Origin of the sequence: Sandaracinomonas limnophila (assembly GCF_004005965.1) — a bacterium.
Lineage (GTDB): Bacteria > Bacteroidota > Bacteroidia > Cytophagales > Spirosomataceae > Sandaracinomonas > Sandaracinomonas limnophila.
Genome location: NZ_SACY01000004.1, coordinates 172,584 through 230,254 on the forward strand (window position 1 = coordinate 172,584; position 57,671 = coordinate 230,254).

The 57,671-nt window shown below is 37.9% G+C and carries 44 protein-coding genes and 4 tRNA genes (2 of these 48 cut by a window edge); 15 read left to right on the forward strand and 33 right to left on the reverse strand.

From position 1 onward, the window contains the following. From EOJ36_RS09525 to EOJ36_RS09570, 11 genes are all read right to left on the reverse strand, one after another. Positions 1 to 1,572: the 5' portion of a multicopper oxidase domain-containing protein gene (locus EOJ36_RS09525; protein ID WP_127804760.1), read on the reverse strand. The gene continues 684 nt to the left of window position 1, outside the view; the window shows 1,572 of its 2,256 coding nt (coding positions 1-1,572); the start codon lies at positions 1,570 to 1,572; its stop codon lies beyond the left edge, outside the window. An 18-nt stretch (positions 1,573 to 1,590) separates the two neighbouring features. Continuing rightward, entirely contained in the window at positions 1,591 to 2,304 is a 714-nt protein-coding gene (locus tag EOJ36_RS09530) for a heavy-metal-associated domain-containing protein (RefSeq protein WP_127804762.1), read from the reverse strand. 69 nt (positions 2,305 to 2,373) lie between these two features. Next, positions 2,374 to 2,811 (reverse strand): hypothetical protein, encoded by a 438-nt coding sequence (locus tag EOJ36_RS09535; RefSeq protein ID WP_127804764.1) that lies wholly within the window; start codon positions 2,809 to 2,811, stop codon positions 2,374 to 2,376. 109 nt (positions 2,812 to 2,920) lie between these two features. Then, entirely contained in the window at positions 2,921 to 3,460 is a 540-nt protein-coding gene (locus EOJ36_RS09540; RefSeq protein WP_238944459.1) for a helix-turn-helix domain-containing protein, read from the reverse strand. Positions 3,461 to 3,480: 20 nt separating this feature from the next. Beyond that, entirely contained in the window at positions 3,481 to 4,053 is a 573-nt protein-coding gene (locus EOJ36_RS09545; protein ID WP_238944460.1) for a DUF3347 domain-containing protein, read from the reverse strand. Between the two features lie 114 nt (positions 4,054 to 4,167). Then, the gene (locus tag EOJ36_RS11970; RefSeq protein ID WP_164847888.1) at positions 4,168 to 4,500 is read right to left on the reverse strand and encodes a hypothetical protein; all 333 of its coding nucleotides are present in this window, start codon (positions 4,498 to 4,500) and stop codon (positions 4,168 to 4,170) included. 341 nt (positions 4,501 to 4,841) lie between these two features. Then, positions 4,842 to 5,159 (reverse strand): nucleotidyltransferase, encoded by a 318-nt coding sequence (locus EOJ36_RS09550; RefSeq protein ID WP_127804770.1) that lies wholly within the window; start codon positions 5,157 to 5,159, stop codon positions 4,842 to 4,844. Between the two features lie 238 nt (positions 5,160 to 5,397). Continuing rightward, positions 5,398 to 5,471: transfer RNA gene (locus EOJ36_RS09555), tRNA-Asn, on the reverse strand. Between the two features lie 181 nt (positions 5,472 to 5,652). Further along, positions 5,653 to 7,029, reverse strand: a complete 1,377-nt coding sequence (locus EOJ36_RS09560) for an efflux RND transporter periplasmic adaptor subunit (RefSeq protein WP_127804772.1) — start codon at positions 7,027 to 7,029, stop codon at positions 5,653 to 5,655. 9 nt (positions 7,030 to 7,038) lie between these two features. Next, on the reverse strand, positions 7,039 to 8,382 hold the full coding sequence (locus EOJ36_RS09565) for a TolC family protein (protein WP_127804773.1): 1,344 nt from the start codon (positions 8,380 to 8,382) through the stop codon (positions 7,039 to 7,041). A gap of 113 nt (positions 8,383 to 8,495) precedes the next feature. Then, entirely contained in the window at positions 8,496 to 8,993 is a 498-nt protein-coding gene (locus EOJ36_RS09570) for a Rieske 2Fe-2S domain-containing protein (RefSeq protein WP_164847889.1), read from the reverse strand. Between the two features lie 76 nt (positions 8,994 to 9,069). Here EOJ36_RS09570 and EOJ36_RS09575 point away from each other — a divergent pair, with 76 nt between their 5' ends. Genes EOJ36_RS09575 through EOJ36_RS09590 form a run of 4 tightly spaced genes read left to right on the forward strand, consistent with a single transcriptional unit; the run spans position 9,070 to position 14,589 of the window. Beyond that, positions 9,070 to 10,845 carry a DUF1800 family protein gene (locus EOJ36_RS09575; protein ID WP_127804777.1) on the forward strand — a complete coding sequence of 592 codons (1,776 nt, stop codon included), beginning with the start codon at positions 9,070 to 9,072 and terminating at the stop codon, positions 10,843 to 10,845. Position 10,846: 1 nt separating this feature from the next. Beyond that, positions 10,847 to 12,946: a DUF1501 domain-containing protein gene (locus EOJ36_RS09580; protein ID WP_127804779.1), complete on the forward strand. Its 2,100-nt coding sequence runs from the start codon at positions 10,847 to 10,849 to the stop codon at positions 12,944 to 12,946. Beyond that, positions 12,943 to 13,656 carry a hypothetical protein gene (locus tag EOJ36_RS09585; RefSeq protein WP_127804781.1) on the forward strand — a complete coding sequence of 238 codons (714 nt, stop codon included), beginning with the start codon at positions 12,943 to 12,945 and terminating at the stop codon, positions 13,654 to 13,656. Before EOJ36_RS09580 ends, EOJ36_RS09585 begins: the two co-directional genes overlap by 4 nt. Before the next feature lie 9 nt (positions 13,657 to 13,665). Next, the gene (locus EOJ36_RS09590) at positions 13,666 to 14,589 is read left to right on the forward strand and encodes a sugar phosphate isomerase/epimerase family protein (RefSeq protein WP_127804782.1); all 924 of its coding nucleotides are present in this window, start codon (positions 13,666 to 13,668) and stop codon (positions 14,587 to 14,589) included. A 52-nt stretch (positions 14,590 to 14,641) separates the two neighbouring features. On the opposite strand, the gene EOJ36_RS09595 is transcribed toward EOJ36_RS09590, so the two are convergent. From EOJ36_RS09595 to EOJ36_RS09615, 5 genes are all read right to left on the reverse strand, one after another. Then, positions 14,642 to 14,714, reverse strand: a tRNA-Phe gene (locus EOJ36_RS09595). Positions 14,715 to 14,823: 109 nt separating this feature from the next. After that, entirely contained in the window at positions 14,824 to 16,521 is a 1,698-nt protein-coding gene (locus tag EOJ36_RS09600) for a GMC oxidoreductase (protein ID WP_127804783.1), read from the reverse strand. 13 nt (positions 16,522 to 16,534) lie between these two features. Further along, positions 16,535 to 17,146, reverse strand: a complete 612-nt coding sequence (locus EOJ36_RS09605; RefSeq protein WP_127804785.1) for a gluconate 2-dehydrogenase subunit 3 family protein — start codon at positions 17,144 to 17,146, stop codon at positions 16,535 to 16,537. Positions 17,147 to 17,222: 76 nt separating this feature from the next. Beyond that, positions 17,223 to 17,969, reverse strand: coding sequence for a lysophospholipid acyltransferase family protein (locus EOJ36_RS09610; protein ID WP_238944461.1), 747 nt, complete (start codon positions 17,967 to 17,969; stop codon positions 17,223 to 17,225). A gap of 34 nt (positions 17,970 to 18,003) precedes the next feature. Beyond that, positions 18,004 to 22,584 carry a hypothetical protein gene (locus EOJ36_RS09615; RefSeq protein WP_127804788.1) on the reverse strand — a complete coding sequence of 1,527 codons (4,581 nt, stop codon included), beginning with the start codon at positions 22,582 to 22,584 and terminating at the stop codon, positions 18,004 to 18,006. A 34-nt stretch (positions 22,585 to 22,618) separates the two neighbouring features. Between EOJ36_RS09615 and EOJ36_RS09620 the strand changes: the two genes are divergently transcribed. Then, positions 22,619 to 23,131 carry a KdsC family phosphatase gene (locus EOJ36_RS09620; protein ID WP_127804790.1) on the forward strand — a complete coding sequence of 171 codons (513 nt, stop codon included), beginning with the start codon at positions 22,619 to 22,621 and terminating at the stop codon, positions 23,129 to 23,131. Between the two features lies 1 nt (position 23,132). After that, a complete protein-coding gene (locus EOJ36_RS09625; protein WP_127804792.1) occupies positions 23,133 to 23,648 on the forward strand; it encodes a gamma carbonic anhydrase family protein in 516 nt (171 codons plus the stop codon). Here the strand turns inward: EOJ36_RS09625 and EOJ36_RS09630 are convergent. The 5 genes from EOJ36_RS09630 to EOJ36_RS09650 form a co-directional block, all read right to left on the reverse strand. Continuing rightward, positions 23,645 to 24,649: a glycosyl transferase gene (locus tag EOJ36_RS09630; protein ID WP_127804794.1), complete on the reverse strand. Its 1,005-nt coding sequence runs from the start codon at positions 24,647 to 24,649 to the stop codon at positions 23,645 to 23,647. The genes EOJ36_RS09625 and EOJ36_RS09630 overlap by 4 nt on opposite strands. A 114-nt stretch (positions 24,650 to 24,763) precedes the next feature. Continuing rightward, positions 24,764 to 26,026, reverse strand: coding sequence for a serine hydrolase domain-containing protein (locus EOJ36_RS09635; RefSeq protein ID WP_127804796.1), 1,263 nt, complete (start codon positions 26,024 to 26,026; stop codon positions 24,764 to 24,766). A 20-nt stretch (positions 26,027 to 26,046) separates the two neighbouring features. Beyond that, positions 26,047 to 26,703 (reverse strand): transposase, encoded by a 657-nt coding sequence (locus EOJ36_RS09640; protein ID WP_127804798.1) that lies wholly within the window; start codon positions 26,701 to 26,703, stop codon positions 26,047 to 26,049. 126 nt (positions 26,704 to 26,829) lie between these two features. Beyond that, a tRNA-Leu gene (locus tag EOJ36_RS09645) sits at positions 26,830 to 26,915 on the reverse strand. Between the two features lie 38 nt (positions 26,916 to 26,953). After that, a tRNA-Gly gene (locus tag EOJ36_RS09650) sits at positions 26,954 to 27,029 on the reverse strand. Positions 27,030 to 27,133: 104 nt separating this feature from the next. Here EOJ36_RS09650 and EOJ36_RS09655 point away from each other — a divergent pair. Then, on the forward strand, positions 27,134 to 27,595 hold the full coding sequence (locus EOJ36_RS09655) for an Lrp/AsnC family transcriptional regulator (protein WP_127804800.1): 462 nt from the start codon (positions 27,134 to 27,136) through the stop codon (positions 27,593 to 27,595). A gap of 36 nt (positions 27,596 to 27,631) precedes the next feature. On the opposite strand, the gene EOJ36_RS09660 is transcribed toward EOJ36_RS09655, so the two are convergent. Next, on the reverse strand, positions 27,632 to 31,267 hold the full coding sequence (locus EOJ36_RS09660) for a PVC-type heme-binding CxxCH protein (RefSeq protein ID WP_127804802.1): 3,636 nt from the start codon (positions 31,265 to 31,267) through the stop codon (positions 27,632 to 27,634). A 3-nt stretch (positions 31,268 to 31,270) separates the two neighbouring features. Further along, on the reverse strand, positions 31,271 to 32,383 hold the full coding sequence (locus tag EOJ36_RS09665; protein WP_127804804.1) for a Gfo/Idh/MocA family protein: 1,113 nt from the start codon (positions 32,381 to 32,383) through the stop codon (positions 31,271 to 31,273). A 219-nt stretch (positions 32,384 to 32,602) separates the two neighbouring features. On the opposite strand from EOJ36_RS09665, the gene EOJ36_RS09670 reads away from it, so the two are divergent. Genes EOJ36_RS09670 through EOJ36_RS09695 form a run of 6 tightly spaced genes read left to right on the forward strand, consistent with a single transcriptional unit; the run spans position 32,603 to position 43,596 of the window. Next, a complete protein-coding gene (locus EOJ36_RS09670) occupies positions 32,603 to 33,322 on the forward strand; it encodes a hypothetical protein (protein ID WP_127804806.1) in 720 nt (239 codons plus the stop codon). 31 nt (positions 33,323 to 33,353) lie between these two features. Further along, positions 33,354 to 36,338, forward strand: a complete 2,985-nt coding sequence (locus EOJ36_RS09675) for a beta strand repeat-containing protein (protein WP_127804808.1) — start codon at positions 33,354 to 33,356, stop codon at positions 36,336 to 36,338. A 5-nt stretch (positions 36,339 to 36,343) separates the two neighbouring features. Continuing rightward, a complete protein-coding gene (locus tag EOJ36_RS09680) occupies positions 36,344 to 36,814 on the forward strand; it encodes a hypothetical protein (protein ID WP_127804810.1) in 471 nt (156 codons plus the stop codon). A 14-nt stretch (positions 36,815 to 36,828) separates the two neighbouring features. Continuing rightward, on the forward strand, positions 36,829 to 40,164 hold the full coding sequence (locus tag EOJ36_RS09685; RefSeq protein WP_127804812.1) for a LamG-like jellyroll fold domain-containing protein: 3,336 nt from the start codon (positions 36,829 to 36,831) through the stop codon (positions 40,162 to 40,164). Positions 40,165 to 40,220: 56 nt separating this feature from the next. Further along, positions 40,221 to 41,150 carry a sugar phosphate isomerase/epimerase family protein gene (locus EOJ36_RS09690; protein WP_127804814.1) on the forward strand — a complete coding sequence of 310 codons (930 nt, stop codon included), beginning with the start codon at positions 40,221 to 40,223 and terminating at the stop codon, positions 41,148 to 41,150. 1 nt (position 41,151) lies between these two features. Then, the gene (locus EOJ36_RS09695) at positions 41,152 to 43,596 is read left to right on the forward strand and encodes a glycoside hydrolase family 95 protein (protein ID WP_127804816.1); all 2,445 of its coding nucleotides are present in this window, start codon (positions 41,152 to 41,154) and stop codon (positions 43,594 to 43,596) included. Here EOJ36_RS09695 and EOJ36_RS09700 read toward each other — a convergent pair. Next, on the reverse strand, positions 43,589 to 44,212 hold the full coding sequence (locus EOJ36_RS09700; protein ID WP_127804818.1) for a hypothetical protein: 624 nt from the start codon (positions 44,210 to 44,212) through the stop codon (positions 43,589 to 43,591). The genes EOJ36_RS09695 and EOJ36_RS09700 overlap by 8 nt on opposite strands. Positions 44,213 to 44,332: 120 nt before the next feature. On the opposite strand from EOJ36_RS09700, the gene EOJ36_RS09705 reads away from it, so the two are divergent. Then, positions 44,333 to 45,583, forward strand: a complete 1,251-nt coding sequence (locus EOJ36_RS09705; protein WP_127804820.1) for an aminotransferase class V-fold PLP-dependent enzyme — start codon at positions 44,333 to 44,335, stop codon at positions 45,581 to 45,583. Between the two features lie 55 nt (positions 45,584 to 45,638). Here EOJ36_RS09705 and EOJ36_RS09710 read toward each other — a convergent pair whose 3' ends face one another. The 9 genes from EOJ36_RS09710 to EOJ36_RS09750 all read right to left on the reverse strand — a co-directional run bounded on the left by EOJ36_RS09710 (position 45,639) and on the right by EOJ36_RS09750 (position 57,295). Beyond that, entirely contained in the window at positions 45,639 to 46,682 is a 1,044-nt protein-coding gene (locus tag EOJ36_RS09710) for a lactonase family protein (protein ID WP_127804822.1), read from the reverse strand. Continuing rightward, the gene (tgt, locus tag EOJ36_RS09715) at positions 46,679 to 47,812 is read right to left on the reverse strand and encodes a tRNA guanosine(34) transglycosylase Tgt (RefSeq protein WP_127804824.1); all 1,134 of its coding nucleotides are present in this window, start codon (positions 47,810 to 47,812) and stop codon (positions 46,679 to 46,681) included. The genes EOJ36_RS09710 and tgt overlap by 4 nt, the downstream gene beginning before the upstream one ends. 31 nt (positions 47,813 to 47,843) lie before the next feature. After that, on the reverse strand, positions 47,844 to 48,182 hold the full coding sequence (locus tag EOJ36_RS09720; RefSeq protein ID WP_127804826.1) for a helix-turn-helix domain-containing protein: 339 nt from the start codon (positions 48,180 to 48,182) through the stop codon (positions 47,844 to 47,846). Between the two features lie 277 nt (positions 48,183 to 48,459). Beyond that, entirely contained in the window at positions 48,460 to 49,794 is a 1,335-nt protein-coding gene (locus EOJ36_RS09725) for a M61 family metallopeptidase (RefSeq protein ID WP_127804828.1), read from the reverse strand. Next, a complete protein-coding gene (recO, locus tag EOJ36_RS09730; protein ID WP_127804830.1) occupies positions 49,791 to 50,453 on the reverse strand; it encodes a DNA repair protein RecO in 663 nt (220 codons plus the stop codon). The genes EOJ36_RS09725 and recO overlap by 4 nt, the downstream gene beginning before the upstream one ends. Positions 50,454 to 50,528: 75 nt before the next feature. Beyond that, a complete protein-coding gene (gene tpiA, locus EOJ36_RS09735; RefSeq protein ID WP_127804832.1) occupies positions 50,529 to 51,290 on the reverse strand; it encodes a triose-phosphate isomerase in 762 nt (253 codons plus the stop codon). A gap of 225 nt (positions 51,291 to 51,515) precedes the next feature. Further along, positions 51,516 to 53,945, reverse strand: a complete 2,430-nt coding sequence (locus EOJ36_RS09740; RefSeq protein ID WP_238944462.1) for a TonB-dependent receptor — start codon at positions 53,943 to 53,945, stop codon at positions 51,516 to 51,518. Between the two features lie 109 nt (positions 53,946 to 54,054). Continuing rightward, complete coding sequence (locus EOJ36_RS09745; RefSeq protein ID WP_127804834.1) at positions 54,055 to 55,686, reverse strand: carboxylesterase/lipase family protein; 1,632 nt, start codon at positions 55,684 to 55,686, stop codon at positions 54,055 to 54,057. A 4-nt stretch (positions 55,687 to 55,690) separates the two neighbouring features. Continuing rightward, positions 55,691 to 57,295 carry a carboxylesterase/lipase family protein gene (locus EOJ36_RS09750; RefSeq protein WP_127804836.1) on the reverse strand — a complete coding sequence of 535 codons (1,605 nt, stop codon included), beginning with the start codon at positions 57,293 to 57,295 and terminating at the stop codon, positions 55,691 to 55,693. Positions 57,296 to 57,442: 147 nt separating this feature from the next. Here EOJ36_RS09750 and EOJ36_RS09755 point away from each other — a divergent pair, with 147 nt between their 5' ends. Continuing rightward, on the forward strand, positions 57,443 to 57,671 hold the 5' portion of the coding sequence (locus EOJ36_RS09755; RefSeq protein ID WP_127804838.1) for a hypothetical protein. It continues 197 nt past the right edge of the window; 229 of the gene's 426 nt are visible here — the first part of the coding sequence; it begins with the start codon at positions 57,443 to 57,445; the stop codon falls past the right edge of the window.

The following is a 57,671-nucleotide window of genomic DNA, read 5'->3' on the forward strand; positions in this document are numbered from 1 at the left end:
ATTAAACTCTAGTGTATCCGTTTCCATAGGCATAACATCCACAATATTTTTCAAGGGAGCCTTTTGTCCTTGACCATTGAGCAATCTAAAATCATGCCCATGTAGGTGCATCGGATGACGCATCATTGAACCATTGTAAAGAATAATTCTAACATTCTCTCCTTTTTTGATTAGTATTTTGTCGGCTTCTGAAACGACCTTGTTATCTAAACTCCAAACATATCGATTCATATTACCGGATAGTTTAAAGTACAATTCTTTGACTGGAGCTTCCTTGGGTAATGCTGTTATGCTAGTGGACTTCAGCATGGCATAATTCAGGGTAACAATGTCTCCTAGTGCGTTGGCATTATAACGATTGGGGTCACTGTCATCTTGTTTTGGCTTAGCATCGCCAGTTATTTCAGGATACATCACCACATTCATATCCATTTGATTTAAACTCATGGCCATACCCATATCATCCAGTTCGCCATTCATCTTCATCATATCATTCATCATCTTCATACCTTCAAAATATTTTAATCGAGGTAATGGCGATTTTAATTGTTTTACACCGTTCCCAATAAAAATAGAAGCAGAATTTGTTCGGTCTTCAGTAGTTGCTAAAAACTCAAAAGCTTTGTTTTCTGAAGGAATATCGACCAAAATGTCATACGTTTCAGAAACTGCAATAATCAATCTGTCGACCTCTACGGGTTCAACATCGTTGCCATCGCTTGCGACAACTGTAATTTTGCCACCGGCATAAGTCAGCCAAAAATAGGATGATGCGCCCCCATTTGAAATCCTTAACCTAACCTTATCTCCTGCTTTTAATTCTTTTCCTGAGATACTTTTAAGTTCAGAACTTGGTTGACCATTCATGAATATTTTTTCATAATAGACGTCACTCACGTCCATCGCTAACATCCGCTTCCATTCATTTTGCAACTTGGTCTTAAAATGTCCAGCGGAGATGGCTTCGCCATAACTTTGAACGGAATTTTTTTTCAATGCAGGATAATCGTTTGCATTATGTAGCATCCTGTGAATGTTCTCGGGTTTGAGATTGGTCCATTCACTCAAAACAATTGGCAAGGTAGGTAAATCGTCTATCCCTTTTCTAAACGTTGGGTCATTTGGTCTTTTTAACATGACAAAATTGCCATACATTCCTATTTGTTCCTGTAATCCTGAATGCGAATGGTACCAATGTGTGCCATTTTGGATAATTGGAAAACGATAGATATGAGTTGTATTAGGCCGAATGGCCATTTGTGTAAGATTGGGAACTCCATCTTCCTTATTTGGTAAAAATAGCCCGTGCCAGTGCAATGAGGTTTCCTCCTTAAGTAGGTTATGAACGTGTATTTCAGCAGTATCACCTTCGGTAAATGTTAAGGTAGGCATTGGTATTTGACCATTAACTGCAATCGCTCTTTTTTCTTTACCTGCAAAATTCACTAACGTGTCTTTTACGTATAAGTCGTAGCGAACCGTTTTTTGAGAATAAAGATTAAATGAAAATAAAAGTAATATGATAACTATTGAATTCGATTTATAAAAAACGAATAATGGGTTCCATTTCATGTTTAAAGTATATTAATTTTAAAGTATATTAATAATCATGTAGCCACTCATGACTATCATCAATGCATCCTCGATTATTGTAATTGTACTCATTGGCAGATTAAAAACTGCTCCCAAACAAGCACATTGTATTTTCCTTTTATTAAAAACTGACTGCAAAACTCCAATGATACTTAAACTCATCACAGTAAAGGTGAATATGTTAGTCACTAGCGGATTAAAATTAATTAGATAAGCCATCCCTAAACTAACTTCTATAAAAGCATACAAATAAGCCCAAATTGGTATTCGCTTTGCTAATACATCGTACATCACATAACTTTCTGCGAATCCTTTAAGATTCAAAAATTTAAAGAACGAGAAAACCAAAAAGAAGCCTGCCATGAAATATTGCATAGCCATCATAATATTAAATCGTTCACTATTAATTTGTACCAATACAACAACCAAACTTATATAAAAGAAAATCAACAAAATAGGTTTATAGGTCTCAAACCATGATTTTGCTAGTTCCTCTGTTTCATTAAATTGAATGGCAGAAATCGTATACTTGGGGTCTAATGCTTGCTGTAAATCTGATAATGGAATGTGTTTATTCATCGTAATTGTGGCTGAATTATCAGCCTTAGTAACTACTACCTCAGTCACATTTTCAATCATTTGCAGCGCTGATTTCACTTTAGTTTCACAACTACTACAGGTCATACCTGTTATTTGATATGTGTGTTTCATTATTTAAAAAATTGAAATAAGCGTAACCGAAAATGGTTACGCTCATTTAATAGACATGCATCAAAAAAATTATTTATGCTTATGCTCGGCATCCGAAGGCATACAATGATTTTCATTTAAACAATGTATCGCACACGCGACTTGTTGTTTATAATTATTGTGTAGAAGCATAACTGTTTGCCCATCACTATTTTTTACTTCACACATGCCATTATGAGAAGGCTTGCCGATTGTATACTTTTCGGTTTTATCATTAAAATAATACACAAATGAACTACCTTTAGCCAGTTTGCCAAGCTGTTTTCCATTTGAATCGATAATCTCTCCATTACCATTAACTTTCGTAACAACCTTTCCATTATTATCAAGGCTGCCATCTTTTGTTAAATTACCAATTTGTTTATTTTGATAATAAATATGCCCCTTGTAATCAACATAAGGCACTTTAGTTTGTGCTAAGGAACAAAACGAAGTAAATAGCATCAAGGCAATTAATAAATTTTTCATCCTTATATTGTTTAAATAGTTTAACTGAATTATTTGTAATGGAAAGTTCTACTTTAAAAACCATTATCGTATTACTTTATTTTAAGGAAAAATTGTAAAATTTTGGATTTCAAATCCTATCTATCCCATTCCGTTTAATTGTTTTTAATCTTTTAAAGTTTGAGGGTGTAAAACCCGTTTCCTTTTTAAATTGATTGCTTAAATATGCGACACTACTGTAATTAAGTTGGTCGGCAATTTGACTTAATGTCATTTCTTCGTACATCAACAATTCTTTCACTTTTTCTATTTTCTGTTTTATAAAAAAATGCTCAATTGTTATTTGCTCAAAAGAAGAAAAAAGACTACTTAATGAATTGTAATCATGCTTTAGATTTTGAGATAGGTAACTTGAAAGATTGATATGTAGGTCATTGTTTTTCTGATGAATCAAATCAATTATTAGGGTCTTAACCCGTTCAATTAATCGACTATTTTTGTCATCAATTAACTCAAAGCCAAATGAATTTAAAACTGCATTTAATTCATTTTTTAGATATTTTATATTGTCTTCTTCCAACTCCACTTCTCCCAAATTTACCGAAAGAGGGTGTAGCCCAAGCTTCTCCAGCTCAGACTTCACCACTATTTCACAGCGTCGACAAACCATATTTTTAATATATAGCTTCATCATTTAATTGTTTCAACCGTTTTACCGCATCCTAACATTTTAGCTCCATAATATGGATTCTTAACTGAGCTTTCCTTACTTAACCAATTTGCACCCTTTCCTTTATTCGCCATTGGGCAAAATTGATAATATACCGGTTCTACCTGTTTAGTAACCTTTGCTATAGAGTACATGTTTTTAGAGAGACTAATAAAATGGTCCCTTTGATGTCCTGCATCCTTAGTTTCTGAAATATGCTCAGCATCAAATGCTAATTCTTTCATAACCTTTATCCATTCATCATATTCGTTTTTTGCTAATGATTCCTTGTTAATGGAGTTAATAGCTTTTAGCAATGCTTCAGCTTTTAGGGATGCCGTGTTTCCATCGGTTTTAACCAATGCATCTTTTAATTCAAAATAATTGTCAAGAAGGGCTTTGAGTTGTGACACTTCACTTGATTTATCAATTAGCGATGACATCTCCTGATAAACCAATTGCTGAGACCCAACATTGATAAACGAATTAAATTCAGGTAGTCTAACATTTCCTATTTTCGCATAACACGATGTGATAGACAGCAATAATGACATTGCCATCAATAATTTTATTGATTTCATTTTTCAAAAATTTAGATTTTAAAAATACTTTACAATTAAGCAAGGATTGCTTTCGATGGGACATACCTATCCCTACAAAGTATTGAATTATACTATATTGGGAGGAATCCAAATGTAGCCGAAACCCGAAGAACTATAGGTTTCATTGTAATAAGATTTTAATCTATTAATCTCAGAGAATCTGTTTTCTCTATTTAATTCAACCCTATTCTGTAAGGCAAAGGGGCCAATTGAAGTTGGACAACTACATTTTGGATTATTACAGTTTCCGCCACAACTTTTATCTTTACTTTCACTTGTCATTTTATGACTTTCACAACAATTATTTTTCTTACTATTGTTTGATTTATCCTGAATACAACAAGATTTATCCGTTTTTTTTGAATTAGTTCCACATGCATACCCATTTTTAGGTGCCATAAGACACACAAAAAATGAAATCATTAGCAATATGTACACTTTACTTGTCATAAAATTAAAAACACGTAAAAGTACGAATTTGTTTAATTATTCAAAATTATTTTGATTCAATCGTCAAATTATTACGGATTTGGATTTCCTATTAATTAGTAATATTTATGAAAGAAGAGAAGGATTGTGGTATCCGACTCAGATTTACTCAAACTTAATGATAATTTAATTACGGTTTTGACCACACATTGTCATAGAGTTCTTTGCGGGATAAATTGTTAATTTTCATCGTTGGAAGGGGTCATAAACTTCCTCCAATTTACATGAAGATTCAATGAATTAAGACCAAATTAAGAAACGAAAATATATTCCACCTCATCCAACACTCGCTTTTTACTAATTTCAGATAATGACTCGGGGGTAACAATAAAAACTTCCCTATTGGTTATCTCTTCAAAGAAACAAGTAAGTTCTAAGAAATTATCAAGTGTCTTTCTTTCAGGTTGAAAATGAACCAGTAGTTTGATTTCTGTTCCCACTGTAATTTCCCCAATATGCTTCATGTCCAATATACCCAATTGGAGAACCCCAAAGGATTCTATCTTACTATGGTTATCCAATAATTTGTTACGCAAGTCATCCTTGGTAAGTACACCAGCGTGTTTCATTTCTTGATTTGTTTGGGTCGAAATTTACATATTATTCACTAACAAAAACTATCCAATAAAACCAACTCTTGGCACATTCTTGGCACAAATGGAAAATCGTGGGTAAAATCCTTGATGAATTGTGTCCAAAAAACACAAAACCCTCTACTGGGCTCGAACCAAAAAAATCGATGAATAGAAGAAATAGAGATGGATTATAAACAAAAAAAGTCACCATTTCTGATGACTTTTCTGTTTGCTCCCCCTCCTGGGCTTGAACCAGGGACCCCATGATTAACAGTCATGTGCTCTAACCAACTGAGCTAAGGAGGAATTTCTTTCCTTTTGGGAATGCAAAAATAGCGCTTGATTTCTACTTTTGCAATAGTTGGGTGAAAAAAAATTAAAATTGCAGAATCTGTGAATATAAGAATCTGAGAATTTGGGAATTAAAGAATCGGGGAAAGTTTCACCAGTTCTCAGATTCTCCAATTCTTAGATTCTCCTTACATAATTATTTCCCTCCCTTTTTCTTCACCAACTCCCCATCTTTCAATTTCTTGGCAACTGTTGCATAAGGACCAGCAATGATCTCTTGTCCCGCTGATAAACCGGAAATAATTTCAATGTTCTCAAAATCTGAAATACCCGTTTTTACCACAATCTTTTTTGCCTTGCCTTTCTCGCTCACAAATACCACTTCTTTGATGCTCTCTTTGCGCTTCTTCGAATCTTTCTCGTTCTCCTCTTCCTTTTTCTCTTCTCCTGGTCCACCACCTGGTTTCTCGCCACTTGTCTCAGGCTTCTCGTTCATGTCTCGAGTAGTTACTGCCGCCAATGGAACAGAAATAACATTCTCTTTTTTGTCGGTCAAAATCTCCACTGATGCCGTCATTCCGGGCTTTAATGGGTACGATAGTTTGCCTTTGATTAAATCGGCATACGATTCTCTCAATACACGAATCTTCACCTCAAATTCTGTTACCGCATCAGTAGATGAACTAGTGGCCGTTCCTGAACTATTGGCAGAACTAGCAATCTCATAAACCACCCCTTTGAATTTTCGCTCACTTGCCGAAAAAGCATCCACATCTATTATAACCGTATCTCCTAAGCTCACTCGGGTGATATCGTTTTCATTTACGTTTACGCGAACCTCCATTTTGTTCAAATTGGCAATTCGCAACATTTCTGTACCTGCCATTTGGGAGGTTCCTACAACACGCTCACCTAATTCCACGTTTAACTTGGAAACAATTCCACTTTGTGGGGCATAAATAGTTGTTTTGGTCAAGTTAGTTCTTGCTTCTTTTAGAGCTGCTTCTGAACTTTTCACATTAAAATTTGCCGCTTTTACATTTGCCTTGGCCGACTCCAAATCTTGCTTGGCAACATTGTAAGCTGAAGCAAATTGATCAAAATCTGCATCCGAAATTACTTTATCATTGTGTAAACGAACATTCCTGTCATAGTCAACTTTGGCCTTTTGCAAACGGGCTTCAGAAGTGGCTAAACCTGCCTTGCTCTGTTCAAAATTAGCCTTCATAGAGTTTAATTGTGCCTCTGCGCGAGCCAAAAGTGATTCGTAGTTATCTGGACGAATCTTCAATAATTTTTGTCCAGCCACAACTGAATCTCCTTCCACCACATACAAACCTACAATCTCCCCAGAAACATCGGGCGAAAGTTTCACCTCCACTTCCGGTTGAATTTTACCTGAAGCTGATACTTTTTCAATAATGGTATGGGTACCCACTTTTGCAAACTCTACTTCGGTAGGCTCAACTTTGCCAATCCAGCCTGCTTGTTTGGCGACAAACAATCCACCAAATACCAACACCACTACTCCCCCAATAATTAGCCAGGTCTTTTTTGCGTTTCCCTTTGCCATAATTTTTAATTAAAATGTTAAACTTTTTCCTTGATAATAATCCAATATTTTACTTCTAAATACAAAGTCGTATTTGTTTTGCACCATGGTCAATTTGGCTTTGTCTAAATTTGTTTTTTGCAAACTATAATTTACAAAATCAATCGCCCCTGCATTGAATTTACTTTCTGATGCTCTAAATGATTCTTCTAATGCGGCAACTTGTACGGTGCTGGCCTCATATTTTTTGGCAGAATTTTGTTGGTTGACAAAAGCCTGCTCTATGTTTTGTCGCAAGGTTAACCTTGCTTTACTTGCCTCAATTTCTGCATTTACCTTTTGCAAATTTGCCTGAGAAATTCTGGTTTTATTGGCTAGTCGAGAAAAAATTGGAATGTTCAAGTTCAAAGATACGACTTTGTTTTGCGTATTATTTAATTGATCAAAATAACTTGTGGTCAAGGCATTTGATTGATTTGCCGACCAAGAGCCTCCAAAAGAAAGGCTTGGCAATAAACTTGATTTGGCTACTAAAATAGATTTAGCAGCGCCCAACACACGATAATCTGCCGATTTAATCAGCGGTTGAATTTCTAATGCTTTTTGATAAACTTCTGAAACAAAACCTGAATTGCTTGTGGCATTTGGAACAGGAACTTGAATTCGCTCCAACTGAACTTGAGTAATTTGAGTATCGTTTAACAATTGAATTAGAGACAATTTATTGATGTCGAGAGTGCTTTGAAAACTCACTACATTCGACTCTTCATTGGCCAATTGTGCTTTTAAATCCAATAAACTAGTTAAAGCCAAAGAACCGGCGCTAACCATTTTTTGAGTTTTATCAATTTGTAATTTGGTGATTTCAGTTTGGGTTTTGGCTATGCTCAATTGGTCTTCGGCATTCAAAATATTTAAATAGGCTAAGACCACTTGCAATGAAATATTTTCCTTGATGGCTTGCAAATCTTCTGCGCTTGCCTTTAGAGAAAATTCATTTTGAGCAATGGTGTTTTTCAATTGTCCGCCATTAAAAATGGTAACGTTAGCATTTAAACCAACGTTGTTATAATCAATATTTCTTGGATCATAGGTATTGGTAAAAGGGTTTAAGGAACGACCATAACTGGAAGCTTGTCCCAGAGTGGCATTCATACCAGGTAATTGATTATTTTTTGCTTGTTGCAAAGCTAATTGAGCATTCGAAAAATTAACTTCTGAAGATTTTACGTTCAAATTATTTTGTATGGCAATTTCTACTGCACGGGAAAGTCCCAATTTTACAAGTGCACCTTGACTTTGCACAGCGGTTTGTGCAAGGCATGCAAAAGAAAAAATAAATACGTTTACTAATATCAGAAAAAAGGTTCTCATAGCGGTGAATACATTTTGAGCAACAAGTTTACAAATTTCCTTTAAATCTACGCCTTATTTTTGGATTAATGGCGAGTAGTGGGGATGGGTGGCCGACATGCGGTGAGAAAGAATTACAATTGAATGGTAACAATGTCTTTGGTAATTGCGCTTGCGTAGGCTTTTAAATTACCGAAAGGGGTATTGGAGTTACAAGGTGCTATTTGACCAGTTTCCATTCCATAGGAATTGCCATGATTCGCACAGGTAAATTTATTGTTAGCATAAGACCATCGATTCCTAGTTCCTTGATGTGGACAACAATTATCTAAACAAATAATTTGTGTTTCTGACTTTCGAAGAAGCAAAATTCCATTCGTTTCATCATTGACAAAATTGCCAACATTTTTTAAGGTAGCATAAAAGGCGTTTTGGAGGTTGATGTAAACAATTTTACCCTCTACAAAAAACCCATTATCCTTCGTTTTTGTAATTAAATTATCGTAAACTGGGTCACTTGTAGGAACCACCTCCTCGGCAGGTTTGGAACAAGCCGAAAGGAATTCGGATGTCAAAATTAGTCCAATTGCAGAAGCTGGGCATATTTTTTTGATAAATTGTTTTCTATCCATCATCTCCGAAATTTACATATTGATACACATATTTACCTAATATATTCTTAAAAAAATTATATTTTAACTATCTTTATTGTTAACAAATTCTAAAACTATTCAGACCAATAAGTTCATCAAGGAGCCAGATTTAGTCGCAGACTTCAAAAAAGAAAATATAGATTTTTCTAAAATTGAAAAAGCTAGATTGTCTCGGGAAGTTATTCCTGAGGGATTAGAGCCCTATACCGGCACATTTGGATTGGCCCAAAAAAAGCATTTGTTAAATAGAAGTCTGATTGCACTTTCTTCTAAACACATGCAAGAGTTAGACAAGCTTACGCTAAAACAAGCCATAGATCTTATTTTTACTGAAGAGGCCTTCCCTCCATTACCCGTCAATGATTATGATTATGAAATAACCAAAGAGGAAACGGAAAAACAGGGGCATTTTTATGTGCCTGCCGGACAAGTTTATGTAGAGGCGCCAGAACCCAACGGGTCTCCTTGGCCAAGGCATCAATCATTTGAGGCTTGGATGTATAAATATATGGTGGAACAAAAAACCTCGATTCATTGGAGGCTTTTATTTTTTCTTCATAATTTGGTCCCTGCAGCAAATGGCAGCGTAAAAATGATGTTTCAATATTATGAAACATTGTACAAATACGCATTTAAATCTTACAAAGATTTCATTTATCAAATAACGCTTGACCCTTTGATGCTTGATTATTTAAATCTTCAATCAAGTAATCGATCCCATCCTGATGAAAATTATGCCCGTGAGTTGCAAGAATTATTCACCGTTGGTAAAGGACCCAATTCAAAATACACAGAAAGTGATGTAGTTGAAATGGCTAGGACCTTGGTAGGATGGAGATTTACCTATGAAAGCAAGAATAAACAAGGTAGAATTCAATCAGAATTTAACATGTTTAATCATGACGATCAATTCAAACAGTTTTCAAGTTTTTATGGAAACCGACGATTGGAGGGAATTCAGGGATATGAGGGATATAAAGAATTAGGTCAATTGTTGGACATGATTTTTGCTACGGATGAAAATGGACTTTATATCTGCAGGAGGTTGTATCAGTTTTTTTGTGGTCCATTGATAGATGAAACCACTGAAAAAAATGTGATTCAGCCCATGGCGGAACTTTATCGAAAAAATAATTATAGTTTGATTGTTCCATTGAAAACCCTTTTGGGCAGTGCCCATTTTTTCAATTCGCTCAATTATAATTCAATGATAAAATCGCCGATGGAATTTACTTTGGGATTTTTTAAAGAATTTGAATATACCATTATCAACTATGAATTGGCCACAGATTTACCAACAAAATATACAACTGAAATTTCAAAGGACTTTTACAAGTACCGTAATATAACGTGGAATATGTCGAACATTGGTATCAACTTTACGAATCCCCCCAATGTTGCTGGATGGCCAGCCTATTACCAATATCCGGTTTATGATTTATTTTGGATAAATTCTGATACCCTTGCCAAAAGGGCGAGCTTTGCTTATGGCACTTCTCATTGGGGAATTTATTTAGGTTCGGGCAACACAAAAGGAAATATACACATGAAAATAGACTGGATAGCCTATATTGGCAAATTCAAAAATCCGGAAAATTTTGATTTACTTTTAACTGAAATAGAAGAACGGTTGTTAGGCGCACCGATGAGTGATCAAACCAAAAACAAAGTTAAACAAATGGCTTTAGGTGGTTTTTCTGGAGCATATTACACTGAACTTTACACGGCTTATATCAAAAACCCAATTCAAGACAATCGAAATACACTGGATAATAGGCTTCAAAATTTATTTTCCACAATTTTTCAATTAGCCGAGTTCCAATTATTTTAACATGAATAGAAGAGACTTCATCCATCAATTATCTCATGCTGCTGCCATACCGGCATTAATGTCGGGTATTTCGTGGGATAGTATGGCACAAATGGGGGAGTCTTCGCTGTTGGGGAACACCTTAAGTCAGGGAAATATTTTAATAGTTGTCTTATTAAATGGAGGAAATGATGGATTAAACACAGTGATTCCGCTCAATATGATGTCGCAACTGAACAAAGTGCGGCCCAAGGTTATTATTCCTGAAAATAAATTATTATCATTGGGCAAAAGCGATTTAGCTTTACATCCTTCCTTAACGGGCCTTCAAAGTTTATCTAAAGAAAATAGGTTAAAAATTATTCAATCAGTTGGTTATCCAACTCCTAATTATTCACATTTTAGGGCGATGGATATTTGGCAAAGTGGTGCCACGGCGTCGGAGTTTTTGAGTAGTGGGTGGATTGGCAGGTTTTTGGAATCTAAACATCCAGAATTTCCGCAGGCATATCCGAATGCCAATTACCCGCATCCACTTGCCTTAGAAATAGGTTGGAATTCGGCTCTTATGTTTACTGGCCAGCATTCCTTTACAAGCGTGGTTGCATCTAATCCAGAAAATTTTTATGAAATTATTGGTGATTTAGATGTGAAATATCCAAGCACCCCAATAGGTGAAAAATTGAGTTACTTGCAGCTTATTGCTAAGCAGTCGAACGCATATGGAAAGGTGATGAAAGATTCGTACCAAAACGGTAAAGAGTTTTCATTCCCAAATACCAATTTGGCAAACCAATTTAAAATTATTGCTCGACTCATCTCAGGCGGCCTTAACACTCGAATTTATAAAGTAGAAATTGGCGGATTTGATACCCATTCAAATCAGGTGGATTCATCGGATAGGACCAAAGGGACTCACGCAAATTTAATGACTGAATTGAATGATGCGATAACTACCTTTATGAAATCGATGGATTCCATCAATCAGTCGGATAGAATAGTAGGAATGTGTTTTTCAGAATTTGGGCGAACGATACAATCGAACGACACCTCTGGAACAGACCATGGCGCAATTGCTCCTGTTATATTATTTGGCAACCAATTAGATGCCAACGTTGCAGGAACTAATCCTGTTATACCTACAAATTTAAGAGGGCAAGACGAATTGGATTTACAATTTGATTTTAAGCAGGTATATAGCTCATTGATTTCCCAATGGCTTGGCGGAGGCAACGCGGTAAAAACATTGTTTTCAAAAGAATATCCACAAATTTCGATCATTAAAGACGAATTTAGGGATTCGGATGAGGATGGTGTTGGCGATTTGTACGACAAATGTCCGGATACACCTTTTGGTACAATTGTAGACATCACTGGCTGTGAAGTATTTATGCTTCCAAAGGATAATTTTGAATTAAGTGTAGCTTCTTTAACTTGCCAAGGAACCAAAAATGGATCCATTCAAGTAAAAGTAAAGGATAAAAGCTATACTTATAAAATAGAATTGAGAGAGGGAACAAAGGCTCCACAAGTGTTGGAAATAAGTAAAGGAAGTGCTGAAGTAACAATAAAAAATCTTGGAGCAGAAGTGTATAAATTGGCCATTACAATTCCAGACAAACCAAGTTTTCAACAAAATTTTGAATTAAAAATTAGTGAGCCAGATGTATTAAAAGTTAATGCAAGTATTCAAGAGGATAGTAAGTTGTTGCAATTAGCTGTTTCAGGGGCAACAAATTATTTAGTTAGTATCAATGGAATTGAAAAAGAATACAATGCACCGCTGTTGAATTTACCGATAGAGAGTGGATTACAAGATATTCGAGTAAAAACGAATTTGGCTTGTCAGGGAGTTTTCAAAACCCAATTATTCTTATCAGAGACGGTAAATTGTTTTCCAAACCCTACGGCAGACTGGACTAATTTATACATCAATGGGCAAGCAGACGCTATACAAATTAAGGTGTTTGGATTAAACGGGCAACAACTTTTTGAGCAAAGGGAAAATATTCCAAATTCCCGTTTGGTTCCTGTTAATTTAAGTGAATTAGCTACAGGAACTTATTTACTTCAATTACTGAACGAGGAGGTTCAACAAACCATTAAAATTATAAAAATATGAAAAGGCTCTTTTATTTTTTTTGTATTTGGGTATTCTTTTCATGTCAAAAAGATGATTCAGGGGGTACTCCTGTAGTTAATACACCCGTGTTGGCGCCAACGGCTGCTACGCTGAAATCACCGGGCGACAAAACCTTGTGCCTAGCAGGGAATCCGTTAAATTCTACTTACACTGAATTAACTTTAGAGTGGACGGCCACACAAAATACTGAATATTATGATGTAGTAATTACTAATTTATTTACAAATAGTAGTCAAACCAAAAGGAGTTCACAACCCAATTTAACCATCATATTAGAAGCCGGTACGCCGTATAGTTGGATGGTACAGTCGAAATCAAACAAAAGTACTGAAACAGGAAATAGTCCGATTTGGAAATTTTATTTGGCTGGTAATGGTAAAACAAATTTAGCTCCATTCCCTGCCGATAATTTAATCCCTGCCTCAGGAAAATCAGTTGCCTTAATTTCTGACAAAACAACTTTGAGTTGGGTTGGTTCAGATGCAGACTCCAACACCTTGACTTATGAGGTATTTATAGATACAGATAGCAAGAAAGTTTTAAATCACGAAATAAACCCCATTCAAGCACAAGGAAATACAAGTCTAAGTGTTACCCTAAAATCGGGCCAAATTTATTATTGGCAAGTAAAAACAAGTGATGGAGAATTGAGTTCTTTTACTCAAGTGTTTTCATTTAGAACTATTTAATTATTTACTATGGAAAGAAGAGATTTTATTCAAAATTCATTGTTGGCAGGTTTCGCTGCTAACAATTCGACTTCTTTAAGTCTGCCGTCAAAACCAAAATTGGAACCCAAAATAAAATTAAGTGTTTCCAGTTATTCATATTGGCATTTTAAGGGGGATAGATTCCCCATAGAAAAGGTAATAGATGAGGCTGCAGCTTTAGGGTTAGAGGGGATTGATGTCTTGCACCGACAAATGGAGAGTGAAGAAAATTCTTATCTCCAAAAACTAAAAAAACATGCCTTTTTGAATGGCATTGCCTTAACTTGTTTATCTATTCATCAAGGATTTGTGACACCAGATAAGTCGGAACTAAAAAAACATGTAGACCATACAATACATTGTATAGAGTTGGCCTATAAAATGGGCATCCCTTGCTTGCGTTTGAACACTGGCCGATGGAATACCATCAAATCCTTTGATGAATTAATGGCCAATAGAGGTATTGAACCTATTTTACCTGGTTACACGGAAGATGATGGATATAAATGGTGTGTAGAGGGAATTCAGCAATGTTTAGCCAAGGCAGAAGAATGTGGTGTTTTGTTGGCTTTGGAAAACCATTGGGGATTAGGCTCCACACCAGAGGGCATGTTAAGAATTCATGATACTGTAAATTCTCCGTGGTTGGGATTATTGATGGACACGGGTAATTTCCTAGAAAATCCATACGAAAAATTAGAAAAAATTGCTCCTAAGGCAAGTTTTGTACAAGCCAAAACCTATTACGGTGGTGGCGAATGGTACAGCCTAGAATTGGATTATCCGAGAATCATCAACATCCTTAAAAAAGTAAATTACCAAGGCTATGTTTCGATAGAGTTTGAAGGAAAAGAGGATCCAAAATCAGGAGTTAGAAAAAGTGTAGAATTATTGAGAAAGGCCTTAAGTTAGAAATTTCACCCCCATAAAACACAAAACCCCAGCATTGCTGCTAGGGTTGTTGTGGTAGATCCCAGACTCGAACTGGGGACACACGGATTTTCAGTCCGATGCTCTACCAACTGAGCTAATCCACCGTTGGTCCCGTGTCATTCGGGACTGCAAAAATACGAAAAATATTTATTCGAACAAATTAGAGAGGAAAAAATATTCCTCTCTTCTCTTGTTTCTCCTCTCTCGTATCTATTAAAGATTCTTCTTCTTTAACTCACTTACGGCAAAATCAGCAGCACGTGCCGTCAAAGCCATGTAGGTTAAAGATGGGTTCACACATGAAGCAGAAACCATACCTGCGCCATCGGTTACAAATACGTTTTTCGCTGCCCAAACTTGATTGTTTTTGTTCAATACAGAGTTGCGCTTGTCGCTACCCATTCGAGCAGTACCCATTTCGTGAATACCTAAACCAATATGTGTATTTTGATTATTATACGCATTGATATTTTTGAAACCAGCAGCTTCTAACATTTCCGCTGCATCGTTCATCATGTCGATACGCATCTTGTTTTCATTATCCCCCAAATTGGCTTCAAACTCAAGCACTGGCAAGCCCCACTTGTCTTTTTTGTCTTTGCTCAATTGGAAACGGTTATTTGGATCTGGTAAAATTTCACCGAAGCCTCCAAAACCGATTGTCCACTGTCCTGGCATAGTCAATTGCTCTTTCAAGTCAGCTCCAAAACCTTCCATTCCTACGCCACGGCCCCAGCCTTCGCGACTTGCTCCACCTTGGTAACCGAATCCGCGGTGGTAATTACGCTTGTCTTTGCCCCAGTTACGGAAACGAGGAATGTATAATCCGTTAGGACGAGAGCCAAATGCATAATCTTCAACAAATCCGTCAATGGTTGCACTTGCACCTACTCCTAAGTGGTGGTCCATGATGTTTCTTCCTAATTGATCTGACTCATTGGCAAAGCCCGAGTTCATCAAAATAGATGTTGAACCAATTGCACCTGCATTTAAGAAAATGATTTTTGCAAAATATTCTTTCGACTCTAATGTATTTTGGTCAATTACTCGAACCCCTTTTGCTTTGGCATTTTTCTCATCATATAATACCTCTGCAACAATTGCATTGTGCACCATTGTCATACGACCTGTAGCTGCAGCACATGGTAAAGTAGCAGATAGAGAAGAGAAATATCCACCATACGGACAACCTCTCATACATCTGTTACGGAATTGACAAGAGCTACGACCAATTTTGGTGTGATGTGGTTGTGGATCCGTTAAGTGTGCCACGCGACCGATTGTCACCGGACGACCCAATTTGTCTAACACCTTATTTTTGAAATGTACCTCAGGCGCTTGCATGGCCATTGCTGGTAAAAATTCAGAATCTGGTAATACATCTAATCCTTCTCTTTGTCCAGAAATACCAGCAAATTTTTCTACATAGGAATACCAAGGCGCTAAATCTTCGTAACGAATTGGCCAGTCGATAGCGATACCTTCTTTGCCATTTGCCATAAAATCTTCCTTGTTCCAACGGTAAGTTTGGCGACCCCATAACAAAGATTTTCCTCCTGTATGGTAAGCGCGGATCCAATCGAATCCACCTTTTTTCTCAATGTATGGATTTTGTTTGTCGTTTTCGAACAAATAACGGTGCTCCTCGTTGGGCGTATAACCCGTACGCATTCCAGCCCAATATTCTTCTGCTGCCATGGTAGTTGGGCGACCGCGGTGGTCAAATTCCCATGGATTTTTCATTGCTGTTTCGTAGCCTTCAATGTGCTTGATTTCACGACCACGCTCCAGTACTAAAACTTTCAAACCTTTTTCAGTTAATTCTTTGGCAGCCCAGCCACCCGAAATACCAGAACCTACCACAATGGCATCGAATGTCTGGCCTTTAATTGCATTTATATTTAAATTCATCTTATGCTGCTAATTATTGGTAAAGAAATGCTTTTTGTCCAGCCTTGTATTTAGTTGGCTCAAATTTGCCCGGAATTGGCTCATATACAAAAGAAGCTTTAACGCCTGCCTCAGAAGTATAATATCCTAAAAGAGTTAATTCTTTTATCAAGCGCCAGAATGGTACGCCCTGAGTGCCTTCCAAAACTTCTTTATCAACGTTATCGCCAACTTTAACTTGGGAAGCCTTGTAAGATTTCATTAATTCTGCTGTATCCGCTTCCAATAATTTTAAAAGGGAAACTTGTGCTTTTGCATCTAATCCTAAAAATCCAGCTTTTTCCAAATTTTTAACTCCTGTCATAAAGCTTTTTTGTTCTGGTGCTTTGTAACAATCGTTAATCATTTTTTCAATGAATGCTGGAACGCCTGCATCTATAGCACCCGCTGTGGTAGTTTTTGGAATGATGTGCTCCGCTACAGCTGCGATAATTTTGCTTTGCGCTTCTGTCAGACTCAAAGCTGCTGCATTGAATGGATTAGAGGTTGAATTCTGTGACCTCTCCATCGCAAACAATGTAGGTGCGGTAAAAGCCCCGCCCAACATCATAGCAATACGCGAGACTGCCTCTCTTCTATTTACCATAATAAAAATATTAAAATTGTTAAGTAATTTTCTAGAACCTCAAATTTACAAGATTTTCGCAGGAATAAAATTATTTTTAGGCGATTTTGTACTCTATGCCTATTTCATCTGCAATCTTTTTTAAAATTTCCTCGGAACTAGCCTCTTTGGAAAAACGTATGGGTTCTCTAAACTCCACTTGAAGCGTGGTGTTGCGTTTTTTTAGCAGTAATCCCTTTTTATCAAAGGCTCTTCTAAATCCATTGATTCGAACAGGAACCACGATGGGATTTTCACTGGTAATTAAATGGGATGTGCCTTTACGAATTGGGGCAAACGCTTTAGTTGTGCCTTGTGGAAATGAAATAACCCAACCGCATTGAAGGCCCTGTTTGATTTTTTTGATAGCTCCAACATCTACTCCACGTGCAACGTCTTGTCCAGCGGCCCGCCAAGATCGATTTACCAAAATAGCCCCTGCTTGTGCAAATAACTTAGGCAGGATTCCATCGTTTTTCATTGTTTCAGTGGCAGCCACGTAAAACAAGTTAGAACGTGGGGCTAATAAGTAAATTGGAAATTTAATCGTATTTCTGAACCCCCATTTTACGGAAAAGAAAATGTGGTACAGGCAAATCACATCCATGAAATACGTTTGGTGATTGGGAAGAAAAAGGACATTATTTTCGGGTAAATCCTCTAAATATTCCGTCCCGGTGATTTCCATTTTATTATAAAATCTAAGTCGATTATAGGTTATTGCACCCATAATACCCATTACAATCCGCTTAAACAAAATTGGATTTCCAAATGGATCCCGCTCACCAATACCGAGGGTGTCCATAAATTGAAATAATTTTGTAAGCTTTGACTTCATATCAAAATCCTCCTTGTTTTGATTTTGTTTTGGGTTTTGGTGTTTCTTTAGGCTTCTCTACCTGTTTTTTTGTTTTTTGGCTAGGTGTAACCTTCCGATAATAAGAGGTAAATCTCTTCAAAAAGGCATCTTTTTCGTCAGCAGCGGCTTCTACAATTCTGATTTGCCCTTTATCTTTTTTACCATTCTTCACTAAATCACGAACCACTCCTAAGAAAGCGTTGTCGGAAGAATAAACTCCCAATTCTCCCTCAAAATACGCAAAAAAATACCACAAATCTTCAGAAATTTCCCAATATCCGTAAAACTCTTCTTTATTTGGCTTTTTTATGACTTCCATAAAGCCCTTGATTTGGCTATTAATATCCACGTTTCCAACATTCACGATGGAAATGGGGCCGCTTGAATAAAATGCAGAAGTGTTAGGTAGCCAAGACCAATCTACTCGAGAAAAATTTATAGTTTTTCCAAATTCAGGATTCACCAGATGCAAGGGTACATGATCTTTGTCCATTTTGAGCATAGTAGCTTCTGGTATTTTTTGGTCTAAAATAAGTTGAGCCCTGCGTAAATAGTCGTCTCTTTGTTCGGGTTCATCGGAGGAGTTTTCAGAAGGGCCTTCGTCTAAGAAGTGTTTCACAATTTTTTCCCCCATATTTTTCAATAATTCTGGCGCAAATGGAAATTGCAAACTCAGCCATGTGTTAAGTCGGGGTAAAAGGGTGTCGGTTGACATGACCAAATTACCAGCTGCTTTCAACAATTTATTCCCTTCAAAAAAATGAATTGGGCCATACGCATTAAACTGCCGTTCCTTGAAAAGCAATTCTGTTTTACTTTGCTTGCCTTCAATGACAAATCGGTCCTTTTCTTCGGTTACTGAGCCTTCGGCAGAAAAGACAATAGGATCTTGGTCATCTGATTGGGGGCCTAAAAAAGTAGGGTATAATTTATTTTGTTCGTTGATAAAAATTCCGGCAGTTACCGGTCTTCCATTTTCATCGTTCAAAGATTCATTGAGTTGAAGTTTAGGCGCTTCTCCAGGTTTTGGTTCAAAAGGAATCCAGCCCGTACGAAGTCCGGATAAGCCTAAATTGGGACGAACAAAGCCTTTGAATTGAATAAACTCTTTGTTGGATTCTAACAAAACATCGCCTTTAAACCATTGATGGGGCGTAATGGATAAATTATTTTTTTCACCAAAATGTGCTTCTGCTTTTACAAAACTTTCATCCGTTGATTTGGCGCCTGGTACAAACTCAAATTGTTTGAAGCGAATCAAAATGGAGTCTCCTGAACTTCTTGGAAGAAGGTAGTCTCCTTCTCCTCTGAAATAATTTTCATTTGCATCTATTACTTGCAAATTGTTTAAAATATGACGCTCATTTTTAGCATCTAAAACAGCTTTTGCATTTTGAAAAGGCTTAAATTTTCTGTCTTTTTGTATACCAAATTGGCCTTTAAATGGATAAATCAAACTGGGTCCAATGGATACATTTTCCACTCCTCCCAATTGTAAAAATTCAAGTTTCAGGTCATAATCGGCAGATTTTGCCGTAATTGTTCCCTTGCCTGTTGATGAGCCCTGTAGATTTGAAATGGATAAAGAATCTGAAATCTGTGTGCTGTCTGATTCCCATGCGCTGAGAACGAATCCCTTTTTGTTGGATAATTTAAAGTGTCGATTTTCAATATCCCAGGTCGCTTCCAAACCATTACTTTGGTATCCGATAAATGGAAAAACAATTTGAGCTTCATCACTTGAATTTTTAGGTGCACGAAAATTAATCTTCTTTTGTTTGAGGTCAGATTCGGCAGCAATTTCTGGGGAGTAAATAGCCGGTTTAAATTGCTTCAAATTTTTTCCAATTCTCAATTTAGCGTTTGAGGTTTTCCAATTGTTTGCATAAAATTCAAAGCTATCAGAAATAAAATAGCCTTCCTGCTGTATCAATTCTCCTTGTCCAAATACATTTTTTTGATGTATTTTAAGCGTTCCATTTAATTCTGCAACATTGTTATACAATTTAAAATTGTTTTTGATAGGCTGAATAATCAACGAATCCGTTGATTTTTCCCAATACAAATTATGACTTAAAAAACTTGCTTGTGGTAAATAATTATAGGGAGCTATTGATGTTATTTTACCCGATATTCCTTTTGAATTGAGAGAATCGGGGTAAAAAAATACATCTTTTGAGTCGGAAGAGATTCCCAATAATTGCAATTGACCAGGGCCATGAAGTCCCGATTTTTCCATAGCAAGCTTGCCCGTGTTTTGGAACTTTCCTTTTTTTGCATAAATATCTAAGGACAATTTAGACCGGTATTGAAATCCCAAAGAAAGGTCTTCCATATATTCCAAGTTAGTCTTTAAGGGTGGGAAGATTCCGTCTGAAATAAATGCCCCTTCAAAAGTTATTTCCTTATTTAAAAGACTGTCCAGCTGAATGGATGGCACCTGAAAATAGTTTTTAGTGGAATACACGCCATTTGCCCTCCAATCTTCATTGAAGTAGGCGGTTACTCCTTTGGGAATAATTAATTTGGGGAATGCTTTATTCGCAATACGCCCCGATTTGTTGTTGGGAGGACTCAGCAAAATGCTTCCAGATTCGTATTTCAATTCTGACCCGACTTCCTTGTTTGATAGGCTCCCGTCTTTTTTGAGGGGGAAGAAGGTTATGGAGTCAATTTTATCAAAATTGATAGTAAATTTGCTGAAATCAAATCTAAAATCGGGTCCTCTGAATCGATAATTACCAATTTTCACTTCCCCGTCCAGGTCAAAATCTCTGCCTTTGGTAAATACTAATTGCTTATTTTGGGGTCTAAACGCGGCGTGAAGGGAATCTGAAACCATGATTTCGTTTACTCCATTAACCGCCAATTGCTTGTTTTGAAGGTTGATTGACATATTTGGCGCGCGTCCAACTATTTCGCCATCCGAAGCCACAAAAAATTGGTCAAAATCCTTTTTTTCATACACTACTTGTGCATAATGAAGGCCGGCACGAGTAAAGGAAAGTAGATCTCCCGGGTTTTCAATAGTGATAAATCCGGCTTGTCTAAATTGATAAAAGCCCGATTTTAAATCCGCTTCTTGTTTGTTGAATTTATAGGCAATATCTCCCAAATAAGCCGATGAAATCTTTTTTTCTTTGAAATAATTATATAAAATTCTAAGCGGATCGTAGGTTAAAACTCCTAAGGTATTTCGTAAGCGATTGGGCTCAAAAAAATCATAAGATTCAACCCAAGCCGGAACTTCCCCTTTGGCGGCCACTCGAAAAAAATCGATACGATGAAGTGGGGGAGAAAGAATGGCTAAATCTGCTGAAAGTCGAAGTTGATGAAAAGAGTCTTCAAAAAATAGTTTTTCGGCAGCAAGTCCAGGCAGTTTTTGCACATGAAAAGTTTCTGATTTTGCTTGCCAATTCATTTTTACTCGTTCATGCGAAATGGAATCTTTTGAAGAAATATAAGACGAGAAAATTCCTTCCGGAATTTGTACCGATTCGTCGGGCAAAATCCAAAGAACATCTGCTAAAGCTCTAGCCATTAGGCTGTCTTTTTGAAAGATTTCAAGTTTTGCTTTGTGGTGCAAATCGCCCAACAAGCCTCTTTTTTCATTTGAAATCCAAAGGCGACCATTTGCCTTCCAAAATTGACTTACAAGGGCCTTAGGCAAATCCTCTTCCGCTTTAAAGTCGAAAGAAAAATACTTTTGTCCCGCTTTTTTCTTGATTTGTATAAAGCCTTCGCCTTTAATGGCTAAGTCTTTTTCTTTCCAAATACTGGTTTTTGAAAGAATTTGTCCTGATTTTGGTAGAATTGAAAAATTGCCTACCTGCCATTGCCCCGCTGGAATTCCCATTTTCTCTCCAGCAATTAGCGTATTGATTCCTTTTCCAAATCTATTCTTAATATCCCAATAAAACATATCTGCGTTTAAACGAAGCGTATCTTTTTGAGAAGTAAAAGTTATTTCTGGGGCGTTAAAGCTAATTAAAGGTCCGGATTGAGATTTTGGTTTGTTATCCGTTGTTGAGTCTGGATCAATGCTTGCCCAGGAAAAAACAATATCACCTTTTATTCCTAGGCCTACCGATCCTAAGTCGGTAAAAAAGTTGTTGTATTGCCAAGATTCAACCTGTTTAGCAAATTCGAGTGCAGTTTTTGGGTCCTTTGCTTCTAATAATTTATTCCAAACTTGGATGAAGCCCTTTCTAGATTTTTCTGAATTTTCAAATTGTATGAAACTTCTAACAAAAAAATAGGCCAGTTCTCCTGATTTAAAGCCTTTTGAGGGCATGTTTTTCAGAATTTGATCATATTCGGCTAATTCCTCAGAAGAAATTTTAGGGTTTTTGTGAAATGCCAACCACCTATCTCCTACCAAAAATGCATCACGAAATCGTGATTCCATGATCCAATTTTTTACTTCTTGCGGAAATTTATCAGGTGTTGAAAAGACCTGAGCACTTGTACTAATTGCACAAAAAATAAAAAATACTCCAAAAAGAATTCGTTTGATAATAGGCATTTGAAAAGCTATCGGACTATTCGGGTAAAAATACATAAAAATTTAAGATATTTGAGGTAAATATTCAATTATGCATAACGTATTAAGCGACTTCAAACATATAAAGGCCTTTGTTTTTGATATAGACGGAGTAATGACAAACGGACAGGTTCATGTCTTAGAAACGGGAGAACATTTCCGAACATTTTATATTCGTGATGGTTATGCAATTGAAAAAGCCAGAGAGGCAAATTATGAAATGTGTGTCATAACTGGTGGTGGGCATGCGGGAGTTAAGAAGCGCTTAGAAAACTTGAAATTTCAACATATATATTTCGGATTGGGGGGAAAAGATAAATTAGAAACCTATTTGGAGTGGTTGGAAAAAGTTGGATTAGACGAAAAGGAAGTACTTTATATGGGCGACGATGTGCCCGATTTAAAGATATTATCGAGACCAAATTTGTTGAGTACCTGTCCTGCCGATGCGATTCCAGAAATACAATCTGTTGTAAAATATGTATCTACATACAATGGAGGAGAAGGTGCTGTTCGAGATGTAATTGAAAAAGTAATGAAACTTCAAGGCCGTTGGCCACAATAATATGCCTGTAATTTTACCTGTTTTAGGGATTTCCCCACAATTGAACGAAACTTGTTGGGTGGCACCGAATGCCACTATAGTTGGGGATGTGAAATTTGGTAATCATTGTACCATTTGGTTCAATGCTGTAGTACGTGGTGATGTGAATTCCATTGAAATTGGTGATTATTCAAACATTCAAGATGGTGCGGTTGTCCATTGTACCTACCAAAAAACTAAAACAATAATTGGTAAGCACGTTTCTATTGCCCATAATGCGATAGTTCATGGGTGCACAATTGAGGACAATGTGCTGATTGGTATGGGGGCTATTGTAATGGACAATGCCTATATAGAAAGTGGAAGTATTATTGCAGCAGGAGCAATTGTTACGCAGGGAACACGAGTTAAATCAGGTTCTATTTATGCAGGAAATCCGGCAAAGTTTTTAAAGGAAGTAAGTCCTGAAGCGGCAGAAGTATTCCAAAGAACTTCCATGAACTATGTTAAATATGCTGAATGGTTTAAAAATCCTTAGATTTTAACATTATCTACCCAATCAATAAATCGTCTAAAAGGCAAGGTCAAATATTTTCTAACACGTTTGTAACGCTTAATGGTTTGTGGAACCTCTGGTTTTATGTAAAAGCAAGGGTATTTTTTATAGGTTTCTTGTCCGTTTTTAATTAATGTTTGTGCGTAAAAATCAAAAATTGAGGCCACATCAGATTTTTCAAAGAAAGTATATCTGTTTTGATATTTTGATATTTCAGTTGGGTTACTCGGTTCGTAGCCTGAAAAATGGAAAAAGATTAATGGGTATTTTTCGTTAACAAAATATCCATTTTCGGTTTCGCTAAGGGATCTTTCGTGAATGTTCCAATAAGCCATATTTAAGCCTTTGTGGCGCGAAACAAACACATCTTCGTAATAAATTGGCGCAAAATTTACCCAATTTTGATCTACAAACATTCCGTTTTCTAAATCGATATAGCAGTGATCATACAATCTTTCTGCCCACCATTGAAGAAAAGTTTCTGTAGTTTTGCTTCTTTTTGTTCCGATAAATCCCAAATTATACATACCTGTATTTAAAAGGTCTCTTTCTTGGGGGCGACACTCGTCGGGGAAGGGGCTTAAAATATGTGGCGTAAGGAACAAGGAATTATTGCCCAGACCTTTTTCAATTTCAGTTAGTGGTTGAAAAACGATTATATCTGGGTCGAAATAATGTAAAATTTCTACTTCAGGATAATTTTTGTAGATATATTGAAGATAAAATGGTTTTACGGCTGTATTCAATTCGGTAATATTGTACCGATCACACATATCTTCAAAATCAGGAATGCCGATTTGGTGTAATTCTAGGATGGTATAATTGGGTAAATCAGAACTAGGAATATCTGATTTATCCAACCTGTCCACCAAACCAATAACAAACGAATAGTCGGGATTATGTTCCAATAATGATTCTCCAAGCGAATTTGCTTGGGCCAAATAATTTATGGAACAAATAGTTAAAACGACCTTCTTTTGCATAGGAATGAATAAGGCTGCAAGTTCGGGAATTTTATTGGAAAAGGGAAATAATTAAGCTACCTCCCCCTGCCCCCTCCTTTGGAAGGAGGGGGTGGCGCAAAGCGCCAGGGGCGGTTATTTCAAACTACCATAAATAATATTCTCAATCTTACTTGCCAATTCCCCATGCGAATTGGGTGTATGTTGGGTCATGATGAGAACAATCATATTTTCTTTGGGATCTGCCCAGTAGGTAGTGCCATAATAACCTCCCCAAGAAAAACTACCCTTACTTCTCATTTTTAAATTAGCCGTTTTTTCGCCAACCAATTGAAATCCAAGAGCGAAATTGTCATCACCCATAAGTCCTGGTGCTAATTGTGGACTAACCATCAGTTCTGCTGTTCTTCTTCCTATGATTTGTTTGCCATTGTAAAGGCCTTTGTTCAAGAGCATTTGCAAGAAAATTGCATAATCGTATGCAGTCGAAACCAAGCCTGCCCCTCCAGAAAAATAGGTTTTTTTCTGAAGTGGATAATTTGGATTGATATTTCTAAAAGTTGGTGACCAAGGAATGACGGTATGATTTTCGTCTTCGGTATAAACTGAGGCCATACGGGAACCTTTTTCTGCAGGAAGATTAAAATACGTGTCCTTCATTCCCAATGGCTCAAAAATGTGTTGATGAAAATATTGTTCGAGGGTTTGTCCTGAAATAATTTCAACCAAGCATCCTAACAAATCGGTATTTAGACCATAGGTAAACTTTTCTCCAGGTTGATGTGCCAAAGGAAGCTTTCCCATTGCTTTCATTTTGGTTAAAAGGGATTCTTTAAATTCCCCTAATCCAGATGGAATTTTGGCCTTTGCATAAATGGCTTTCATGTTGTTGGAGCCAATGTCGGCATAATCGATTCCTGATGTATGCGTCAATAAATCCCGGAAAGTGATTTCTCTTTTGGCAGGGATTGTGGTATAGGAAGAGTCTGCTGGATTGAAATCTTTTACAACTGTCGGATTTTTAAATTCCGGAATAAAAAAGGAAATCTTCTGATCTAGGCTCAACTTCCCTTGTTCAAACAATTGCATTATTGCTAAGGAAGTTATTGCCTTTGATTGACTCATGATGCGATAAATTGCATTTGCCTCCATAGGTTTATTCGTGGCAGCATCTGCTTTTCCGAATCCTTTATAATAGACCACCTGATTATCTTTTACAATAATTACGGAACTCCCCACCAACCATTTATTATCTAAATAAGGTTTAATTTCTGACTCGATATGGTTTAAATGATCGTATCGAATGTGTGGGTTATTGGATATGATGTTTGGAGATAGAGTCTGTCCGAACAGTGAAATGGACAGCAGAAATAAAAATCCGGTTTTAAAAAGTTTCATAAAATGGATAGTTTATAGATTTATTTACCCTTCCAATTTACAACATTATTTTTAATGTATGCATTTACCCGTTCAATTCCAGTATATTGAAAAATAATCCGGTCGTGGTAATTACGTTGCCATAATTTGTTTTGGAATTGTGGCCAACCCAATGTTTTAACACCATGAATATATTTTACCGTTGTAATCGATTTAAACGCATCAATTATTAATCCCACGGTCACCCCAGGGGCAACCCTTGTGGTTACCCCATTTGTGGTTGCCCCATTTGTGGTTGCCCCATTTGTGGTTGCCCCATTTGTGGTTACCCCCCCATTTTTAACACCCATATTTTCGGTATTTGATTTTGGGGCAACCACATCATTGGTATTTGATTTTGGGGCAACCACAAGGGTTGCCCCTGAGGTGGCGGGAACGATTTCCAATAATGCGTGAAAATGATTTGGCATGACGACGAATTCGTGCAATCGGATATTTTTAAACCGATTGGTTAATTCTAACCATTCTGCACTAACCATTTCACCTGCAGGGTTTAATTTACAATTGTATTTGTTTCCCAACAGAAATCTTCTGTTTTTGATACATATCGTAATAAAATAAAAACCAGGTTTTGAATAATCGTGTCCCTTAGTTCGAATTGAATGCCGATTGTGGACGGCAGGATTATACTTTGACATATTGAAATAATTAGCGGTTAAAATCTTTAAACGAGATTTCCCGTAAATATTTCATCAAGAAAATGATAATTTTCCCTGTAAAACAAAAAATCCGTTAATTGCTTAACGGATTCATGTCGATTGTTGTACCTGGGGCGGGAATCGAACCCGCACGAGCGTTTCGGCTCACAGGATTTTAAGTCCTGCGTGTCTACCAGTTCCACCACCCAGGCAGCCCTGAAATTTAAAAGCACCGAATGGTGCCTTCAAATGGAGCGAAAGACGGGGTTCGAACCCGCGACCTCGACCTTGGCAAGGTAGCGCTCTACCAGCTGAGCTACTTTCGCATTTGGGAGTACAAAAGTAAAACAGATTCTTCTTTTATGCAAGTCGTTTTTGAAAAAATCCTGAAATATTTCTCTATTTTTGTTTTTCGGAAACAATCCTAACAATGCATAAATTAGATCAGACAGACTTAAAACTATTGGAAATACTGCAGGAAAACGCAAAAATCACCAATGCTCAACTATCCAAAGAAATTGGCCTTTCGCCAGCTCCAACCTTAGAAAGGGTGAAAAAATTAGAAAGTTTGGGGATTATTGAAAGCTATCATGCAAAAATAAATAGAGATAAAGTTGGTTTAGGCGTTACTACTTTTGTAACCGTAACCCTGACTGGTCATAAAAAACAAGTAACCGAATCTTTTGTAAAACAAATCAACCAAATTCCTGAGGTCATTGAGTGTCATTACGTAACAGGGAATGGGGATTTTGTATTGAAAATCATTTCAAAAGATATCGCCTCATACCAGAAATTGATGCTTGAAAAAATAAATGAAATTGAGGAGGTTTCTGGAACTTCAACGATGGTGATTTTATCAACTTTTAAAGAAAGTCCAGTTCTTCCAATATAAAAGGTGCCTTCGAGAGCCTCAGGCACCTTTTGGGTGTTATTTGACTTTCATGACTCCATTCATGATTCTCCAGTGACCCGGGAAGGTACAAACGAATGGATAATCTCCTGGGGTATTTGGTGCTTTGAAGCGGAGCTTTACACGGCCATCTGGATCAACCAGCGGCGTATAAGCAATGATTTCAGGAATATTTGGCACATAGTTTTTAGCTACGGCGTCTGCTGCTGTAATCATTTTATCAGCCGCTGCGCCTATTTTTTCCATGCTACCGATTTGTCCAATTACTAAATTATGTTGCATGGCATCTACGTTTTCTAAAACCAATTCGACGGTAACTCCAGCCGGAACTTCAAACGTTTTTTGATCAAACTTCATCTCTTCTTTTACTGTTTTGATGAAAATTTTCACCACAGGTCCTTGCTCTTGATTTGGCAAATCGACCTTCCAAAGTTCTGCTAAACGGTTAAGATAGGCCTCTTGTCCCGGTTCAACCTGTTTGGCTAACGAAACCACAAAAGCCTTTTGATTAGCGTCTAAATTTGCCTCTTTTTTGCTATTCCAAGCATTTGCTAAACCTTTTAAGGCTCCCATCATTCCAACTGAACCTGGATCTTTCATCTCTTGCAATATCCCTGCAATTTCAGCTCCAGACCAGGCATTGGCTGCCCCTCTAAACATTTTTTCAGTGATATATGCATCTAAATTTAGACCTGCATTTACCATCAAGTTTTTGCGGAACTGGTTATTATTTCTGTTACTTTCTTTCAAAATAGCCGCACGGTCAATTGAAATTGCCATCACATAATTGCCTGGTTGCTCGGCCGTCCAGCCAAAATTGCCCGTCCACGGACCATTCGTGTTTTTGGTAACAATTCCCGATTGTCCCGGTAAAATACCGTCTGTAAAGGTGTAAGACTCCATTTCAATTTTTGAGCCTTGTCCTTCAATAGTTAGGGATAATGGTAAAACTGTTCCTTTTTCAAGGGCAACATTTCCACGATTCTTAACCTTTATTACAAAACTTGAACCTTCTCGCAATTTGAAAACTCCTGATTTGATGATTACATCTTCAACCACTAAATCTAGGCCATTTTCTTGTCCATCTACACTTGGATTTTTAACCTCTTTCGCTTCTTTTTCTGCAGCTAATTTTGCTTTCTCTTGGCCTTTTGCCTTCATCCATTTAATGATGTTTTCCTTACCTCTCGACATCTCATAGGCTGCCAAGGCATCCGGAATCCAGCGGTCTGCATTGAATTGCTCAGCTTTTATTTTTGCTGCAACCGCTTGATCAGCTTTATCATTTGAAGGCATTTCGCTCAAGGCTAATATTGCATTCAATTGAACCAAGGTATCTTTGTCGTTCAATAATTTTGCCTCCAATATTGCCTTAGACCAAGCTAAATTTCTTGGTAAAACTTGTACTGCATTTTTACGAACTGCCGCACTTGGGTGTTTCAAGGCGCCTTTCAAGGTTGCCTCAACAGATTTGTTTTCCAAGGCATTCAACCCTTGCAAAACGTGTAAAGCATGAATTGCCCCCGGGTTGATTCCGATACCATCCACGGATTTGTTTTGAATCAAGTTCAATAATGCTGGAACAATATCTTGTTTGCCTCTTTCAACCAACAATCGTTGAGCGGTTAAACGCCAGAACAAATTGTTATTAGAAAGGGCTGCCAAATTTGCTTTCACATTGTCCTTTGAAAGACTGATTGGTGAATATTTAGGTGCTTGATTCCAACCAACGCGATAAATTCTACCGTGTGTATAGTCTCTTAGATTAGTTTCGTATGCATTTCCGGTACCATTGACAAATCCACGAGGAACGGGATTGTGCTGAATGATGTAGCTATACCAATCTGCCACCCAAACGGCTCCGTCTGGACCCACTTGTGCAAATACTGGCGAGAACCACTCATCTGCACCCGCCATTAAATTGAAGCCTTCTTTGTCCATATAATCAGAACCCGTTTTCACCATGTTGTTTTGGTGAACGATGTGTCCGGTAGGCTCTGTAACAAAGGCAATTTTATTCCAATAATTTTTTGGGAAAGAACGAGCTGAATAAAAATTATGTCCAGATGCTGCAGTAAATCCACCAAAAACGTCCACCTGACGAACTTTAGAAGTTATTGGGCGAATATCCTTGTGAGTATCTGTATTTTTGGAACCGTTCAAACTAAAAGGGGCCTGCCAAATATTTCTGTGTGGGATTGGCATATACCAGCCATGAGAGTTGTTGGCAGTTGAGCCAAAAATATCTCCTTCCTCATTTATATCAAATCCCCAAGTATTGTTTGATGTTTGGGTAAGGTGCTCCATTTTAGACCCGTCGGGTTTGAATCGGAAAAAAGCTTGGGCAAAATTTAAAGAATCTGCTCCTACTTTTCCTTTGAAGCCTGAATAGCCAATACATGCATAAATCCAGTTATCGAATCCATAATGTAAATTAGAAGGTCCAGCGTGGGTATCTCCTGTACCAAAACCAGTAAATAAAACCTTTCGTTCATCAGCAACATCGTCTCCATTGGTATCTTTCAAAAATACCATGTCAGGAGCTTGCGAAACTAATAGTCCCCCATTGGCAAACACCATTCCGGTTGGGATACTAAGGCCTTCGGCCCATTTGGTAAATTTATCTGCTTTCCCATCGTTGTTAGTGTCTTCGCAAAGTAGGATATAATCTGAGCCTCCAGATTTTTTGCGTTCATTAGGATAGTCCTTGGTTATCAACACATATAAACGACCTTTTTCATCCCAAGCCATAGCAATTGGGTGCATTACATTGGGTTCAGAAGAGAATAATTGCAAATTGAAATCGACAGGAACTTGAATAAATTTCATGGATTCTTCGGGAGTCAAAGGCAATTGCTGTACTTGAGGCCCCAAGCGTTTTTCATAATTAGGCAACTCTGCTAAACGGTATTTTAAAGTAGGTAGGTTTAGTTTTTCTACTAATTCTCGTTTTTCCGGACCAACTGCCCAAAGAATTCCTTGTTCAATTAAATGCTGAAAAGCGGTAGTATTCCAAGTTCTTTCGTCGTGACCAAATGCAGTATAAAAAACATTTCCTTTTCCATAGGTTCGCACCCAAGTATAAGGTTCAAGGCTTTGTCCAGGCTTATCTTTTGCCTGATCTGGACCAATGATTCGAGATTGAATCACAACGTTATCAGGTTGTAAAAATTTGTGTAAATAGGTTTCATCTACTGTTTTTATTTCCTCATAATCCTTCAAAATCGGATGTTGCGGTAGGGTATTTTGTACCCGAATGGAGTCCATGGTATGTCTCCAAAACTGCCCTCCCATCATTTTAACCAATTCCTTAGAATTTCTAAAATTGAAGGAAGCACAATGGATGGCTATTAGTCCATGGCCCGAACTCACATAATCAATCAAAGCCTTTTCTTGCGGGGCGGCAATGGAGTCGTGGTTAGCAAAAAGAATTACTCCGTCAAATTTGTTTAAATAAGGAGTATTTAGCGATTTCAAAGAAGAAGAATAGGTAATATTCATTCCTTTTACGCCTAAATAAGCCTGCAATGCAGGGTAACGGTCGAATGGTTTATGATGGCCATTGTCTCCTAAGAACAAAAGCTCTAAGCGGCGCTGAGAGAAGGAGGAGAGGTAAGTAAGAAGTAAGAAGGATAAAATAAATAGTTTTTTCATAATTTAAAATTCAGGTAACTTAATAATTTCACCACCTTTCAGGGCAGATTCATGTGAAAGGATTCCCACGCAGGTCCAGTTGGCAGATTGCGGGGCATTGGGGAAAGGGTCACGATCTTCTTGTAAGGCTGATAAAAACTCATGCACTAAATGAGGATGTGAGCCACCATGTCCGCCACCTTGGGTGAAAGATAAGTGTGTATTTTCGTCTTCGTCGTAAACACCTTTTGTAGTAAATCGTTGAATTTCTTCTGGCAAATAATGGGCAAAATCTGGACAAGTAACTTTTTCGGGGATTTCCGGCTCCGGTTTTTTGGCCGTGTGTACAACGAGTTGCTCACCTTCCACCAAAGGCCATTCAACCGATTTTTTAGATCCGTAAACTTCGAAAGATTCGCGGTATTGTCGAGCTACATCAAACAAAGACCGATACACTTGAGCGCTTAAGTCTGAGTTTTTGAATTTAATATGAGCCGATTCAATCGCAAAAGGAGAATTATAATGTTGAATTAAGTCTTCTCTAATGGTTCCTGAACCAAAACAAGAAACATATTCCGCATCTAATTTCAAAAGAGCAGCCACTGGGCCCACACAGTGGGTTGCATAGTGCATTGGGGGCAAACCCGGCCAATAATCTGGCCAGCCATCCATGTCTTGTTGATGTGATGCTTTTAAAAATTGCACTTTTCCTAACTCCCCTTTTTCATATAATTCTTTCATGTAGAGGAACTCACGAGAATAGACTACAGTTTCCATCATCATGTACTTCTTATTCATCTTTCTGCTGGCCTCCACAATGGCTTTACACTCTTCTACAGAAGTTGCCATTGGAACGGTACAAGCAACGTGCTTCCCGGCCAAAAGTGCCTTTAACGTTTGTTCTGCATGTAAATGGATAGGAGAATTAATATGTACTACATCAATGTTTGGGTCTTTGATCAGTTCCTCAAAATCGGTAAAACGATGTTCTATTCCAAATGCTTCACCGATGGCATTAAGCTTTTCTTCATTGCGTTGACAGATGGCATACATGTTGGCCCAAGGGTGTTTCAGGTAGATTGGAATGAACTCCGCGCCAAAGCCAAGACCTACAATGGCCACATTGAATTTTTTCATAAACAGGTTTAAAATATTGAAAATCTAAATTATGTGTAAAATACTGATAATAAAATCTTTTTGGTCTACTTTTTTTAAAAATAGACGAATTTGAATCAATTTAAAGATTTGGTTCATAATTAAGTTTTTAATTTTGAATGTACGATTCTGTTTTCTTAATACAATTGCCCTATTCTAGGAAAAATTTACTAAGGAAAAAGATCGCAAACTAGTATCTAAATGATTTATAAATTTATCAGATTAAAGCTGACAATAGCTGTAGGGCTTTGTGTGCTTTTTGGGACGAGTCCCTCGTTTGCTCAGAGTAGTGCTTGGAAAATTGGTTTAGGAAACTCATTAACCACTTACGATTTTGTAACTACTCAAGGGGTTCAAATTAATTACCTCAAAAAAGGTTCTGGCAATGCTTATTCCATTGGCTATGAGCAGGCCTTTTTAGACACCACCAAATTTATCGGTCAAGGAACCTCCAAAGACTTATATTACTTGCAACACAAAAGTTTAGCAAAAATTCTATCCCATTTGGAGTGGAGTTCCGCACTTTTAATGAATCAATTCAATGCTGTAGGTGATGTTCAGAACACCTCATTCGATTATCAAACAAATTACTTGGGTTTGGAGCTTGGTATTGGTCCTTTTGTGAATTTAGGCAAAGGCTGGAAAGTACAGGCACAAGGCAAAGCCATGGGACAATACCTATTGCAGGGAAATCAACATGTAGGATCGGCCTATGTTGATTTGTCTCAAAATAAAGATTTTAACCAACTAAAAGTGTTTGTTGGATATGCCGGAATTTTAGAAAAAAAGATTAATAAATCCTTGAGTTTATATGTTAGTGCAGCAAATCATCAAACATTTGTTGCAACGAAACAAGGGGAAAGTAGTTTGAATTTTAAAACGCTAAACATATTGTTTGGCATAAAAATAATTGGCCTTTAAGTAGGCATACTTGTATCTAAATAAATATATCATGAAAAAGCTCGGTGTTCTAATCGTGGGGCTTCTGTTGTTGACGTTTCCTATGTTTTCTCAAACGAAAGCAATTAATTATCAGGCCGTAATAATGGATCCCAATCAAATTGAAATCCCCGGACAAAATATTGTTGGACAGCCTTTATCTAATGGGCCTGTTTGCATCAAATTCACCATCATCAATTCAGACAAAACAATTGATTATGAAGAAGTTCAATCAACACAAACCGATGAATTTGGATTGGTCAATTTAACCATAGGCTCCTCCACTGCTACCACAAGTAATGCAAAAATAACCTTGTTGGGCACAGGGACCTACAAAGATTTTAATTCAATTAAATGGGGGAAAAATAGAAAAAGTTTAAAGGTTTCAGTAAGTTTTGATAATTGTACTACGTTTAAAGTTTCTTCTGTTGAATTATTAAATTATACCCCATACGCATTGTATGCTTCAGCAGTAGATTATGAAAACGTAGACGGTGCACCAACTAATTTATCCCAATTTAAAAATGATTCAGGATTTTTAAATTCAACGGCATTGGATCCATTGAAAAAGGATATAACTCAAACTCAAACTGCGATTACAGATTTATCCAACAAAACAAATGGCAAGTTTTCATTGGTGGACAGTACCCTTTCTACTTATGACAATCGAATCACTTCAAACTCAAAATCCATTGCACAAACCAATACCGTGTTGAATCAACAGGTTGGAGGATTGCAGCAACAAATTACTACAACCAACACTACCATCAACCAATTGAGCGGGACGTATGAGGTAACATCAAACAAAAGAAATGCAAGTGATTTAGGGGCAGGTTCTCCTTCTTCAGAGTTTTATCCAACCCAATTAGCGGTAAAAACCTATGTTGACCAAACGGTTCAAGATGCCGTTGCATCAGGGGCACCAGATGCTACTACATTGGCAAAAGGAAAGGTAAAATTGTCGGGAGACTTAGCAGGAACGGCAGATGCACCTACGGTTCCGGGCTTGGCAAATAAAGAAAATACAAGCAATAAATCAACGAGTATTACTACAGATGGAAGTTCAAATACTAAATATCCGAGTGCTAAAGCGGTAAAAGATTATGTGGATGCTTCTGTTTCGGGAGTAGCTTTTCAAACCAATTTAGATGCTAAGGCAGATAAGAATTCGCCCGTATTTACAGGAACTCCTTCAATGCCTACGGGTACAACGGGAGTAACGCAAAGCAATACCGATAATTCTACTAAACTGGCTACCACCGCGTTTGTACAGAATGCTATAAGCGCAGGAGTTATTGATGCGACTACAAGCGACAAAGGAAAAATCAAATTAGCGGGAGATTTAGGTGGAACGGCGGATGCACCCACTGTACCGGGATTAGCCAGCAAAGCTCCTTTGGCTTCTCCGGCATTAACGGGTACTCCTACGGCACCAACTGCTACAGCAGGAACGAATGATACACAAATTGCAACAACTGCATTTGTTACCGCGGCTATGACCAATGCCTCTGTTGCAGACGCAACCACATTGGCAAAAGGAAAAATTCAATTAGCCGGTGATTTGGGAGGTACTGCTGCTTTGCCGACGGTACCAGGCTTAGCCAATAAAGAAAATACAATTACAGCAGGTTCAACTGCTCAATATTACAGAGGAGATAAATCGTGGCAAACCTTAGATAAGTCAGCTGTAGGCTTAGCCAATGTAGATAATACTTCAGATGCGAGTAAGCCTGTTTCAACGGCTACGCAAACCGCATTGGATTTAAAAGCGCCATTAGCATCAGCGGCTTTAACGGGAACTCCAACTGCACCAACGGCAACGGCAGGAACGAATACAACACAAATAGCAACAACGGCCTTTGTGGTAGCAGCTATGACAAACGCCTCGGTAGCAGATGCAACAACGTCTGATAAAGGTAAAATTCAATTAGCGGGTGATTTGGGGGGAACAGGTACAACTGCAGCAGCTCCTGTGATTTCAGACAATGCCATTACTTCATCAAAAATAGCCCCTTCTGCAATTACAAATGCTAAAATTGCGGATGGTAGCATAACTACTACCAAAATTGCTGATGCAAATGTTTCCACGGCAAAATTAGCAGACGGAAGTGTTACCACAGCAAAAATTGATGCTGCCGCAATAACCAATGCAAAAATTGGTGAAACGATTTCCATTGCTAATGGAGGAACTGGAGCAACCACACAAACTGCTGCATTTGATGCCCTTTCCCCTATGACTACCTCGGGAGATATTATTTATGGTGGGACAAGTGGAACAGGAACTAGATTAGGAAAAGGAACAGATGGACAAGTATTGACCTTAGCCAGTGGCGTTCCATCTTGGGGTACCCCAGCTTCTACAGGTGTTACCTCTGTAAATGGACTTTCGGGTGGAACTCAGACATTTGCAACAGGGACCTCTGGAACAGATTTTAATATTTCAAGTTCAAGCACTACACATACATTTAATATCCCCGATGCTAGTGCTACTGCAAGAGGCTTAGTAACTACTGGGACGCAGACCTTTGCAGGGGCGAAGACGTTTAGTTCAACGATAAACAAAGTAACAATTACAGCACCAACCAGTAGTGCAACATTAACAATTGTAGATGGTAAAACATTAACTGCTTCAGATGATGCGACTGTTTCGGGTACCAACACTGGTGACCAAATAATCACATTAACGGGTGATGTAACCGGTTCTGGCACGGGAAGTTTTGCAACAACAATTGGTGCGGGAAAGGTTACAAGTTCTATGCTTGCAGCAAATGCCATCGTAGAAGTATCAGATGAATTTACTGCAACAGCTGCCCAAGCAAGTTTTACCATAAGTCATGCAAAAGGTACAAATAGAATAATCAAAATGTACATAAATGGAATTCGTATAAGCAATACAGCTTATAGTGATTCTGGAACAACATTGACATACACAAGTGCTAACAATGGCGGTTATACCATTGTTGCTGGCGATAGAATTCAGTTTGATTATTCTTATTAATGCTTATGAAAAATTTATTTTTAATCTTTGGATTTATTATATGTCAAATTGCTTTTTGTGTTCCCACAAACGCACAAGTTAATTTAAAAAATGGGTTAACAATTGATGTTTATAATAAATATTCTAAGGTTATCGACTTCATTCAACAAAACGTTGATTTTAATTCCGATTCATTAAGTTTCTTTCTGGCCCCAAACAATTCACTAGAAATTGTTGATCAAGCCTTCTTGGATAATCATACAGTAAGAGGTCTTTTTTCAATAGATTTTTACAAAAATCACACATTTGAAAATATGCAAGAAAATAAAATTGTTTTTAAATCTGGGAGATTAAGATTTTATTCTAAAAATGAGGATCATATTTTGATTTCAAATGATTTTGATCCTCAAAAAATTACAAAAGAGGTAAATATGATTAAAAGTTATAAAATTAACAATAACACAATTCTTAATTTATTAGAAGATACCATTAAATAATTTAAATATTATTTATGAAAAAAATTTTTGCTTTTTTAATCCTTTGGTCACCAATATTATTGGCCCAACATACTTGCCCTACAAATTTATCATTTGATGCAAACAATCTTTCATTTTGGGAGTTTAAAAGTGGTACTTATACTGGGAATTATTTGGGCTCCTATTCCGCTACAATTAATCCTATTCCTTCAAAAATTTCAACAGTTAAAACTGCAAATGATTTTCGAGGGAATAATACATTAACAATTTTTAATGCGAGGGCAGACGGTGGATTTGATTATGACGAAAAAGTTACAACCATTCCAAAGGTACCTGTCATAAACGGGTATAAATATGATTACAGTGTAAGGCTGGGCAGTTCTTCAACCGGTGGTTCTGCCGACAAATTAACCTTTCGACTTTCCGTACCACAGAGCGTTTCAACCTACAATATTACCTATGCCTATTCTGCAATTTTACAAGATGTTGCCCATTCTGCCTCTCAACAACCTGCTTTCGTTGCAACTGTTACAGATGTTACAACAGGAACCAAAATCAATTGTGCCTCAAAAGATTATTACTCAAATTCTGGAATGCCAATCATGAATGGTGCACGTTATGAGCCATGGAGAGAAGTTTCATTCGATTTATCACAATATGCAGGTAAAACTATTGAATTAAAATTTGAAGCCTTTGATTGCTCCCCTTCTGGACATTATGGTTATGCATATTTGGCTTTTAGAAATGATGGATGCGGAACTGGTACGATTTCAGGAAATGATATTCTTTGTAATAACGGAGGAACTCAAACCTACTCAACACCAATGGTAGATGGCGCAACTTTTGCATGGACCTTACCTTATGGTTGGACTGGTTCGTCCTCAGCCAATTCCATTACTGTTAATCCAAATGGAAATCCAGGAGGAAATATAACTGTTACACCATCACAATCTTGTGGAAATATCACTACAAGAAGTTTATCCATTTCAACAGTTAACTCAGTCCCTGCTGCTCCAAGTTCAATTACAGGATCTACAACAGTTTGCTCCAATAGTACAAATTTAACTTATTCAGTACCAGAGGTGGCTAATGCCTCATCTTACAATTGGAGTTATCCTACAGGATGGACAATCGTTTCGGGATTAAACACAAACCAAATTACATTTAATGCAAATAATACTTCTGGAAATATTTCTGTTAATGCTGTAAATTTGTGTGGAAATAGTTCTGCAAGTTCCACTAGCATCTCAATTGTTGCAAATGCGTTGAGTGTTGCAGGCAGTATTACAGGTGCCCCTGGAAGTACACAATGTTCTGGAACAAGTACCACATTAAATTCGGTTAGTAATACAGGAAATATTACTCGTTGGCTTTCTTCTGATGACGGTGGCATTAATTGGAGTGATTTAGCAAATACCTCAAGCTCTTTGACCATTACTCCTACAACTTCAACATTTTATAAAACTGAAGTCCAAAATGGTGTTTGTTCTGCTGTGCAAAGTACGCCTGTATTAGTTAATGTATATAGTCCCACACAAATTGTAGTTCAACCAACAAGTATAAACACTTGTGCCGGTTCTGCCAAAACCTATTCCGTATCTGCTATTGGGGAAGGAACATTAAGTTATATATGGCAAGTATCGTCTGATGCGAACACTTGGGCTGATGCCTCCAATGCAACCTATTATAGCAATTACAATACCTCTACCCTGACAGTAAATGCCGCTAGGGTTACATCCAATACTAATTTATATTATAAATGCAATATAACTTCAAGTACAGGGTGTTCCTCTATTACAACTGATAATGCAAATTTAGTAGTCAGCACTTCCGCCACCCCTTCTATTACCAATCAACCAGAAGATAAAACTGTTTGTTCGGGCTCTGTTGCAAATATAAACGTTGTTGCTTCTGGACCAAGTTTATCCTACCAATGGCAGTCTGCAGCTAATTTGGGTGGTTCCTATGCAAATATTGCTGGAAAAACTACTTCAACATTAGCGCTTAATACTGCAAGTGAAGCAACCTACTTTTATCGTTGTGTTATTACAGAGGCTTGCGGTGGATTAACTAGTACTTCAAATTCCTCCACGATTAATGTGGTAGGCTCATCCACAACATCCCTAACCATTGCTGCCGATGTAAATAATGTTTGCTATGGTATTCCAATAACCTATACGGCAACCCCTTCAAACGGGGGAACGTCACCTACTTATGCATGGTATAAAAATGGTGATGTGATTTCGGGGGAAACGGCTTCTACCTTTATTTCAAGTGCCATAGCTAATGGTGATGTTGTATATGCAGAATTAACTTCTAACAAAGCTTGCGCAATTGGTAGTCCGGCTTCCTCAAATAGCGTATCCAGAACGATTAAAACAGCCCCAACGGTAAGTGTTACAGGAACTTCAACAAACTATGATTTAGTTTCTTTAACCGCTTCTGGTGGGGGCACCTACTCGTGGGATGGTGGAAGTAACCTTAGTTCAGCTTCAAATGATTTTGATGAATCTGGAACGTATACAGTAACCGTTACCGATGCAACTTCAGGTTGTTCAACTTCTCAGGCAACTGTTGTAACAATAAAATTAAGGGGCTTAAGTAGATATGGAGAACTTTTGGATGTTAAAGCTAATCAAGTAAACCGTTTTGGCGAAAAAGGAAGTGATTATCCCATTATTAAAAATGGACAGCTAAAAAAATATTCAAAATACAAGGTTATTACTTCCAATTTGAAGCTCCATTTAGATGCGAGTAATTCATCTAGTTATTCAGGTTCTGGTACAATCTGGACAGATATATCAGCAACAGGTATGTCAGCAACTTTAACCAATGGCCCTTCTTTTAGTGCCAATAATGGAGGTTATTTTACTTTTGATGGAACAAACCATTATGTATCACTTCCTGCGGCCTTTCCCGGAAGTAATGACATAACAATAGAAGCTTGGGTAAATAGAACAGCAAATAGTGGCGCCAATACGGCAATAGCAAATATGGATAATTGGAATGCAGGAAATGTTCATTTTCAATTTGCCAATAACCAATTGCAATTCGCATTGAGCTCAGAAGCAGATAAATACGCAACTTATTCCTTTTCCATCAATAAATGGTACCATGTGGCAGCAGTCTATAATAAATCGGCCAAAACGGTAACATTTTATGTAAATGGACGATTAATAAATACAGAGAATTATTCAACCCCTCCATCGGTTGCAAATCAGTTTTTCAAAATAGGCGCATGGAGTAACAACGCTTCATTAGGTAATTTTTTCAATGGAAAAATTAGTTTAGTTAGAATCTATAGTTCCGCACTATCTTCTAACCAAATAAATAATAATTTCAACAACGGTAAACAGAATTTCGGTTTATAAAAAAAGATAAAACTTTTCAATTTCTTTCATAAATTGCAGGAAACCTATTTCATCCTATGAATATTTCCCGTAGAAATTTATTGAAAGCTTCTGCACCTTTGGCCGGACTTTCCCTCGCCCCACTCGCAAAAGAAAATGCCGTGGCAAAAAATAAAAAAAATCTGACCATCTGCCTGAACCTAAGTACCATCATGGGTCAAAACTTAGGTTTCATCAAAGAACTTCAAGTAGCCTCAAAAGCGGGGTTCCGTTCAGTTGAAATTTGGGTGCCAACGCTCGAAAAATACCTAAATAATGGGGGCTCTATTGCAGAAGCAAAAAAAGTAATCCAAGACCTCGGCCTCACTATTCAAAATACAATCGGTTTCGCTCCGTGGATCGTCGATGAAGCAGACGTTCGTGCAAAGGGACTTGAACAGCTAAAAAAAGAAATGGGCTGGGTGCGTGAATTGGGCTGCAAACGTATCGCCGCACCTCCAATGGGTGCGCAAAACAATCCAAACATCAACCTTAAAGCCGCCGGTGAACGCTACGGGAAAATCCTGGAAGTAGGAAAGCAAATGGAAGTAATTCCGCAATTAGAAATGTGGGGACATTCCAAATGCCTCAACCGTGTTGCAGATGCTCTTTTCATTGCCGCAGAAGCGGGAAAGGAAGATGCGAAATTATTATTGGACGTTTATCATATTTATCGGGGAGAATCAAGCCTGGAAAGCCTTCATGTAGTTGGAGAAAATAGTTTAGACATATTCCACGTAAACGACTACACCACCAACATCAAACCTGCCGACATCAAAGACGCAGACCGAATTTATGTGGGCGATGGTGAGGCCCCTATCGCAGACATCATCCATAAATTAACTCCGAATAATCGTCCTTTGGTAATTTCTTTGGAGCTTTTCAATAAAACCTATTACGCACAAGATGCCCAATTGGTAGCCAATACCGGATTCCAAAAAATGAAACAACTCGTTGATAGAATGTAATATGAAAATCGATTTTTTAAATAGGATTTTAATAAAATGTGGTTTAACCACAAGGGTTAAACCTATTATCTTCCTACTTTGCTCACTCTGCTCACTTGATTCCATTGCCCAGGTAAAACAACCTAGTCTCAAACTTTGGTACAAAAACCCTGCGCAATACTTTGAAGAGGCTTTGGTGTTAGGAAATGGTAAAATAGGGGCAACCGTTTACGGAGGTACAAATACAGATATAATTCATTTAAATGATATTACTTTGTGGTCGGGTGGTCCGGTAAATCCCAACATGAATCCGAAGGCTTATGAAAATTTTCCAAAGGTGCGTGAATTGCTGCTTCAAGAAAATTACAAGGCCGCAGATTCTTTAATCCGAAAAATTCAAGGTAAATTTTCAGAGTCCTATGCCCCACTAGGTAATTTATATCTCGATTTTAAACATGAAAATGTAAACAATTATTTAAGAGAATTGAATCTGGACAAATCTTTGGCCACGGTATCTTATACCACCAACCAAAACCAAATCAAACGACAATATTTTGTATCAAATCCAGATCAAGTTTTTGTCATTCATTTAGAATCTTCTCAGAAAAACCAACTAAGTTTTACGCTTCGGTTTGACTCCAAATTAAAGTTTTCAACACACTCAACTCTGCACCATTTGCACGTAAACGGACTGGCTCCCGTTCGCGCAGATCCTAATTATGTTCGCAAGCCGGGCAATCCAATTCAATTTATTGAAGGAAAAGGAACTCGCTTTGCAGGGGATTTCTTACTGCAAAATTATGGAGGAACTGTTTCCCAAACTGATAGCTCTATTACGCTCTCAAATGCTACACAGGCAACTATTTTAGTAAGTTTAGCCACCAGCTTCAATGGTTTTGACAAAGACCCAAATGCCGAAGGATTGGATGAAGAAAAAATTGCCCAAGAAGTACTTCAAAAAGCAAGCATTATTCCTTTGCAAACGTTACTGAATCGACACCAAAGTGATTACCAAAAATTTTACAATCGTGTAAAATTAAATTTGGGGAAATCAACCGTCGATCTCCCAACTGATGAACGTTTACGCAATTATGCAAAAGGTGAAAAAGACCCTTATTTAGAAACATTGTATTTCCAATTTGGAAGATATTTATTGATTTCAAGCTCAAGAACACCAAAAGTACCAGCCAATTTACAAGGCTTGTGGAATCCACACATCCGTCCACCTTGGTCTTCTAATTATACCATGAACATCAATGCAGAAGAAAATTACTGGCTGGCAGAAAACACCAATTTGCCAGAAATGCATCAATCTTTTTTAGGTTTCTTAGAAAACCTGGAATCGACAGGTAAAATTACCGCCAAAACTTTTTACAATGCCCCAGGTTGGGCAGTGCACCACAATTCAGACATTTGGGCTATGAGTAATCCTGTTGGTGATTTTGGAGATGGTGACCCTAGCTGGGCCAATTGGAACATGGGCGCAACCTGGGCAAGTACACATTTATGGGAACATTATTCGTTCACAAAAGATCTGGAATTCTTGAAAACAAAGGGCTATCCACTGATGAAAGGTGCTGCAGAATTTGCTTTGGCCATGCTTTTCCCAGATAAAAAAGGAAACCTAATAACCGGACCTGCCACCTCTCCTGAAGCCCGATTCAAACTTCCCAATGGCTACATCGGTGCCACCATGTATGGCGGTACAGCAGATCTTGCCATGATCCGCGAACTATTTACAGATATTTTAGCGGCTCAAAATGTCTTAAGAAATGACAAAGAATTTGCAGAAAAAATTCAGACCGCTTTAAACAAATTACACCCTTACCAAATTGGTTCAAGAGGAAATTTACAGGAATGGTATTACGACTGGGAAGATCAAGATTGGAAACACCGACACCAATCGCATTTATATGGATTGTTTCCAGGAACACATATAAAAACTGACGTACAGCCCGAAATAGCTGCCGCCATTCGCAAATCTCTAGAGATCAAGGGTGATGAAACCACCGGATGGTCTAAGGGCTGGAGAATCAATCTTTGGGCCCGATTAAAAGACGGCAACCATGCCTACAAAATGTACCGCGAATTGTTGAAATACGTTGAACCCGATGGAGTAAAAATAAATTATCAAAGAGGTGGCGGAACCTATCCTAATTTATTCGATGCCCACCCACCTTTCCAAATAGATGGAAACTTTGGTGGCGCTGCCGCAGTGGCTGAAATGTTGGTGCAGTCAGATGAAAACAATATTTACTTGCTCCCTGCCCTTCCTGATGCATGGGAAAGCGGTTCTGTTTCAGGGTTAAAGGCAAGAGGTGGATTCGAAGTAAGCTTGGAGTGGAAAAATCACAAGGTAACTCGCGTACAAATTACCTCAAAGCTGGGCGGTAAAACTCAAGTGATTTACAACGGAAAAAACAAAGATATCACTGTTGCTCCAAAGGGAATTTATTTGATTAATTAGCCAAAACCAACAATTCCTTTTCAATTGCCATTGTCCAGTTCTCAAAAAGCTCTGCCTCAATGGCAATTGCTTTTTGTCCCAATTCCTCCCAATTATCTGAATAATTAGATAGTTGTTGAATCATCTCATCAAGATGTCCTTCTTCCTCTATAATAATAGATTTCACGTGGACCTTTTGATCAAATCGGGTTAAAACATCTTGATAAACTGGATAAATTTCATCAGCACGAACCTCAATGGCATAAGTAACCAACAAATAGGCCAACCATTTTAAATCGGCACCTTGCAATTTGAACTCTTTTTTAAGCCATTGGCAAACTTTTAGGTCCAAAAAATCCAAATACAAACCAGAGATTTTCGGACACAACAAATGCTGATCTTCATAGGTTTCCAATCCAGCATCAATCAGTTTATACATTTGCTTTTTTAAGAAATACGCATGGCGGTGCTCCTCGGCAGCATGTTTCAAAACCATCAAATTGGCAGAGCTTCTGGATTCAAATTTTGAAATTTTTCTTGCCCCAACATTTTCCATATACGAAAGCGTATTGAGAAATTTGGCATGCAAGTTTGGATTTAATACTATTTGTTCTAAAATTTGTCCTAATTGGCTCATTGGAATCGTAAATTTGAATGCAAAGATACCTATTGAATTATGAATTATAAATTATAAATTATGAATTCAGGTTCCTGAGCTTGTCGAAGGACGGTTCCTGAGCTTGTCGAAGGATGAATTATGAAAAAACGAACATTTTTACAAAACTCCTTAGCCTTGATGGGCTTTGGAATTTCCAATAAAACAATTTATCTCAAAACGGAGGCTGAGGCCGAACGCAAAGAGGAGACTCGAAGCAACGATTTTTGGCAAAAAATCCGTTCCCAATATAATCTGCAAACTGATTTTATCAATCTGGAAAGTGGCTATTACAACATCATTCCACAGCCCACATTAGAGAAATACCAAGAACATATTCGAGAAGTTAATCGATTGGGCGCCTATTACATGCGGACAGTACAGCATGAAAATAAGCAAAAAATGGTGGAAAAATTAGCCCATTTACTGGATTGCCCAATAGATGAACTCATCATTACCCGTAATACAACGGAATCTTTGGATATGGTTATTGGCGGATATCCTTGGCAAAAAGGAGATGAGGCAGTTTTTGCTTACCAAGATTACGGGGCGATGCAAGATATGTTTGACCTCATGGTGAAAAAACATGGGATCGTGAATAAACGCATTTCAATACCCAATCATCCCAAAAATGATGAAGAATTGGTGGATTTATATGCCAAAGCTATTACTTCAAAAACCAAATTGCTGATGATCCCACATATTGTCAACATAACAGGTCAAATTTTACCCGTGAGGAAAATCTGTGATATGGCACATGAAAAAGGTGTTGAGGTAATGGTAGATGGTGCTCATGCGGTTGCTCATTTCCAGTTTTCAATAAAAGACCTACATTGTGATTATTACGGCTCTAGTTTACACAAATGGCTGGCCGTTCCTTTAGGCGCAGGAATCCTGCACATCAAAAAACAACATATTGAAAAAATTTGGCCTCTTTTAGCGGAAACCATTAGAGCTTCTGGCGATATTTCTAAATTAAACCACACAGGAACACACCCCGTTGCTACAGACCTAAGCATTGCAGATGCTATTGACTTTTATAATCAAATGGGTCCCGCCAAAAAGGAGGAACGACTGCGACATTTACAAAATTATTGGACTTCAAAAGTTAGAAATCTGCCTCATATTATTCTGAATACTCCCAAAGACCCTTCGCGGTCTTGCGCCATAGCCAATGTGGGAGTAAAAAGCATGAAGCCCTCTGATTTGGCTGAAACTTTATTAAAAAAATATAAAATTTTCACCGTTGCCATAGACCATCACAATGTTCAAGGGTGTAGAATTACGCCAAATGTTTTTACGACTGAGCAGGAATTAGATCAATTGGTAGAAGCTTTAAAACAACTGGCATAACGCCTACCCCCCCCTCCTTGTGAAGGAGGGGGCTGGGGGGAGGTAAATAGGACTTTTACAATTCCCCCACCACCACTGGCTTCCTTACCGTAATATCCAACCCTTTTGCGCTGATGTTGCCCGTTTTGGCATCAAAGGAGTACAATTGTACTTTGTTTTCATCTTGACTAGCTACAAAAAGGATTTTGCCAGATTTATCAAAAGTGAAAAAACGAGGTTTTTTTGCTACAGGAATACGATTTTTAAAAATAAGCTGGCCAGTAGGTAAAATTTTATACACTACCAATTCATCTTTGGTGATTCGATTCGAACAGACTAACCAATTCCAATCGGGCGAAACTTCTATGTGCGCTGATGCTTTTGACTCCGCCTTGGAATCATCACAAACAATACTTTGAACCTTTTCTAAAACCTCATTTTTATATAAAAAAACATCAACGGTTCCGCTTAACTCATTAAGCAAATAGGCAAATTTCCCATTCGGGTGAAAACTTAGGTGTCGAGGACCCGCTCCAGGATTTAAGTGATAACTTTTATAATTGGGCCACAACTTACCATCTACCAAAATCCGATGCTGGTACACTCGGTCGCTTCCCAAATCTGTAACGAACAAATATTTGTTATCCGGAGAAATGACAACTTTATGAGCATGAGGCGCCTCTTGTCGTGCTACATTTACCGATTTCCCTTTGTACACTAGCAACTGTTTAATTGGCTTTAGAGAATTCTTCGAAAAATCGAAAACGCTCACGCTTCCTCCCGAATAGTTAGCCACATAAACTGTTTGGCTCGATTCCCTGTAAGTAACATAACAAGGGTCATTTCCAAGAGTCGGAAAGGAGTTTATTAAACCGTACTTTCCGTTGGGAAATCGTTTATAGGCACTCAAAGAAGAGTTTTGATCGCCTTTTTCCGAAACCACAAAGAGAAATTCTTTGGATTTAGAAAAACAGAAAAATGAGGCATTTTCTTGTTTTATTTGATACGCCTTTTGTACTTTATTTTGCTGAAGATCAAGCAAATAAAATTCTAATCCTGCATTTTTATCCGTGTAGGAGCCTATTAAAATTTGTAAAACTTGGGCAAGTATAAAAATCATAAGCGGTGCATGAATTGATTAATAGCGCCATTTTTCCAAGTCGCAAAATCGCCCTGCAAAATATGTTCTCTCGCCTCTTTAACCAACCATAAATAAAATCTTAAATTGAAAACGGACGCTACCATGGCTCCTAAAAGTTCATCGCAACGTATTAAATGTCGTAAATATGCCCTACTGTATTGCCCGTGTAATTCATCGGCAAACATGGGGTCAATCAATGAAAAGTCGTTTTTCCACTTTTCATTTTTAATATTTATAATGCCTTGGGTGGTAAAAATCATGCCATTTCTAGCATTTCTGGTTGGCATTACACAATCAAACATGTCAATTCCCAAGGCAATTCCTTCCAAAATATTGGCCGGAGTTCCCACACCCATCAAATAACGTGGTTTATCCTTTGGTAAAATATCCGTTACCTCGTCTGCCATTTCATACATATCTTCTGCCGGCTCCCCAACAGAAAGTCCACCAATAGCATTTCCAAAAGCCCCTTTAGAAGCAATATATTCAGCAGATATTTTACGTAAATCTTTATAAACACTTCCTTGCACAATTGGGAACAAGGTTTGTTGATAACCATATTTAGGCTCGGTTTCATTTAAACGAGTGATGCAACGGTCGAGCCAGCGATGTGTCATTTCCATCGAACGTTTCGCATACCCATATTCACAAGGGTAGGGAGTACATTCATCAAAAGCCATGATAATATCTGCACCAATAGTTCGCTGAATGTCCATTACGGATTCTGGTGTAAAAAAGTGCAAACTGCCATCGATGTGCGACTTAAACTTTACCCCCTCTTCCTGAATTTTTCTTCCGGTACTTGCCAAGGAATACACTTGATATCCCCCGGAATCAGTCAAAATAGGGCCATTCCAACCATTGAATTTATGCAAACCTCCTGCTTTTTCGAGGGTTTCTAAACCTGGACGCAAATACAAGTGATAGGTATTACCTAAAATAATTTGAGCTTTGATAGGATCTGAAAGTTCAGAAATATGCACGCCTTTTACTGTACCCGCAGTACCCACCGGCATAAAAATGGGCGTTAAAATTTCTCCATGATCCGTGGTGATTTTCCCTGCACGCGCCTTAGAAGCACTATCAACCTGCTGAAGTTCGAATTTCATTCCGCAAAAATACAAGGAAAATTTGAGGCAATTAGTTATTTACTGCCAAATTTTGAATAATTCGTTCTAATCCTTCCAGCTTAGAAATCAAATCTTTATACTCTTTTCGGTTCACAAAACGATAAAGGTCGGAAGCATCGGGATCTTCGGTGCCCGAATGTTGCTCAACTTTTAAAGAAGCAGCATATTCGCCTAAATCAAACTCTAAAATACCTGCTAATTTTTCGATTTTCGAAAGCGTTGGATCCACTTTGCCTGTTTCAAGTTTGGAATAGGAGGAAACCGATAGGTCCATTTTTTCGGCTATATCCTCCTGACTAAGCCCTTTTTCCAATCGGATTTTCTTAATAAACTTTCCAAAACTTGACATGTCCAAAATTCGAAAAGTTTTTTATTTAGAAACAGAGTTTATTTCGAAATTTGTTTTCTATTTTGGAAAATTATTTTCTCTATTCGAAAATTAATTAAAATTTGATTGATTCCTGCACCACTCTGTGGTGCAGCGTGTGGTATAAAACGTTCATCGCTATAGATGTGCAATCCCTCCGGGATTGGTTAAGTTTGAGTATTTAAGAATAGGGGAATCGGGAAAATTTTTCACCCTCTTACAACATCCCTCTTACTTCATACATCTTACCTCTTACCTCCTAAAAAACCCATTCCTCAAACCACTCCCTCAAATCCCCCTCATAAACCTCCTCAGCAATTCGAATAAAATCTTGCAACGTGTAACCCTTTTTCAAACCCCCAAATTCTTCATTCATCCGAATCATAATTTCACGAATAGATTTTTGATCATTGAATTTTGCACGAATTTTCTGATCCAATAACATGGCCACGTAGGCTCCTTTATAATAAATTGAAACACGTTTGCCAGGCAAAGAAGGACCATAACCATCTAACCATAAATCTATAGACGACTGCACCAACGATTGTGCATTCCCTGCCTCTTTCTCCAAATACAATTTCTTATTTGCCTCTAAAGCAACCTCATATTCCTCCTTTGTCCAAACACCCGATGCATACAAAAACCAATCCCCCAAATAAGTTGTGATACCTTCTACAATACCTCCTGTTTGGAAGTAAACCTCCTTTTCATACGAATAAGGCAGCAATTCCAGCGGACGAATGGTGCACACATTCCAAACATGAAACAATTCATGCGAAGCAACTCCAATCAAATCCTCATACAAATCTCGATCCGGAGGGCCCAAAACTAACATCGTACTTTTGGTATGTTCTACACCATGATAATAAGGTTTCGGACAAATCCAGTGCATAAAAATGTACTTTTTAACCGGAAAATTCCCCATATATTCCAGCTGAAATGCTGAAAATTTTTGGTACGCTTCTTTTAATTTATGATTTAGTGCAAATTGTGGGTCTAATCCCCCAGCCACAAACTCAACATCCCCAACATTCCATTCAAAACGATTCAATTTAGGGGCGGACATCCAAGGGCTGTCCACCAATTCCCGATAAGATTTGGCTACCCAAGTTTCCGAATTTTTTTGTTCCAATGCCGTTAACACATCCCATGTAGGCTCTTTTTGAATCGCCACTTCAACCGGCAAATCCTCACATCCCACCACATACATACAGAAATTAATAAAGTTTAAATATAAAAACTCCTCTTGCACCACCGAGCCACCTGCATCCTCCTGCTGTGCATAATAATCCCAAATTAAATGTACTTTTTCTCCCTTGTTTACCTCCAATTCCCACACCGAACTCGAAACTTTACCAAGCACGCTCCACTTACCACTTTCCACGTTCAACTCTCCACTACCACCTACCACCTGACACCTACCAACTCGTAAAACATTTTTGGCAAAATTCTGCACCTGATACCTTCCTGGTCGCCAAATGGGTAATTGTAAATTTAAGGTTCCCTCAATTTCACTGACAAATGTCCATTGAACTTGTATAAATTCCTTTTTATCAGGATGCGCGGCAACAACATACTTCGACTGACTAATCATGAAAGAACTTCGTGTAAAACGTCCAACGATTTAATTTCTCCTAAAGATTCTAAATGTAAATGATAAAAGTCAAGCAGAACTTGAATCATTTCACTTCTTATTTTTCGGTTTAGGCCCTCCACTTGACCTCGTAAAATCAAACGCTCCATCATAGCTTCTAATTCTGGTGATCGATTACCTAATTGCGAAAACATCTCATGCATTGTTTCTGGAAAAATGCCTAAAAAGACCATCAATTCCCACAAAAAATAAATATGAAAATTCTCTAAACCCGTTTTGATTTGATCTAATTCTTTAATTTTTTCTTCCAAAAAATCAAATAAAGGTACATTTTCCTCTTCCTCCTTCAAGACTTTGTACAAAACCTCTGCTAAAAAAAGAGCAATGCTCGATTTGTATATATTGTAGGGCGTTTCTTTAAAAGGGTAGGCCGATTTTGCCTCTGAAATTCGACAAAGACCTTTGTCTTTTAAAAATAAATCTAAATCTAATAAATTCAATGGCTGAAACAGCGCCATTTTGTGTTTTCCCTTGGCAGACCGTACCCCGTTTTCAATGAAAGACTTAATCCCAGATGATTTGGTGTAAATGGTCACCAAAATAGAAGTCTCTCGGTAGCGAATATAGGTTAAAACAATACCGAGAGACTTTTTTTGCATGATGCTATACTTCTACCTCCCCCCGGCCCCCTCCTTCAGAAGGAGGGGGTGGCGCATCGCGCCGGGGGCGGTCAATTAAAAACTTTTCGCAATAGTAATAAAATCACCTGACTTTAAAGAAGCACCTCCAATTAAGCCACCATCAACATCTGCACATGCAAATAATTCCTCTGCATTTTGTGCATTGCAACTTCCACCGTATAAGATTGAAGTAGCGTCTGCAACGGCTTGGCCATATTTACCAGCAATATGATTTCTTAAATAAGCATGCATTTCTTGTGCCTGAGCTGCAGAAGCCGTTAAACCTGTTCCAATAGCCCAAATTGGCTCATAGGCGATCACAATCTTACCAAATTCCTCAGCTGATAGGTGAAATACACTTTCCGTAATTTGTTGTGCTACAAAAGCTAAGAAATCAGCTCCTTCGCGCGTTGCTAAACTTTCTCCACAACAGAAGATTGGAGTTAATCCATTGGCTAAAGCGCTATCTACTTTTGCTGCCAATTGTGCATTGGTTTCTGCAAAATATTCTCTTCTTTCTGAGTGTCCAAGAATTACATATTTAATACCCATAGATGCCAACATAGGTGCAGAAATTTCTCCTGTATAAGCACCAGATGCCTTTTCATGACAATTTTGAGCAGCAACTGCTAAATTAGAAACTCCTTGGATTTGTGCATTTACGGAACCTAAATACAAAGCTGGTGTTGCCATAATTACCTGTACATCTGCAGGAACTTCCGCCTTTACCAAGGTTAAAACCTCCGCTGCCAAAGCCTGTGCCTCCGCAGCTGTTTTGTTCATTTTCCAGTTTCCTGCAACAATTTTTTGTCTCATTTCTTCATCTAATTTTGTAAGATGCAAAGGTACAAAATTATGAGTTATGTGTTATGAGTTATGGCTTATGAATTTTGAAAATCATCAAAGATTCCCTTGATAATGAATTAGCCGCGGTAACAGCCAATGTCGCTACGGGTGGCTATGATTTGAAGCATACGATAGTTATTTAGTTAGATAAAAGCTTCAACCCTAGTGGTTGAAGAAGGAGCTTGTGAGCATTTTTTAAAACTCCACAATAAATCCAATTGTTGGGGTTGTTTGGGCCTTGTCATTCACGATATAGGTTGGAATAGCATTACTACCATTGGCTTGTAAGGCTTTTCCGTCCGTGGTGACAAATTCCGTATTCGCTTCATTTCGTTTAAACGTAAAATAAGGAACAGACTCTGCTGCTGCTACGTACCAATTGGTTACATCCATAAATAAATCCAAGGTCACATGTTTGTAATTATACTTTTTATCAATTCGAACATCACTTGAGTGGAATCCTCGTAATCGCTGGGTATTTAATTTCGTGTAATCAAAAATCCCTTGTCCTAAGGTTAGATAATTCATTTGAGATGCCATTGCATCGTACGGGGTATAAGGTGCTCCACCTTGGTAACGGAATTTCAAGCCCAATTCCCAGTTTCGTGGAAATTTATAGCCCCAAGAAACGGAAAACAAATGTCTATTATCCCAAGAACTGGCCACATAGTTTCCATCTAAGCCAGTGTACATGCTATTATAAAACGTATAGGAGAAAACTCCAAAAAAGCGATCGGTCAATTTTTTCTGTGCAAAAAACTCAATTCCATAGGCTTTACCTTGTCCAGTGGTCACCACTGGCTCATTTCCCAATACATTAAAATCTGACCCTAAATTTGCCAAGGATATCCCTTTTTGCAACGAAATAGGAACATTGTCATACTTCTTGTAAAATCCTTCAAATGTAAAACGCAACCCATCATTTACTAGGTATTCTAAGCCTAAAACCGCATGCTTGCTCGATTGATATTCAGCATTTTTGTTGGCTAATGGCCCCTGCTGATAAGCAAATCCCAAAACCGTGTAAGGTGGCAATTTATAATATTGACCAACAGAAGCATTCAAGGACCACTTATCATTCAACAAATAGCTCAGCGAGACCCTTGGCGATAACGTTTTTAATCCATCGTTTCCTGTGGTGGTAAAGGTATTCATATCTGTTCGCAAGCCCGCACTTATCCCCAATCTCGTTCCGAAAAACACTTTACTGGCTTGTAAAAATGCCCCATAGCGCAAGAAATTTGGCAATGGGCTAGTGTAATTATACACTACGGGTTCTGCTCGTGGGTCAAAATTGGCTCTGAGAATAGAGAAGGTTTTGTTGGTATATTCCACCACTTGGGCATTCAGACCATAACTTACTTTCCAACCACTAAACTGTTGAGAGAAATCCCAGCGCAACTTGTTTTCTGTTTCATTCGACCGCAAGGATAAGGTCACATCACCTGCTTTATTTTGATTGTCCTCAAATTTTTCAATTGTATTATCAAAGGAATTACGAGAAATAGCAAGATTCATGTAGCCATTTTCTAACAACCTTTTCAAGGTAAATCCAAAGGTATAATTCCACTGATTGATATAAGGATTGGCGTTATAGATGTAAATTTTTTCAGGTGTTGACTTCTTTAAACTTGCAAAACTAAATTCATCAATTGCACCGATTCCCATAAATGTAAGCGTCGTTTTGTCATTAATGCGATGAGAAATCTTGGTTTGAAAATCCCAAAAATTTGGTCGAATAGGAATGTCTAACGCTTTAAATAAAAATTGCAAATAAGATCTTCTGGCAGATGCCAAAAAAGTTGTATTCCCCGATTTTGATAGGGGCCCTTCCGTAGTTAACGCCAACTCCGTAGCACTTAAACGAACATTTCCTTGGAATTTATTTGGGTTCCCCGATTTTTGTCTGAACTGAAAAACAGAACTTAAAGCATTGTCGTAACGAGCATCAAAGGCAGATGAACTTAATTTTACATCTTCAATAAAAGATACATTCAACATCCCCTGAGGACCTCCACTGCTTCCTTGGGTTTGAAAGTGATTCAACACAGGAATTTCAATCCCATCTAAATAATAAACATTTTCATTGGGACCGCCTCCGCGAATGATAATATCATTTCGAAAGCCTCCTCCGGCAATTCCACCACCTACACCAGGCAAAATTTGAATCACTTTGGAAATATCAAAATTCCCACCCGGATTACTCTTAATTTCTTCAGTGGTTAATTTTTGCACCGACAAGGGCGACTCGAGGGTTGCCACTTTTGCCGTTTTTCGATTTTGCGTAACCACCACTTCTTGTAATTCACTTACCTCTTGGTCTAATTCAACATAAAACGTGTTTTCATTTCCTGAGTTAACTACGATATTGTAAACTTTTTGTTTTTTATATCCAACAAGTGAAAATTGAAGATTAATGGATTTATAGGGCAATTGCAACAATCGAAATCTTCCCAAAGAATCAGAGGTAGTGCCTTTTGAAAGATTTTCTACACTTACTGAAACCCCCATCAGAGGCTTTTGACTAATTTTATCTACAACGGTTCCGGAGATTTTACCATTATTTTGGGCACTTATTGCATAAGAGAATCCCATTAAAAATAATCCAATGATGAAACGTTTCATAAGTTTAGTTTGATGATAAAAAATAGAACAAATTTTCTAAAAATTTAGTTCAAAAAAAAGCCCGAGGTAAATCCCCGGGCCTTCTGGCTCACTCTGCTCACTAGCTCACTTACTTATAAACCCCATCCAAAAACTTGTATCTTCCCTCAATTGTCGAGTTTTCCAACTTAGTTTTTACATCAATATTGATGAATGGAGTTTCATCTTTTGAATAAGGCTTCCACTCTGGCAAATCTTTTCCGTTTGGATTGTATGTTTTGATGAAGTTTGCGAAATAATTGTTCATTGTTTCAGAAACCTTGTAATCATCCGCCGTCCAAGCATATTCTTTTACCAAATGTAAATTGCCCATACAATATTCAATTTCACATGCGTGTGGAGCTCCTACTGGAATAGAAACTGGTGCTGGAGCAGCGCTTGGATCTCTACGAACTGTTCCACCAGCTAATCCAGATGCCAACGATTGATCCACTAAAGCTGGACGCAATTTGCTGTACAAATAACGATAAACCGGCTGAGAAGAATTGTTGCGATGTAAATCCATCCATTTCCAAGTTGCATACACAATGAAACGGTCAGATGTCAATGCGGTTGCAGAAACTTCTGCCTCTCTTTCAGAATGTGCTGGATATAATTTTAACACCTCTTCAAAGTCTTTCGGGAATTCAGACTTGATCACAGATACATAATTTTCAACTGTGTATGGTTTTCCACGCATCAATCCCATTCCACCAACTTCCGCAGAATTCCAACCAGCTAATAAAGGAATTTGCGATTGCTCTTTTGCAGCATAGATTTCAGATAATTTCTTAGGTAAGAAATAGCCATCAATAACTACCGGGAATCCAAATCTTCTAGCATCTGAATAGACATCAAATAATTCTTTGGTGCTCAATGCGCGTAATTCTTTCAATGTTTTGTAACCTGCTTTTTCGGCAAATTCTTTTCCAATTTTCTCAGCCTCAGCTAATGGCGTTGGCGCCATGGTTGGATTAATTCCCGCACCACTTTCTCCAATGGCTGCATGAACTAAGCCTTTTGTCAAAGGAGACGACATTTGGTAAGAAACTGCCACAGAACCCGCCGACTCACCAGCAATAGTTACGTGTCCTGGATCACCACCAAAATTGGCAATGTTCTTTTGTACCCATTTCAATGCAGCCAATTGGTCATAATAACCATAGTTTCCAGAACCTTTGTAAGAAGTTTCTGCACTTAATTCAGGGTGCGCAAAATTTCCGAAAATGTTCAAACGATAGTTACATGTAACTACAACGATTCCTTTTTTCGCCATCGTTTCACCATCGTAACGTGGCTCAGAACCATCTCCCGCTACATTTCCTCCACCATAAAAATATACTAATACAGGTAAGCCCTTCTGACCTTTCTTCGCATTCGACCAAACGTTCAAATACAAACAGTCTTCGCTTAAACCTGCAGAACGCGACATCATATCGCCAAATACTACTCCTTGAACCGGACGTGGTCCAAATTTCTTCGTTTCTTTAACACCTTTCCACGGAGTTAAAGGTTGCGGTGCCTTCCAACGCAAATCGCCAACAGGTGGCTTAGCAAATGGAATTCCAAAATACTTTTGAACTCCGGTTTTGACATCAAAATTACCTTCAATGCTTCCCATGTCGGTTGTTGCCTGAACAGGCAAGGTGTTGTCGGAGCCTTGGGCAAACGAAGCGTTCATTCCTGCTACCATCATACAAACAATTGCTACTACTTTTTTCATTTTTTTATTGTGCTACTAATTCGAATAATTCTTTATCTAATTGGGGTTTTACTTCACATGTATTATTGAAATGCATGGTTGAAGTATTTTGTGCATTATAAGCAGGCCAAGCTGGAAGCCCTTTGTGCCCTGGATTTCCTGTTTTCGCAAAACTAATCCATGCCGAACTCATTTTATCTGCCAAAACGTAGGCATCCTTGTAACCACCAGTCATTTCTTCGCAGCGAGCAATGTTGTTAAATACAAACGGTAATTCCATGCAATGAACTGCCTTGTATTTCCCATCCATTACTGGCGACTGCCAAGTAAATAAATACATATAAACGGGAGCTCCTCCCGCTAATCCTGATTTAGTATTTGCCTGCGCGACTGAACCCGGACGGAACCTTGCATCCACATCAATTAAATCTGAAGGTTTTGTATCATTTGGATACGCTTTTTTCACAGCTGCCTTAAACTTCTCTGCCTTATCCCCATAGGTTTTTTTGATATACTCTTCAATTTTATCTTGAGTTGCATCGCTTAATCCAGTCGTCATCATAGAAGGCATAAACTCGTTTTTAACTGTACCAATCAGCAAGGGAACATTTTTAGACAATTCCAATGCCTCCGCAGAAGATGTTTGATAAGGTAAAATTACCCCATCTCTGCTAGGTCCCCAGCTTAATCCAAAGCCGCCTACATTCTTTCCTTCCGCTTTTAATTTATCGGCAATGGTTTTCAACGCTTTATTTCCCGCATCTGCCAATTGCTCAAAAGGTACTTGCTGAATTTTATCAATTTCAGCGCCAGAAATATTCAAATTTTTCAATACTTCCGCAGCAATTGCCTGCGTTGTTTCTTTTTCCAAAATACTTCCACGAACCGCACCACTTTGATTGATTGCCTTGTGGAATAAGCCTTTTGCACTAGGCATTGCCATCATGGTGTTTACTTTTGCTCCTCCGCCAGATTGTCCAAAAATGGTTACATTTCCTGGGTCTCCGCCAAAATTAGCAATGTTTTTGTTCACCCAAGCCAATGCTGTTTGGATATCCAAAACACTGTTATTCATAGATGTTTTGTATTTATCGCCATAAGCCGACAAATCTAAATACCCCAAAATATTCAAACGATGATTGATGGAAACAACTACCACATCTCCTTTTTTGGCTAAATTCTCACCATCATAAGAAGGTAATTCAATGGATGAACCAGCAGTATATCCGCCGCCATGAATCCAAAATAAAACGGGACGCTTTTTACCATCGTTTATTCCTGGAGTCCAAACATTAATTCGCAGACAATCTTCACTGGTATATCCCCAGTTGTGGTTAAACACAAATTCCGACTCATCTGCAACTTTGGTGGTTGGAGTCAATAAGGGAGCCACAGGACCGTAGGATAAGGAACTTCTAATTCCATCCCATTTTACGGGTTTGGGAGCCTCAAATCTACCTGCTTCTGCATAAGGAATGCCCTTATAAGTGTAAATAGATTGGTGAACATATCCGCGAACCTTTCCAGATTCGGTTTGCACAACGGCCATATTGGGACCTGTTGTAATTTGAGAATTGCCTTGGAAATAAGTCAAACAACTCATTGCCAAGACCACAAAAGTCTTTTTCATTTATAGGTTTAGATTTTGTTTTGTTTCCTATTGTCAGGAAATGATACAATAATAAAGAAAATTTATCAAAAATCTATATTTTATTATGTTTGATAAATTTTTTCATTAATTTGCAGTTCCGTGTTTTAAAAAAACTATAAAAATTTTATGAAAAGCGCCTATACGCTTAAATTAGCTTTATCAATTAACTATATTTTGTCATTGTTTGTTTTTACAATTCTGACTAATTTTGTCACTTTGGGGGCAAAATCCGAAAAATTAATTTTAAATCAACCGCCAGAAATAACCTGGAAACACCCAGAAGTTATTCAAATTAAGTCGGGCAGTAGTAAAAATCTGAGTTATTCATGTTCAGATCCGGAGTTTCACCGCATGA

Coding starts and splice junctions, on each gene's coding strand:
- EOJ36_RS09530 (WP_127804762.1), bottom strand. CDS start 2,304: ATGAAACACACATATCAAATAACAGGTATGACCTGTAGTAGTTGTGAA.
- EOJ36_RS09535 (WP_127804764.1), bottom strand. CDS start 2,811: ATGAAAAATTTATTAATTGCCTTGATGCTATTTACTTCGTTTTGTTCC.
- EOJ36_RS09540 (WP_238944459.1), bottom strand. CDS start 3,460: ATGGTTTGTCGACGCTGTGAAATAGTGGTGAAGTCTGAGCTGGAGAAG.
- EOJ36_RS09545 (WP_238944460.1), bottom strand. CDS start 4,053: ATGTCATTATTGCTGTCTATCACATCGTGTTATGCGAAAATAGGAAAT.
- EOJ36_RS11970 (WP_164847888.1), bottom strand. CDS start 4,500: ATGGCACCTAAAAATGGGTATGCATGTGGAACTAATTCAAAAAAAACG.
- EOJ36_RS09550 (WP_127804770.1), bottom strand. CDS start 5,159: ATGAAACACGCTGGTGTACTTACCAAGGATGACTTGCGTAACAAATTA.
- EOJ36_RS09560 (WP_127804772.1), bottom strand. CDS start 7,029: ATGGCAAAGGGAAACGCAAAAAAGACCTGGCTAATTATTGGGGGAGTA.
- EOJ36_RS09565 (WP_127804773.1), bottom strand. CDS start 8,382: ATGAGAACCTTTTTTCTGATATTAGTAAACGTATTTATTTTTTCTTTT.
- EOJ36_RS09570 (WP_164847889.1), bottom strand. CDS start 8,993: ATGGATAGAAAACAATTTATCAAAAAAATATGCCCAGCTTCTGCAATT.
- EOJ36_RS09580 (WP_127804779.1), top strand. CDS start 10,847: ATGAATAGAAGAGACTTCATCCATCAATTATCTCATGCTGCTGCCATA.
- EOJ36_RS09585 (WP_127804781.1), top strand. CDS start 12,943: ATGAAAAGGCTCTTTTATTTTTTTTGTATTTGGGTATTCTTTTCATGT.
- EOJ36_RS09590 (WP_127804782.1), top strand. CDS start 13,666: ATGGAAAGAAGAGATTTTATTCAAAATTCATTGTTGGCAGGTTTCGCT.
- EOJ36_RS09600 (WP_127804783.1), bottom strand. CDS start 16,521: ATGAATTTAAATATAAATGCAATTAAAGGCCAGACATTCGATGCCATT.
- EOJ36_RS09605 (WP_127804785.1), bottom strand. CDS start 17,146: ATGGTAAATAGAAGAGAGGCAGTCTCGCGTATTGCTATGATGTTGGGC.
- EOJ36_RS09610 (WP_238944461.1), bottom strand. CDS start 17,969: ATGGACACCCTCGGTATTGGTGAGCGGGATCCATTTGGAAATCCAATT.
- EOJ36_RS09615 (WP_127804788.1), bottom strand. CDS start 22,584: ATGTATTTTTACCCGAATAGTCCGATAGCTTTTCAAATGCCTATTATC.
- EOJ36_RS09620 (WP_127804790.1), top strand. CDS start 22,619: ATGCATAACGTATTAAGCGACTTCAAACATATAAAGGCCTTTGTTTTT.
- EOJ36_RS09625 (WP_127804792.1), top strand. CDS start 23,133: ATGCCTGTAATTTTACCTGTTTTAGGGATTTCCCCACAATTGAACGAA.
- EOJ36_RS09630 (WP_127804794.1), bottom strand. CDS start 24,649: ATGCAAAAGAAGGTCGTTTTAACTATTTGTTCCATAAATTATTTGGCC.
- EOJ36_RS09635 (WP_127804796.1), bottom strand. CDS start 26,026: ATGAAACTTTTTAAAACCGGATTTTTATTTCTGCTGTCCATTTCACTG.
- EOJ36_RS09640 (WP_127804798.1), bottom strand. CDS start 26,703: ATGTCAAAGTATAATCCTGCCGTCCACAATCGGCATTCAATTCGAACT.
- EOJ36_RS09655 (WP_127804800.1), top strand. CDS start 27,134: ATGCATAAATTAGATCAGACAGACTTAAAACTATTGGAAATACTGCAG.
- EOJ36_RS09660 (WP_127804802.1), bottom strand. CDS start 31,267: ATGAAAAAACTATTTATTTTATCCTTCTTACTTCTTACTTACCTCTCC.
- EOJ36_RS09665 (WP_127804804.1), bottom strand. CDS start 32,383: ATGAAAAAATTCAATGTGGCCATTGTAGGTCTTGGCTTTGGCGCGGAG.
- EOJ36_RS09670 (WP_127804806.1), top strand. CDS start 32,603: ATGATTTATAAATTTATCAGATTAAAGCTGACAATAGCTGTAGGGCTT.
- EOJ36_RS09675 (WP_127804808.1), top strand. CDS start 33,354: ATGAAAAAGCTCGGTGTTCTAATCGTGGGGCTTCTGTTGTTGACGTTT.
- EOJ36_RS09680 (WP_127804810.1), top strand. CDS start 36,344: ATGAAAAATTTATTTTTAATCTTTGGATTTATTATATGTCAAATTGCT.
- EOJ36_RS09685 (WP_127804812.1), top strand. CDS start 36,829: ATGAAAAAAATTTTTGCTTTTTTAATCCTTTGGTCACCAATATTATTG.
- EOJ36_RS09690 (WP_127804814.1), top strand. CDS start 40,221: ATGAATATTTCCCGTAGAAATTTATTGAAAGCTTCTGCACCTTTGGCC.
- EOJ36_RS09695 (WP_127804816.1), top strand. CDS start 41,152: ATGAAAATCGATTTTTTAAATAGGATTTTAATAAAATGTGGTTTAACC.
- EOJ36_RS09700 (WP_127804818.1), bottom strand. CDS start 44,212: ATGAGCCAATTAGGACAAATTTTAGAACAAATAGTATTAAATCCAAAC.
- EOJ36_RS09705 (WP_127804820.1), top strand. CDS start 44,333: ATGAAAAAACGAACATTTTTACAAAACTCCTTAGCCTTGATGGGCTTT.
- EOJ36_RS09710 (WP_127804822.1), bottom strand. CDS start 46,682: ATGATTTTTATACTTGCCCAAGTTTTACAAATTTTAATAGGCTCCTAC.
- tgt (WP_127804824.1), bottom strand. CDS start 47,812: ATGAAATTCGAACTTCAGCAGGTTGATAGTGCTTCTAAGGCGCGTGCA.
- EOJ36_RS09720 (WP_127804826.1), bottom strand. CDS start 48,182: ATGTCAAGTTTTGGAAAGTTTATTAAGAAAATCCGATTGGAAAAAGGG.
- EOJ36_RS09725 (WP_127804828.1), bottom strand. CDS start 49,794: ATGATTAGTCAGTCGAAGTATGTTGTTGCCGCGCATCCTGATAAAAAG.
- recO (WP_127804830.1), bottom strand. CDS start 50,453: ATGCAAAAAAAGTCTCTCGGTATTGTTTTAACCTATATTCGCTACCGA.
- tpiA (WP_127804832.1), bottom strand. CDS start 51,290: ATGAGACAAAAAATTGTTGCAGGAAACTGGAAAATGAACAAAACAGCT.
- EOJ36_RS09740 (WP_238944462.1), bottom strand. CDS start 53,945: ATGAAACGTTTCATCATTGGATTATTTTTAATGGGATTCTCTTATGCA.
- EOJ36_RS09745 (WP_127804834.1), bottom strand. CDS start 55,686: ATGAAAAAAGTAGTAGCAATTGTTTGTATGATGGTAGCAGGAATGAAC.
- EOJ36_RS09750 (WP_127804836.1), bottom strand. CDS start 57,295: ATGAAAAAGACTTTTGTGGTCTTGGCAATGAGTTGTTTGACTTATTTC.